The 54032-nt window shown below is 68.9% G+C and carries 57 protein-coding genes (2 of these 57 cut by a window edge); 29 read left to right on the top strand and 28 right to left on the bottom strand.

Translation table 11 applies throughout. The features are described from left to right. From ACK41C_RS04275 to ACK41C_RS04255, 5 genes are all read right to left on the bottom strand, one after another. Positions 1-703: the 5' portion of a bifunctional folylpolyglutamate synthase/dihydrofolate synthase gene (locus tag ACK41C_RS04275; protein ID WP_409650828.1), read on the bottom strand. Its footprint begins 617 nt before the window's first position; 703 of the gene's 1320 nt are visible here — the first part of the coding sequence; it begins with the start codon at positions 701-703; its stop codon lies beyond the left edge, outside the window. A 48-nt stretch (positions 704-751) separates the two neighbouring features. Next, entirely contained in the window at positions 752-1528 is a 777-nt protein-coding gene (locus ACK41C_RS04270) for an SDR family oxidoreductase (RefSeq protein WP_409650826.1), read from the bottom strand. A gap of 57 nt (positions 1529-1585) precedes the next feature. Continuing rightward, the gene (locus ACK41C_RS04265) at positions 1586-2323 is read right to left on the bottom strand and encodes a M48 family metallopeptidase (RefSeq protein WP_409650824.1); all 738 of its coding nucleotides are present in this window, start codon (positions 2321-2323) and stop codon (positions 1586-1588) included. 10 nt (positions 2324-2333) lie between these two features. Then, positions 2334-3605, bottom strand: coding sequence for a polyhydroxyalkanoate depolymerase (locus ACK41C_RS04260; RefSeq protein WP_409650822.1), 1272 nt, complete (start codon positions 3603-3605; stop codon positions 2334-2336). Between the two features lie 91 nt (positions 3606-3696). Then, complete coding sequence (locus ACK41C_RS04255; RefSeq protein ID WP_409650820.1) at positions 3697-4284, bottom strand: SCO family protein; 588 nt, start codon at positions 4282-4284, stop codon at positions 3697-3699. 53 nt (positions 4285-4337) lie between these two features. Here ACK41C_RS04255 and ACK41C_RS04250 point away from each other — a divergent pair, with 53 nt between their 5' ends. Further along, a complete protein-coding gene (locus tag ACK41C_RS04250; RefSeq protein WP_409650818.1) occupies positions 4338-5732 on the top strand; it encodes an ActS/PrrB/RegB family redox-sensitive histidine kinase in 1395 nt (464 codons plus the stop codon). A gap of 82 nt (positions 5733-5814) precedes the next feature. Continuing rightward, positions 5815-6372, top strand: a complete 558-nt coding sequence (locus tag ACK41C_RS04245) for an ActR/PrrA/RegA family redox response regulator transcription factor (RefSeq protein WP_409650816.1) — start codon at positions 5815-5817, stop codon at positions 6370-6372. Here the strand turns inward: ACK41C_RS04245 and mmcB are convergent. Continuing rightward, a complete protein-coding gene (gene mmcB / locus ACK41C_RS04240; RefSeq protein ID WP_409650814.1) occupies positions 6369-6830 on the bottom strand; it encodes a DNA repair putative endonuclease MmcB in 462 nt (153 codons plus the stop codon). The genes ACK41C_RS04245 and mmcB overlap by 4 nt on opposite strands. 257 nt (positions 6831-7087) lie before the next feature. Between mmcB and ACK41C_RS04235 the strand changes: the two genes are divergently transcribed. Beyond that, entirely contained in the window at positions 7088-7561 is a 474-nt protein-coding gene (locus tag ACK41C_RS04235) for a hypothetical protein (protein WP_409650812.1), read from the top strand. 77 nt (positions 7562-7638) lie between these two features. On the opposite strand, the gene ACK41C_RS04230 is transcribed toward ACK41C_RS04235, so the two are convergent. The 5 genes from ACK41C_RS04230 to ACK41C_RS04210 all read right to left on the bottom strand — a co-directional run bounded on the left by ACK41C_RS04230 (position 7639) and on the right by ACK41C_RS04210 (position 11833). Then, complete coding sequence (locus tag ACK41C_RS04230; RefSeq protein WP_409650810.1) at positions 7639-8175, bottom strand: lipocalin family protein; 537 nt, start codon at positions 8173-8175, stop codon at positions 7639-7641. 79 nt (positions 8176-8254) lie between these two features. Continuing rightward, on the bottom strand, positions 8255-9382 hold the full coding sequence (locus tag ACK41C_RS04225; protein WP_409650808.1) for a diiron oxygenase: 1128 nt from the start codon (positions 9380-9382) through the stop codon (positions 8255-8257). A 231-nt stretch (positions 9383-9613) separates the two neighbouring features. Beyond that, positions 9614-10744, bottom strand: a complete 1131-nt coding sequence (locus ACK41C_RS04220; protein WP_409650806.1) for a ferritin-like domain-containing protein — start codon at positions 10742-10744, stop codon at positions 9614-9616. Between the two features lie 125 nt (positions 10745-10869). Continuing rightward, positions 10870-11277 (bottom strand): metallopeptidase family protein, encoded by a 408-nt coding sequence (locus tag ACK41C_RS04215; protein ID WP_409650804.1) that lies wholly within the window; start codon positions 11275-11277, stop codon positions 10870-10872. Next, complete coding sequence (locus ACK41C_RS04210; protein ID WP_409650802.1) at positions 11270-11833, bottom strand: hypothetical protein; 564 nt, start codon at positions 11831-11833, stop codon at positions 11270-11272. The genes ACK41C_RS04215 and ACK41C_RS04210 overlap by 8 nt, the downstream gene beginning before the upstream one ends. An 89-nt stretch (positions 11834-11922) precedes the next feature. Here ACK41C_RS04210 and ACK41C_RS04205 point away from each other — a divergent pair, with 89 nt between their 5' ends. After that, positions 11923-14244 carry an ATP-binding protein gene (locus tag ACK41C_RS04205; RefSeq protein WP_409650800.1) on the top strand — a complete coding sequence of 774 codons (2322 nt, stop codon included), beginning with the start codon at positions 11923-11925 and terminating at the stop codon, positions 14242-14244. Between the two features lie 9 nt (positions 14245-14253). On the opposite strand, the gene ACK41C_RS04200 is transcribed toward ACK41C_RS04205, so the two are convergent. Continuing rightward, positions 14254-16350 carry an ATP-binding protein gene (locus ACK41C_RS04200; RefSeq protein ID WP_409650798.1) on the bottom strand — a complete coding sequence of 699 codons (2097 nt, stop codon included), beginning with the start codon at positions 16348-16350 and terminating at the stop codon, positions 14254-14256. Positions 16351-16457: 107 nt separating this feature from the next. After that, on the bottom strand, positions 16458-17390 hold the full coding sequence (locus ACK41C_RS04195; RefSeq protein WP_409653894.1) for an isopenicillin N synthase family dioxygenase: 933 nt from the start codon (positions 17388-17390) through the stop codon (positions 16458-16460). A gap of 89 nt (positions 17391-17479) precedes the next feature. On the opposite strand from ACK41C_RS04195, the gene ACK41C_RS04190 reads away from it, so the two are divergent. The 4 genes from ACK41C_RS04190 (at position 17480) to msrA (ending at position 20309) form a co-directional block, all read left to right on the top strand. Continuing rightward, a complete protein-coding gene (locus ACK41C_RS04190) occupies positions 17480-18151 on the top strand; it encodes an OmpA family protein (protein WP_409650796.1) in 672 nt (223 codons plus the stop codon). Between the two features lie 120 nt (positions 18152-18271). Beyond that, positions 18272-18991, top strand: coding sequence for a CoA transferase subunit A (locus ACK41C_RS04185; RefSeq protein ID WP_409650794.1), 720 nt, complete (start codon positions 18272-18274; stop codon positions 18989-18991). A gap of 1 nt (position 18992) precedes the next feature. After that, positions 18993-19631: a 3-oxoacid CoA-transferase subunit B gene (locus tag ACK41C_RS04180; RefSeq protein ID WP_409650792.1), complete on the top strand. Its 639-nt coding sequence runs from the start codon at positions 18993-18995 to the stop codon at positions 19629-19631. Positions 19632-19703: 72 nt separating this feature from the next. Continuing rightward, positions 19704-20309 (top strand): peptide-methionine (S)-S-oxide reductase MsrA, encoded by a 606-nt coding sequence (gene msrA, locus ACK41C_RS04175; protein ID WP_409650790.1) that lies wholly within the window; start codon positions 19704-19706, stop codon positions 20307-20309. On the opposite strand, the gene ACK41C_RS04170 is transcribed toward msrA, so the two are convergent. Further along, a complete protein-coding gene (locus tag ACK41C_RS04170) occupies positions 20275-21831 on the bottom strand; it encodes an ArnT family glycosyltransferase (protein WP_409650788.1) in 1557 nt (518 codons plus the stop codon). The two genes, msrA and ACK41C_RS04170, sit on opposite strands and share 35 nt — an antisense overlap. A gap of 206 nt (positions 21832-22037) precedes the next feature. On the opposite strand from ACK41C_RS04170, the gene ACK41C_RS04165 reads away from it, so the two are divergent. From ACK41C_RS04165 to aguB, 3 genes are all read left to right on the top strand, one after another. Beyond that, positions 22038-24587, top strand: coding sequence for a TonB-dependent receptor (locus ACK41C_RS04165; RefSeq protein WP_409650786.1), 2550 nt, complete (start codon positions 22038-22040; stop codon positions 24585-24587). Between the two features lie 122 nt (positions 24588-24709). Beyond that, positions 24710-25717 carry an agmatine deiminase family protein gene (locus ACK41C_RS04160; RefSeq protein ID WP_409650784.1) on the top strand — a complete coding sequence of 336 codons (1008 nt, stop codon included), beginning with the start codon at positions 24710-24712 and terminating at the stop codon, positions 25715-25717. After that, positions 25717-26595 carry an N-carbamoylputrescine amidase gene (aguB, locus tag ACK41C_RS04155; protein ID WP_409650782.1) on the top strand — a complete coding sequence of 293 codons (879 nt, stop codon included), beginning with the start codon at positions 25717-25719 and terminating at the stop codon, positions 26593-26595. The genes ACK41C_RS04160 and aguB overlap by 1 nt, the downstream gene beginning before the upstream one ends. A 57-nt stretch (positions 26596-26652) precedes the next feature. Here aguB and ACK41C_RS04150 read toward each other — a convergent pair whose 3' ends face one another. The 5 genes from ACK41C_RS04150 to rfbB all read right to left on the bottom strand — a co-directional run bounded on the left by ACK41C_RS04150 (position 26653) and on the right by rfbB (position 31732). Continuing rightward, positions 26653-28395 carry a DUF885 domain-containing protein gene (locus ACK41C_RS04150; protein WP_409650780.1) on the bottom strand — a complete coding sequence of 581 codons (1743 nt, stop codon included), beginning with the start codon at positions 28393-28395 and terminating at the stop codon, positions 26653-26655. 65 nt (positions 28396-28460) lie between these two features. After that, on the bottom strand, positions 28461-28898 hold the full coding sequence (locus ACK41C_RS04145; RefSeq protein WP_409650778.1) for a GNAT family N-acetyltransferase: 438 nt from the start codon (positions 28896-28898) through the stop codon (positions 28461-28463). A gap of 1 nt (position 28899) precedes the next feature. After that, positions 28900-29790: a glucose-1-phosphate thymidylyltransferase RfbA gene (gene rfbA, locus ACK41C_RS04140; RefSeq protein WP_409650776.1), complete on the bottom strand. Its 891-nt coding sequence runs from the start codon at positions 29788-29790 to the stop codon at positions 28900-28902. After that, the gene (gene rfbD / locus ACK41C_RS04135) at positions 29787-30683 is read right to left on the bottom strand and encodes a dTDP-4-dehydrorhamnose reductase (RefSeq protein ID WP_409650774.1); all 897 of its coding nucleotides are present in this window, start codon (positions 30681-30683) and stop codon (positions 29787-29789) included. The genes rfbA and rfbD overlap by 4 nt, the downstream gene beginning before the upstream one ends. Further along, positions 30680-31732: a dTDP-glucose 4,6-dehydratase gene (gene rfbB, locus ACK41C_RS04130; RefSeq protein WP_409650772.1), complete on the bottom strand. Its 1053-nt coding sequence runs from the start codon at positions 31730-31732 to the stop codon at positions 30680-30682. The genes rfbD and rfbB overlap by 4 nt, the downstream gene beginning before the upstream one ends. Positions 31733-31940: 208 nt before the next feature. Between rfbB and ACK41C_RS04125 the strand changes: the two genes are divergently transcribed. The 6 genes from ACK41C_RS04125 (at position 31941) to ACK41C_RS04100 (ending at position 39961) form a co-directional block, all read left to right on the top strand. Then, positions 31941-33398, top strand: coding sequence for an MATE family efflux transporter (locus ACK41C_RS04125; protein ID WP_409650770.1), 1458 nt, complete (start codon positions 31941-31943; stop codon positions 33396-33398). A 145-nt stretch (positions 33399-33543) separates the two neighbouring features. Beyond that, complete coding sequence (locus tag ACK41C_RS04120) at positions 33544-34878, top strand: acyl-CoA dehydrogenase family protein (protein WP_409650768.1); 1335 nt, start codon at positions 33544-33546, stop codon at positions 34876-34878. 101 nt (positions 34879-34979) lie between these two features. Then, complete coding sequence (locus ACK41C_RS04115) at positions 34980-36740, top strand: class I adenylate-forming enzyme family protein (RefSeq protein WP_409650766.1); 1761 nt, start codon at positions 34980-34982, stop codon at positions 36738-36740. Beyond that, entirely contained in the window at positions 36737-37312 is a 576-nt protein-coding gene (locus ACK41C_RS04110; RefSeq protein ID WP_409650764.1) for an NADPH-dependent FMN reductase, read from the top strand. Before ACK41C_RS04115 ends, ACK41C_RS04110 begins: the two co-directional genes overlap by 4 nt. Then, on the top strand, positions 37309-38469 hold the full coding sequence (gene ribB, locus ACK41C_RS04105; protein WP_409650762.1) for a 3,4-dihydroxy-2-butanone-4-phosphate synthase: 1161 nt from the start codon (positions 37309-37311) through the stop codon (positions 38467-38469). Before ACK41C_RS04110 ends, ribB begins: the two co-directional genes overlap by 4 nt. Positions 38470-38563: 94 nt before the next feature. Beyond that, the gene (locus tag ACK41C_RS04100; protein ID WP_409650760.1) at positions 38564-39961 is read left to right on the top strand and encodes a calcium-binding protein; all 1398 of its coding nucleotides are present in this window, start codon (positions 38564-38566) and stop codon (positions 39959-39961) included. Between the two features lie 19 nt (positions 39962-39980). On the opposite strand, the gene ACK41C_RS04095 is transcribed toward ACK41C_RS04100, so the two are convergent. Together ACK41C_RS04095 and ACK41C_RS04090 are read right to left on the bottom strand one after the other, a co-directional pair. Further along, positions 39981-40361: a VOC family protein gene (locus ACK41C_RS04095; RefSeq protein WP_409650758.1), complete on the bottom strand. Its 381-nt coding sequence runs from the start codon at positions 40359-40361 to the stop codon at positions 39981-39983. Between the two features lie 10 nt (positions 40362-40371). Next, a complete protein-coding gene (locus ACK41C_RS04090) occupies positions 40372-40725 on the bottom strand; it encodes a hypothetical protein (RefSeq protein ID WP_409650756.1) in 354 nt (117 codons plus the stop codon). A 130-nt stretch (positions 40726-40855) separates the two neighbouring features. Between ACK41C_RS04090 and ACK41C_RS04085 the strand changes: the two genes are divergently transcribed. Continuing rightward, positions 40856-41638 carry a DUF72 domain-containing protein gene (locus ACK41C_RS04085; RefSeq protein ID WP_409650755.1) on the top strand — a complete coding sequence of 261 codons (783 nt, stop codon included), beginning with the start codon at positions 40856-40858 and terminating at the stop codon, positions 41636-41638. On the opposite strand, the gene ACK41C_RS04080 is transcribed toward ACK41C_RS04085, so the two are convergent. Then, a complete protein-coding gene (locus ACK41C_RS04080) occupies positions 41589-42158 on the bottom strand; it encodes a BON domain-containing protein (protein WP_409650753.1) in 570 nt (189 codons plus the stop codon). The two genes, ACK41C_RS04085 and ACK41C_RS04080, sit on opposite strands and share 50 nt — an antisense overlap. Before the next feature lie 161 nt (positions 42159-42319). Here ACK41C_RS04080 and ACK41C_RS04075 point away from each other — a divergent pair, with 161 nt between their 5' ends. After that, complete coding sequence (locus ACK41C_RS04075) at positions 42320-42991, top strand: DUF1013 domain-containing protein (protein ID WP_409650751.1); 672 nt, start codon at positions 42320-42322, stop codon at positions 42989-42991. A gap of 154 nt (positions 42992-43145) precedes the next feature. Here ACK41C_RS04075 and ACK41C_RS04070 read toward each other — a convergent pair whose 3' ends face one another. Beyond that, positions 43146-43322 carry a DUF465 domain-containing protein gene (locus ACK41C_RS04070; protein ID WP_409650749.1) on the bottom strand — a complete coding sequence of 59 codons (177 nt, stop codon included), beginning with the start codon at positions 43320-43322 and terminating at the stop codon, positions 43146-43148. A gap of 129 nt (positions 43323-43451) precedes the next feature. Between ACK41C_RS04070 and ACK41C_RS04065 the strand changes: the two genes are divergently transcribed. Genes ACK41C_RS04065 through ACK41C_RS04055 form a run of 3 tightly spaced genes read left to right on the top strand, consistent with a single transcriptional unit; the run spans position 43452 to position 44781 of the window. Further along, positions 43452-44051 (top strand): UbiX family flavin prenyltransferase, encoded by a 600-nt coding sequence (locus ACK41C_RS04065; RefSeq protein WP_409650748.1) that lies wholly within the window; start codon positions 43452-43454, stop codon positions 44049-44051. Between the two features lie 4 nt (positions 44052-44055). After that, positions 44056-44502 carry a TIGR02444 family protein gene (locus ACK41C_RS04060; protein ID WP_409650746.1) on the top strand — a complete coding sequence of 149 codons (447 nt, stop codon included), beginning with the start codon at positions 44056-44058 and terminating at the stop codon, positions 44500-44502. A 57-nt stretch (positions 44503-44559) separates the two neighbouring features. Continuing rightward, positions 44560-44781: a YdcH family protein gene (locus ACK41C_RS04055; protein WP_409650744.1), complete on the top strand. Its 222-nt coding sequence runs from the start codon at positions 44560-44562 to the stop codon at positions 44779-44781. Positions 44782-44791: 10 nt separating this feature from the next. Here the strand turns inward: ACK41C_RS04055 and ACK41C_RS04050 are convergent, their stop codons facing one another. Both ACK41C_RS04050 and ACK41C_RS04045 read right to left on the bottom strand, forming a co-directional pair. Next, the gene (locus ACK41C_RS04050) at positions 44792-45160 is read right to left on the bottom strand and encodes a VOC family protein (RefSeq protein ID WP_409650742.1); all 369 of its coding nucleotides are present in this window, start codon (positions 45158-45160) and stop codon (positions 44792-44794) included. A gap of 49 nt (positions 45161-45209) precedes the next feature. Next, on the bottom strand, positions 45210-45944 hold the full coding sequence (locus ACK41C_RS04045; protein WP_409650740.1) for a GGDEF domain-containing protein: 735 nt from the start codon (positions 45942-45944) through the stop codon (positions 45210-45212). Between the two features lie 122 nt (positions 45945-46066). Here ACK41C_RS04045 and purE point away from each other — a divergent pair, with 122 nt between their 5' ends. After that, positions 46067-46561: a 5-(carboxyamino)imidazole ribonucleotide mutase gene (gene purE / locus ACK41C_RS04040; protein WP_409650738.1), complete on the top strand. Its 495-nt coding sequence runs from the start codon at positions 46067-46069 to the stop codon at positions 46559-46561. Beyond that, on the top strand, positions 46558-47649 hold the full coding sequence (locus tag ACK41C_RS04035; protein WP_409650736.1) for a 5-(carboxyamino)imidazole ribonucleotide synthase: 1092 nt from the start codon (positions 46558-46560) through the stop codon (positions 47647-47649). Before purE ends, ACK41C_RS04035 begins: the two co-directional genes overlap by 4 nt. Before the next feature lie 44 nt (positions 47650-47693). Here ACK41C_RS04035 and ACK41C_RS04030 read toward each other — a convergent pair whose 3' ends face one another. Next, positions 47694-48575 carry a MaoC/PaaZ C-terminal domain-containing protein gene (locus ACK41C_RS04030; protein WP_409650734.1) on the bottom strand — a complete coding sequence of 294 codons (882 nt, stop codon included), beginning with the start codon at positions 48573-48575 and terminating at the stop codon, positions 47694-47696. A 204-nt stretch (positions 48576-48779) separates the two neighbouring features. On the opposite strand from ACK41C_RS04030, the gene ACK41C_RS04025 reads away from it, so the two are divergent. Further along, positions 48780-49577, top strand: a complete 798-nt coding sequence (locus ACK41C_RS04025; protein ID WP_409650732.1) for a SapC family protein — start codon at positions 48780-48782, stop codon at positions 49575-49577. Between the two features lie 61 nt (positions 49578-49638). On the opposite strand, the gene ACK41C_RS04020 is transcribed toward ACK41C_RS04025, so the two are convergent. Next, positions 49639-50031 carry an acyl dehydratase gene (locus ACK41C_RS04020; protein WP_409650730.1) on the bottom strand — a complete coding sequence of 131 codons (393 nt, stop codon included), beginning with the start codon at positions 50029-50031 and terminating at the stop codon, positions 49639-49641. A 98-nt stretch (positions 50032-50129) separates the two neighbouring features. Between ACK41C_RS04020 and ACK41C_RS04015 the strand changes: the two genes are divergently transcribed. The 3 genes from ACK41C_RS04015 to ACK41C_RS04005 all read left to right on the top strand — a co-directional run bounded on the left by ACK41C_RS04015 (position 50130) and on the right by ACK41C_RS04005 (position 53247). After that, positions 50130-50399 carry a hypothetical protein gene (locus ACK41C_RS04015; protein ID WP_409650728.1) on the top strand — a complete coding sequence of 90 codons (270 nt, stop codon included), beginning with the start codon at positions 50130-50132 and terminating at the stop codon, positions 50397-50399. Between the two features lie 83 nt (positions 50400-50482). Next, positions 50483-52612, top strand: coding sequence for a protein-disulfide reductase DsbD family protein (locus tag ACK41C_RS04010; protein ID WP_409650727.1), 2130 nt, complete (start codon positions 50483-50485; stop codon positions 52610-52612). A gap of 20 nt (positions 52613-52632) precedes the next feature. Next, positions 52633-53247: a thioredoxin family protein gene (locus ACK41C_RS04005; protein ID WP_409650725.1), complete on the top strand. Its 615-nt coding sequence runs from the start codon at positions 52633-52635 to the stop codon at positions 53245-53247. A 9-nt stretch (positions 53248-53256) separates the two neighbouring features. On the opposite strand, the gene ACK41C_RS04000 is transcribed toward ACK41C_RS04005, so the two are convergent. Further along, a complete protein-coding gene (locus ACK41C_RS04000) occupies positions 53257-53682 on the bottom strand; it encodes a hypothetical protein (RefSeq protein ID WP_409650723.1) in 426 nt (141 codons plus the stop codon). A gap of 90 nt (positions 53683-53772) precedes the next feature. On the opposite strand from ACK41C_RS04000, the gene pgi reads away from it, so the two are divergent. Continuing rightward, positions 53773-54032: the beginning of a glucose-6-phosphate isomerase gene (gene pgi / locus ACK41C_RS03995; protein WP_409650721.1), read on the top strand. The gene runs 1351 nt beyond the window's last position; only the first 260 of its 1611 coding nucleotides appear in the window; it begins with the start codon at positions 53773-53775; its stop codon lies beyond the right edge, outside the window.

Raw genomic sequence — 54032 nt, 5'->3', positions numbered from 1 at the left:
GTCGCCCGCGTTCCTCCCAGGCGTCGAAGTCGCGGCCCATCAGGCGCAGGGGTGCGCCGAGCAGCTCGGCCTCCTTCAGGATGACCGCCTCGGCCTCCTCCATTTGGCGGGCGACCACCACCGGCCGGCCGGGCTTGATGATCCCGGCCTTCTCCCACGCGATCTTGGAGAGTTCCGGGCCCAGCATCTCCAGGTGGTCGTAGTCCACCGGCGTGATGACGCTGACCGCCGGCGCGGCGAAGACGTTGGTGGCGTCGAAGCGCCCCCCCAACCCAACCTCGACGATGCAGAGGTCGGCCGGCGTCTCGGCGAAGGCCTGCAGGGCCAGCACCGTGGTGATCTCGAAGAAGCTGATCGGCTGGCCGGCGTTGGCCGCCTCCACCTTGTCGATCAGCTCGTCCAGGCGTGCGTCGGAGATCAGGGTTCCGGCCACCCGGATCCGTTCGGCGAACCGCACCAGGTGGGGCGAGGTGATGGCGTGGACGCGCAGGCCTGCGGCCTCGGCGATGGCGCGCAGATAGGCGACCGTGGAGCCCTTGCCGTTGGTGCCGGCCACATGGATCACCGGCGGAAGCCGCAGGTGCGGGTCGCCGAGCGCGTGCAGCAGCCGCTCCACCCGCCCGGTGGTCAGGTCGATGAGCGAAGGGTGATTGGCGCGCAGGCGCAGGATCGCCTGGTCGGAGGCGCGGATGGGATCATACATGAGCCGGATCCAGGATCTCCGGGGGCGACGGGACTGCGGCTGGAGCGCCTACATCGCCGAAATGCCGCCGTCGAGCTTCAGCTCCGCGCCGGTCATGAACTTGCTCTCGTCCGAGGCCAGATAGAGCACCGCATTGGCGATGTCGTCGGGCTCGCCGATATGGCCGAGCGGCACCTGCCGGGCGAGCTTGGCCTCGGCCGCCTCCTTGCCGAACTGCTGGCGCAGGGGGTCGAGGATCGGGGTGTCGATGAAGGTGGGATGGATGGAGTTCGAACGGATGTTCAGCCCTTGCTTGGCGCAATGCAGCGCGATGCCCTTGGACAGCAGCCAGACGGCCGCCTTGGAGGCGTTATAGACCGGCGAGTTGTGCGCGGCGATCAGGCCGGCGATGGACGAGATGTTGATGATCGAGCCGGGCTGGTTCTGACGCATGTACTTCAGCGCGTGCTTCGTCCCCAGGAAGACGGAGTCGACATTGACCCCCATCACCAGCTTCCAGTCCTCGTAGGACAGCTGCTCGATATTGCCGCCGCGGCTGATGCCGGCGTTGTTCACCAGCACCGAGATCCCGCCCATGGCGGCGTCGGCCTCTTCCAGGGCGTAGATCCACTGGTCTTCCTTGGTCACGTCCAAGGGGAAGGCGAAGGCCGTCCCGGCGCCATGGGCGGCGTCGATCTGCGCGGCCACGGTCTTGGCCCCTTCGAAATTGATGTCGGCGATGGAGACCTTGGCGCCTTCGGAGGCCAGCCTGCGGGCCATGGCCGCGCCCAGGCCCTGGGCCCCGCCGGTGATGAACGCCTTCTTGCCCGCCACGCGCCCGGCCATGAAGTCCTCCGCTTCCCTGTTCCGCCGACCGTCTTAGCCGTCCCGGCGGCGGGTGGTCTAGCGGCCGAAGGCGTGCAGGCGCGCACCGTGCGTCCGCAGCCAGGCGCGATGGGGCCGCACGTCGCCCACCAGGTCCGCCACATGAGCCCAGAACCGCGGCCCGTGGTTCAGCTCCAGCAGGTGGGCGCACTCGTGGGCGACCACATAGTCGGCCACCTCGAAGGGCGCGAGCGCTAGCCGCCAGGAATAGCGGATCGCCGCTGGAGTCCCCGGCCGCCCCGGCTTGCACGAGCCCCAGCGGCTGCGGGCGTCCATGATCGTCACGCTGGGCAGCCGGGCGCCCAGGCGGGCGGCATGGCGGGCGGTTCGCTCCGAGAGCACGCGCAGGGCCTCGCGCCGGATCGCCCGCACGACCGCGGCGGCGTAGGCTTCGCCCTCGCCGCGGGTCAGGATCCGCGCGGGCTCGGCCTCGGTGGCCGCCAGCAGCCGCGCCGGGCGGTCCCAGGCTTCAAGTCGGCATGGCCGGCCGAACAGCTCGATGATCTGGCCGGGCGCCACCGCGCAGGGTTCGGGAAGCTCGGCCAGGCGCGCGGCGATCCAGTCGGCGCGGGACCTAGCGAAGGCGGCGGCTTCCCCAAGGCGCCGGGCGCTGGGGGCGGTGGCGACGATCTCGCGACGCGTGCGGTCGAGCCGCAGGGAGACGCGCCGCGCGCGCGGGTGGATCTTGAGCCGGACGGCGGCGCCGGCCACCTCCAGCCGATCGCCGTCGGCGAAGGCTCGGCCGAAGGGACTCATGGCCCTTGAGTTAAGCCGCCGCGATCGACTTGGCGAGCCCGGCCTCGTGGCCGCGGATGAAGGCGCGGACCCGGGGATAGATCTCCTCGCGGAACCGCCGGCCGTTGAAGACGCCGTAGTGGCCGACATGCGGCTGGACGTAGTCCTGCTTGAAGTCGTCCGAGAGGCCGGTGCAGAGCGCATGCGCCGCCTGGGTCTGGCCGATGCCGGAAATGTCGTCGTTCTCGCCCTCGACCGTCATCAGGCCGATGTCGCGGATCGCGCCGGGCTGGACCGGCCGTCCGCGGTGGATCAGCTCGCCCTTCGGCAGCAGGTGCTGCTGGAAGACGTAGTCGACGGTCTGGAGATAGAATTCCTCGGTCAGGTCCAGCACCGAGAGGTACTCGTCGTAGAACTCCAGGTGCTTGTCGGCGGAGTCCCCGTCGCCCTTCATCAGGTCCTCCAGATAGCGCAGGTGCGCCTCCTGGTGCCGCTCCAGGTTCATGGACATGAAGGAATAGAGCTGGACGAAGCCCGGATAGACCCGGCGCCCCATGCCCGGATAGGGCGCCGGCACGGTGTAGATCATGTTCGACTTGAACCAGGCGAAGGGCTTCTCCTCCGCCAGCTTGTTGGTGACCGTCGGCGAGAACCGGGCGTCGATCGGCGAGCCCATGAAGATCATCGAGCCGGGGCGGCACTCCTCCCCATCCTCGGCCATCAGCGCGGCGGCGGCCAGGACCGGCGGGCCCGGCTGACAGACGGCGACCACGTGCGGCCGCGGCCCCAGCTGGCGCAGCATCTCGCGGATGTGGTCCACATAGTCGTGGAAGTCGAAGCGGCCCTCCAGCACCGGCACGTCGCGGGCATTGGACCAGTCGGTGACGAACACCTCGTGGTCCTGCAGGAAGGCTTGGACCGTGCCGCGGAGGAGGGTGGCGTAGTGGCCCGAGAGCGGCGCCACGATCAGCACCGCCGGCTCCAGGTCGCGCCGTCCGGCGCGGCGCATGTCGGCCATGTCGCGCGCGAAGTGGGTGAGCTTCACCCAGGGGCTGCGCCAGACCTCGGTCGGGCGCACCCGCACCGGCTGACCGTCGATCTCGACGCTGTCGATCCCCCAGGCGGGACGGCCGTAGCGGCGCGTCAGGTTGGCCATCAGGCCGGCGCCGGCGTAGAGCGTGCGCCCCAGCTCGCTGTCGCGGCCCGGATTGAGCGGCGAGGACCAGAAGTCGCGCGTCGCCTGGGCGGCGAGCCTCACCGGGGTGGAGGCGTAGTAACCGGCCTCATAAAGGGCGTAGAGCATCCGATACCTCTTTCGCTGCGACGCAGCATAGCATTCGGATGCTTAAGGGAGTCCAGAGCTTCGCCGTTCCCACTGCGGCGCTTCGACGCCCTCAGCCGCGCATCGCCGCCGAGATCTGACGCGCCAGCTCCTCGGGCGGGATTCCGTAGGGCAGGATGCGATCGAAACGCCCTTGCGGGTTCATCAGATAGGCCCCGGAGAAGTGGTTGACGAGATAGCCCTCGCCTTCGCCTTCCTTGGAATAGTAGGCGCGATAGGCCTTGGCGGCCGCGTCCACCTGGGCCGGCGTTCCGGTCAGGCCGACGGTCCCCTTCGGGAAGATTTCGTTGGAGAGGTAGGCCTTCATCTGCTCAGGCGTGTCGCGCTCCGGATCCACGGAAATGAACACCACCTGGAAGTCGTCGGCCTTGGGGCCCAGCTGGTCCTGGGCGGCGGCGAGCGCCTGCAGGGTGGTGGGGCAGATGTCGGGGCAGTAGGTGAAGCCGAAGAAGACCGCGGTCCACTTGCCCTTCAGAACGCTCTCGTCGGTCGGACGCCCCTCCTGGTCGACCAGCTGGAAGGGGCCGCCCACGTCCGGCTGGCCGCGATCCTCGAAGACGCCGCCGCGCCAGGCGATGCCGCCGAGCGCGGCCGCGCCCACCACCAGGGCCAGGATCAGGATCAGGCTGCGGACGGACATGAAGGCGCACCTCGGGGCTCGTCAGGCGGCGCGTTCCGCGCGATGCTCGGGACGTGAAGGCGTCCCTGAGGAACCCTCCGCCGGCGCGGCCGCATGGCGGCCTCGATAGGCAAAGCCCGCCCTCGGCGCAAGACAGCGCGCCGTGGGAGGTCGATCCCGTCCGCAGTGGGCGCCTGCGGATGCGGACCCTCGTCACCCTGCGCTGGCTGCTGGTGGGCGGCGAGGTGGCGGTGCTGGCGGCGGCCGGGGCGCTCGGCTTCGAGGCGCCCTACGCCCTGTGCTTCGCCGTGGTGGGCCTGGCGGCCTGGGTCAATCTCCTAAGCGGCATCGCCTCGCCCGGCCAGCGGCTGGTGGGCGACAAGGAGGCCATCGCGCAGATCGGCTTCGACATCGGCCAGATCGCCGTCCTGCTCTATCTGACCGGCGGCACCGCCAATCCCTTCATCCTGATGCTGATCGCGCCGGTCACCCTGGCCGCGGCCACCCTGCCGGCGCGTCCGGTCTCCATCCTCGCAGGCGTCGCCATCACAGCCTCCATGATCCTGGCCTTCGTCTACCTGCCATTGCCGGCGGCGCCGGGCGCGGATCTCGACCTGCCGCTCAGCTTCCGGCTCGGCGCCGCGATCGCCAACCTGGCTGGGGTGGTGGTCATCGCGGGCAGCGTGCGCCAGGCCTCCGAGGAATCGGCCCGCATGGCGCTCGCCCTCGACGTCACCCAGACCGTGCTCGCCCGCGAGCAGCGGCTCTCGGCGCTCGGCGCGCTCGCCGCGGCCGCCGCCCACGAGCTCGGCACCCCCCTCGCCACCATCTCCATCGTGGCCAAGGAGATGGCGCGCGGGACGAAGGACCCTCAGACGCGTGAGGACGCCGAGCTGCTGATGGCCCAGGCCGAGCGCTGCGGCGAGATTCTCCGGCGGCTGACCGATGCGCCGGCCGCCGCCTCCGACGAGGTGCACGAGCGCATGAGCCTGCGTCAGCTGCTGCAGGAAGTGCTGGAGCCTCACGCCGAAGTGAAGGGGGTGCGCCTGGAGGCGATCGTCACCGGAGTGCCCGGGGCGCGGGCGCCGGACATCTGGCGGATGCCCGAGGTGCTGCACGCGCTCACCTCCTTCGTGGAGAACGCCGTCGACTTCGCCGCCTCCGAGATCCTGGTCACCGCCCGCTTCGACGCCCAGAGCGTCAGCATCGAGGTGCGGGACGACGGGCCGGGCTTCGCGCCTGAAATCCTTGCGAAATTGGGCGAGCCCTATGTGACCAGCCGCCCGGGCGTCGCCGGCGGCCGCACCGGGCACGTGGGCATGGGGCTCGGCTTCTTCATCGCCAAGACGCTGCTGGAACGAACGGGCGCGACCGTCACTTTCCAGAACGGCCGGCCTCGCGGGGCGGTGATCTCGGCGCGTTGGGCGCGCGCGCGCATCGAGGCGCCGAGCGCCCGGGGCGAGCCATGAGGCCACTTGCGGATCGCCGCCGATCCGCGACATCATGTCGCACAAGGCGCGAAGCTGGAACGTCGCTATCGGAGGTTGCCGTATGACCGATCTGTCCGCCGACATCGCCGCCCTTCCGGACAAGACCCTGCTGGTGCTCGACGACGACGCGCCCTTGCGCACCCGCCTGGGCCGGGCGCTGGAGCAGCGCGGCTTCGAGCCCGTGCTGGTGGGCAGCGTCAACGAAGCGCTGGCGGTGGTGAAGTCCCAGGCGCCGGCCTTCGCAGTGCTCGACATGCGGCTGGAGGACGGATCGGGTCTGAAGGTGGTGGAGGCTGTTCGCGACGCCCGCCCCGACGCCAAGGTCGTGATGCTGACCGGCTACGGCAATATCGCCACCGCCGTGGCGGCGGTGAAGTCGGGCGCGATCGACTATCTGTCCAAGCCGGCCGACGCCGACGACGTGGCCCGGGCCCTCCTGGCGCGCAAGGACGAATCCCCGGCCCCGCCCGAAAACCCGATGAGCGCCGACCGCGTGCGCTGGGAGCATATCCAGCGGGTCTATGAGCTCTGCGGACACAACGTCTCGGAGACCGCGCGCCGGCTGAACATGCACCGCCGGACGCTTCAGCGGATCCTGGCCAAGCGCGCGCCGCGCTAACCCTCGAGATCGGTCGCCGCCACGCCGCCGGCCCGAAGGGCGGCCAGCCGTCCGAAGGCGATGGTCAGCGCCTTGCGCCGCGCCGGCGCCAACGGGCTGACCGGCGCCTCGCGGAGCACCGCGCCGCCGAAACCGTCGCAGACCAGCAGGCCCGGATCCTCCGGCAGGATTTCGCGCGGAAACTCCGGGGCCACGGCGAAGGCGAACCGGTCGCAATAGGGCAGGTATTCATGCCACTTGCGGTCGACGCGATAGTCCTCGATCCCCGACTTCACCTCGATGATGGCGATCTCACCCTTGGGCCCCAGAGCCATCAGATCCGCCCGCCGCCCGTTGGGCAGGGTGACCTCGGCCAGGGGCGCATAGCCCAGGTCGGCCAGCAGCCGCGCGGCGCCGCGGGTCACGGCCGCGGTGATCTCCGGCCGGCCGACGGCCACCAGGGTGACGGAAACCTCCATCCCGCCAACATGTTCCGGCTTCGTTCCGGATGCAAGGGGCGGGCGATTGTATGGTCTACAAACTGACTGGCGCGTAGCGGTTGTGGTGCTAGCTTGGCCGCATGCCGAGCGCGGTTTTCCCGTGTCCGCATTGTGGACGCCCGATCAACCTTGGAATGGTCTTTGGGCCGGGGCTTAATGTCCGCATCATTGGCAGCATAATAAGTTGCCCATGGTGTCGAGGCCCAGCGCCGATACCTGATGGCGACTACAGCTTTGTGCGCGATGTCGTCGATGCCCTTCGCGAAAGCACTCCGCAAGACATCCTTCGGTTCCGCGATATCGCCCAGAGGGCAGCAAGCGGGCTTGTGTCGCAAGATGACGCGGCGCGGGAATCCCAGGAGATTCATAAGGCGTTTGCGCGCCTAATCGTGATCGCGATGCAGTGGGGCATTCCAAGCCTGCTGGTCGCCTTACTCGCACTCTATATTCAGTGGCAGGCTTTGAAAGAGAGCGCCGCGACGAGCGAAGCGATCTTGGATGAGCTTCGTCAGAGCAACAGGAACGACGAGCTGATCCTGAAGGAGCTGCGCCAGCTCAATGAAATTGAGTCGGGATCACCACCCCCAGCGATGACAATACCCAAGCCGCGACCCAGCCAAGAAACAGCCAACGCAGCCACGCCGATAAACCGTCACGCGCGGCGTAAGCTGAGATCAAATCGGAAGCCGCGTGGTCCAACCCGCCTTTGATCTTCAATCTATCTAGTGGGGCCTTGGCACGCCAAGCTTTGAGGAGCCAGGCGGTGCCGCGCCGAAAGGCGTCCGCCTCAGTTCCGCGCGGGCTGCGGGAATTCCAGGCGGCCGACGTCGTAGCCGAGCTGCCGGAGGCGGGCGAGCGCCTGGGTGCGGACGTTCGCCGGCAGGGTGGGGCGCTCGGCCATCAGCCAGACATAGTTGCCGCCCGGCGTGCCGAGCACCAGCCAGCCCTGGTCGGGCTGGTGGTCCAGCACCCAGTATTCCTGCTTCACCAGCCCGCCGAAGAAGCTCATCTGCAGCTTGGCGTTGGTGGCGGGGTCCATGACCCTGGCGGTGGCCTTCCACTCGGTGGGCGGCTTGGAGAGCCCGGCCTTGTGGCAGCGCTGCACGACCGAATAGCCGCCTGCGGCCCGGGTCCATTCCGACGTGCCGCCCTGGCAGCCGGACTGCATCTTGTTGGGCAGGCGGGCGATCTCGTACCAGCGGCCCATCATCTGGGTCAGCTCGATCCGTTCCGACGGCGCAGGCGGCGCTGCGGCGGCCGGCGCTGCGGCGAGGAGGAGGGCGGCGAGGGCGAGGGGGAAAGCCGTCAGGCGCATGGTCGGCATGGCTAATACGAGCGAGTGAAAAAGGAAACGCCCGCGAGCTTGCTCGCGGGCGCATGAACCCCATCCGAACGAAATCGGGCTATTCCGCGGCGATGGTGACCGGGCGGGCCTCCCGGTCCTGGAAGTTGATGGTCTGGAGATAGCGGATGCCGTCCTCGGCGATGTCGTCGCCCACCATCCGGTCGCCCTCGCCGGCCAGTTCGTCCATGTCCACATACATGGCGTAGAAGCCGCGGGTCCGGTCGGTGATCAGGCCGGCGTTCAGCAGGGTCTTGACCAACACCCGGAAGATGTTGGTCTCGCCCTTGAACTTGCGGGTCGGGTCGCGCTCCTTGCGCCGCTGGATGATGTCGGCCACCACGCGCTCGGGGTCGAGCCCGAACTGGCCGTAGATCTCGGCCTGCTGGCGCGGGTCGCCGCGGTCGAAGAGGAGCTTCTGGGCGCAGTGGGCGGTCCAGTCCTCCATGATGTTCCGCTCGGCCTCTGAAAGGTGCGGCACGGTGCGGTCGGCCCAGATCTTCCCGAACTTGTGGTGGAAGGCCTCGTCGGTCATCACGAGCTGGAACAGCTTCTTGGCCAGCGGGTCGCGATTGTATTTGTAGCCGTTGGCGAAGGCGCCCATGGCCAGGCCCTCCACCAGCATCTGCATGCCGACGATCTTCTTGTAGACCTCCGGCGCCTCGATGATCTCCACGAGCAGCGACTTCAACGCCGCCCCGCACTCCGTCGGCCGGCCCCAGCGGGCCTTGATGTACTTGGCGAAGGCGGTGACGTGGCGGGCTTCCTCGCGCGTCTGGTTGGCCGCGTATTCCTGGGCGCCCTGGTCGTAGAGCACGTGGCAGAGGCTGGCCGAGAGGTTCAGCGCCCCCTGCTCCCCATGCAGGATCGAGGAGAAGTTGCGCAGCTGCATGTAGTTGATGAACCGGACCTTCTCCTTCGGATCGGTCAGGGTTTCGGCGATGTAGGGGAGGCGCAGCAGGGGCTGCATCTCCTCCGGCATCATCGGCTCGTTCTCCATGTCGAACGGCTCGTCGAAGTCGATGTACTTCTTGTCGAGCGGGTCCCAGAAGTGGTCGTGGGTCGCCGAAATGATCTTGTCGAAGGCGGTGGACCGCTGGTTGTAGCGGTCGAGCTGCAGCATGGACTCGAAGTCGTCGGGGGCCACAGCCCCGTACATGCCGTCCTTGGTGATGTTGCCGTCGGCCACGGTCGAATCCTCCGCAAATCAATGGGGCCCGTCTGGCGCGGGCGCTCAAATCTCGCGGATGATCGCCCCGAACGGCGTACCCGTCAAAAGAAAATGACGCGGCGTCACCATTCGAACGCGGTTTGGATTAGGGCGCCGTCGAAGCCGAGGCTGCAGATACGAAAGCGGCGCCTCAGCCTGGGCCGAGGCGCCGCTTGGGTCCGGCTTTCACCGGGATGAGCGGGGTAGCTCCTACTCCGCGGCGATCGAGATCGCTTTGACCGCGCGGTCCTTGAAGTTCACTTCCTGCAGGAACTTGATGCCCTCTTCGGCGATGTCGTCGCCGACCATCCGGTCGCCTTCGGCCTTCAGTTCGTCCATGTCCACATAGGTGGCGTAGAAGGCCTTGGTGCGGTCGGTGATGATGCCGGCGTTGAGCAGGGTCTTCACCAGCACCCGGAAGATGTTGGTCTGCTCCTTCATGTTCTCGCGACGCTGCTCGTCGTTCACGATCTCGGCCATCTCGGCGATCACCTTGTCGGGATCGAGGCCGAATTCCTCGTAGAGGTCCCGCTGCTGCGAGGGCGCCACCAGGTTGAACAGCAGGGTCTGGAAGCAGTGGGCGGCCCAGTTCTCGATGATCTCGTGCTCGGCCTCGGTCAGGTGCGGAATGGTCCGGTCGGCCCAGATCTTCCCGAACTTGTGATGGAAGGCCTCGTCGGTCATGACGAGCTGCAGCAGCTTCTTCCCCATCGGGTCGCGGATGTTGTTGAAGAAGGTGGCGAAGGCGCCCATGGCCAGGCCCTCCACCAGCATCTGCATGCCGATGATCTTCTTATAGACCTCGGGGCTGCCGATGATGTCGACCAGCAGGGCCTTCAGGGTCGGGCCGCATTCCACCGGACGGCCCCAGCGGGCCTTGATGTACTTGGCGAAGGCGGTGACGTGCCGGGCTTCTTCGCGGGTCTGGTTGGCGGCGTATTCCTGCGCGCCCTGGTCCTTCAGCACGTGGCAGAGGCTGGCCGACAGGTTCAGCGCCCCCTGCTCGCCGTGCAGGATGGAGGAGAAGGAGCGCAGGGCCGACTGATTGACGAACCGCACGCGGGTCTTCCAATCCGACAGGTGGTTCGACACGTAGTCCGTGGACATGGAGATGATCATGTCCTCCGGGAGGAGCATCTCGTTTTCCATGTCGAAGGGCTCGTCGAAGTCGATGTACTTCTTGTCGAGCGGATCCCAGAAGTGGTCGTGGGTGGCCGAGATGATCTTGTCGAAGGCCGTCGAGCGCGCGTTGTAGCGGTCGAGCTCGAGCATGGACTCGAAATCGTCCGGGGCGACTGCGTCGTAGATCAGGTCCTTGGTGATGTTGCCGTCGGCGGCCATCCGGGTCGTCCTCCTCGACGTGGCGCAATGCGCCGTTTGACTTTCGTCAAATGCTCTCAAGAGAACGTCGATCAGTCAAGGAAAATGACGCACGCGTCACCTTTGCCGGCGAGCCGGGAGCGGGCTCAGTCCGCCGCCGCCTCGATGGCGTGGATGTCGTCGTCGGACAGTCCGAAGTGGTGCCCGATCTCGTGCACAAGCACATGGGCCACCAGATCGCCGAGGGTCACGTCCCCCCGCTCGGCCCATTCGTCCAGGATCGGGCGGCGGTAGAGGAACACCATCGAGGCCTGGGGCTGGGGGTCGAAGACCGACCGGCGCGACAGGTCCACGCCCTGATAAAGGCCGGTCAGCTCGAACGGATCCTGGATTCCGAGCTCGTCCAGAACCTCGTCCGGCGGAAAGTCGTCGACGCGGAAGATCACCTCGCCGGTCATGGCGCGAAAGCCTTCGGGCAGGGCGGCGAAGGCCTGCTCGGCCAGGGCCGCGAGGTCGTCGAGAGAGGGCGCCAGGCCCGAAGGAATCTCACTCATCGGGCACGATGATATGCGGCGCTTCGGGCAGGCGTCGCTCGAAAAGGCCGATGTCGAGCGGCTGCTGCGGCTTCACCGGCGCCAGCGGCTGGCGGGCCATCGCCTTCAGAGTGGCCGGATCGACCTCCTGGCGGCTCCGCCTGCGGGCTTCGCGCGCTTGCGGGGCCGGCAGGTCCGCCCCGGCGCCCGCGCGCCAGTAGGAGACCAGCAGCCGCCAGACGGTCTTCGGCGCTGGCGGCGGGTCGGGCCAGCGCCGGCCGTCGCGATAGGCCGGCCGCACCGGGGCCAGGGCGCGGCCCTCGGCCCGCTCCACCAGGGCGCAGTATCGGTCCTCCGGCGGCAGGCTTGCGCCTCGCCCGGGTCGGTCGTCCTCCACCCGCCCGGAAAAGGCGTCCAGCGCCGCCTCGCGGGTGGCGTAGGCGGGGCCGGCCGGCTCGGTCGAGAACCGCACCGCCTCGCCTGCCAGGGCCTGAGCCTCACGCTCGCGCGCGGCCCGGCCCCTCGGCCTGGTCAGCGCCTCCTCGGCGCTCGAAGCGATGGGATAGAGGATCGTCATGGGCGCGCATCATCGCCCAAAAGCGCGGACCGGAATATGGTCGGCCAGATGATTCGCTGTCGACGAGGACGGGCGTCGATGGAGCGCCGATGAGCGAGCAAGACCTGATCCTGGCTGCGGCGGCCGGCGGCGTGTTCCTCGCGCTCTGCGCCATGGCCTGGACGCTGCACGAACGCCGGCGCAACGACGCGCGGCTCTTCGGCCTGCGACGTAAGGTGGCCGAGCTGGAATTGGCCGCCGAAGCCGCCCAGGCCTCGGCCGAGGCCTTCGATTCGGCCCTGCTGGCGGTGGAGGAGGGGCGCGCCTTCCTGGCCTCCGGCGGCGAGAGCCTGGCGGCCTGCGTGGCGGTGCTCGGCCTTGCCGAAACCGACCCGCAAGGGGTGGTGAACGCCCTGATGCGCGCCGACCCCGATCATTCCCGTCGCCTGCGCGCCCTGTTCGAGCGAGGCGAAGCCTGCGCCTTCGAGGTTCGCGGCCCGCGCGGGGCGGTGGCGGTGGAGGGGCGCGCCGCCGGCGCGCTCGCCTGGCTCAGGCTCTCGGCCGTGGCGGGCGAGGACGCCGGCCTGCCCACGGCCCCACGCTTCGCCGCCTTCCTGGATGCACGCGCGCTCCCGGCCTGGATCGCCGCGGCAGACGGCAGCCCGGTCTGGGCCAACGACGCCTGGCTGGCCGCCGCCGGCGCGGCCGGGATGGACGAGGCGGTCGCTCGCGGCTTCACCTTCGACAAGGCCGCCGACGCGCTGGCCGCCGAGGCGGCCAACCTGGGCGCGCGGCGCGAGATCGTACGCTGGTCCACCCTGGGCGGGCGACGCCGGGCCTTCCGCATCGCCGCCGAGCCGCTGGAGGGCGGGGGCGTGGGGGTCTGGACCGAGGACGTCACCGAGACCGAGGAACTGCGCGAGATCCTCAAGCGCCACGTCGCGGCCCATGACGAGACCCTGAACCACATCGCCGACGCCGTGGCCATCTTCGGCGAGGGCAAGAAGCTGATCTTCCACAACACCGCCTTCGCCGAGCTGTGGGGGCTGGAGCCAGCCTGGCTGGCCGAACATCCCAGCCACGGCGAGGTGCTGGACCGCCTGCGCCAGCGCCGCCGCCTGCCGGAGACCGCCGACTACGCCAAGTGGAAGGCCGCCGAGCTGAACCGCTACGAGGATACTTCGGCCGCGCCCGACGACCTCTGGTCGCTGCCGGACGGCCGCACCCTGCGGGTGGTGCGCCAGCCGCACCCGATGGGCGGCATGCTGGTGCTGTTCTCCGACATCACCGGCGAACTGAAGCTCAAGGCCCAGTACAACGCGCTGATCCAGGTCCAGCAGGCCACGCTCGACAAGCTGAACGACGCGGTGGCTGTGTTCGGCTCCGACGGGCGGCTGCGGCTGCACAACGAGGCCTTCGAGCGGTTCTGGAACGTCACCGGCGCCCAGCTCGACGTGGCCCACGACTTCGAGGGCGTGGTGGAGCTGTGCGTGCCGCGCCTGCACGACATGAACTTCTGGCGCGAGCTGAAGGGCCGGGTCGCCGACACCGATCCCCAGGCGCGCACGCCGATCTCCGGGGAGACCAAGACCTCCGATTCGAAGATCATCGTCTATCAGACGAGGCCCCTGCCCGACGGCGCGACGCTGATCGCGTTCGCCGACGTCACCGACGCGCGCAAGCTGGAGCGGGCCCTGGCCGACCGCTCGGCCGCCCTGGCCGAGGCCGAGCGGCTGAAGCGGGATTTCGTAGGCAACGTCTCCTATGAGCTGCGTACGCCGCTCACCACCATCATCGGCTATTCGGAGCTTCTGGAACGTTCCGGGGAGAATCTGTCCGAGCGGGGGCGCGGCCACGCCGCGGCCGTGCGGGCGGCGGCCACCCAACTGGCGCGCTCCATCGACGACGTGCTGGACATGGCCCAGATCGACGCCGACGAAATGGCGCTCGACCTGGAGGACGTGCGCGTGGCCGAACTCCTGGAGGATGCGGCCCGCCGCTGGGCGCGCGAGGCCGAGGCCGCCGGCGTCGCCGTCCAGGTGGAGCACGCCCAGGACGTGGGGCTGATCCGCGGCGACACCCGACGCCTGGCCCAGATCCTCGACCACCTGGTGGAGAACGCCGTCCGCCAGACGCCGCCGGACGGGAAGGTGACCATCTCCGCACGCCGGGCCCTGGGCGAGATCCAGCTGCAGGTCTCCGATACGGGGCGGGGCATCCCGTTCCACGTCCAGGCGCACATCTTCGACCGCTTCATCGGCCGCGAGCGCGGCGGGCCGGGCCTGGGCCTGGCGCTCGTCAAGGCGCTGGTGGAGCTGCATGGCGGCTGGGTGGCCCTGGAGAGCGAGCCGGGCGCCGGGGCGACCTTCACCTGCCACCTGCCGGAGGCCGCACAGGAAGCCGCGGCCGGCCAGCCGGAACTCAGCTTCTGAAAGGCCCGATCAGGCGTTGACCGCCCGCGCCGCAGGCGCGTCTGCGGCCTTCTCGCTCCAGACCTGCTCGACCACGTGCAGCAGCCGCTCGGCGGTGATCGGCTTGGTGACGTGGCCGTCGGCTCCTGCGGCCATCGAGGCCTGGGCATGCTCGGGCATGGCGTTGGCGGTGAGCGTATAGATCGGCGTGTGCCGGCCCTGCTTGGCCTCGCGCCGCCGGATGGCGCGGATGGCCGTCAGCCCGTCCATCACCGGCATCTGCATGTCCATCAGGATCAGGTCGAAGTCGCCGCGGGCGGCCTCGTCCACCGCATCGGCGCCGTTCTCCACGGCGATCAGGTCGACCCCCGCCGCGCCCAGGATCAGCTCCACCACCCGGCGGTTGGTGGGATGGTCCTCGGCCAGCAGCACGCGCATGGCGCCTACCTCCGGCTCCTCGGGCACGGCGTTCTCGTGCTCGCCCCACATCTCAACCGCGCCATGGCGGCGCGGCAGCTCGAGCTGCAGGGTGAAGGTCGCGCCCTTTCCGGGCTCGGCTTCGGCCTCCAGCCCCCCGCCCATCGCTTCGGCCAGGGAGCGCGAGATGGCCAGCCCCAGGCCCGTGCCCCCGTACTGGCGGGTGATCGAGCCGTCGGCCTGCTGGAACCGCCCGAACAGCCGCTGGCGCGTGGCCTCGTCGAAGCCGATGCCGGTGTCGGAGACCTGGAAGGTCAGGTGGGTGGTCGTCTCGTCACGACGGGCGCTCACCTTCAGCTTCACCTCCCCCTCCGAGGTGAATTTCACGGCGTTGCCCAAAAGGTTGGTCAGGATCTGGCGGATGCGCGGGGCGTCGCCCTCGTAGGCGCCCAGGGCGTAGGGCTCGATCTCCACCTTCAGCTCCAGGTCCTTGGCCTTGGCGCTGGCCTCGAACAGGGCCGCGCAGGCGTTGACCGAGGTGGCCAGGTCGAAGGGTTCGGGCCGGATCTCCATGCGGCCGGCCTCGATGCGGGCGAGGTCCAGGATGTCGGTCAGCAGGGCTTCCAGCGTCTGGGCCGAGGTCTCGACCAGCTCCACCATCTCCGCCTGGTCGGGGGCGAGCGGCGTGCGGGCGAGCGCGCCGGCGATGCCCATCACCCCATTCAGCGGCGTGCGGATCTCATGGCTCATATTGGCCAGGAACTCGCTCTTGGCCTTGTTGGCGGCCTCGGCGGCCTCCTTGGCGGCCACCAGCTCCATCTCGTCGCGCTTCTGGCGATCGATGTTGCGCAGCACGCCGACGATCCGCAGGACGCGGCCCCTCTCGTCGCGCACCGCCTCGCAGGCCGAATAGTGCCACTGGTGCGGCCCGTCCTTCTGCATCATCCGGTAGACCTGCCGGAAGGGGACGCCGTTCTTCAGATAGTCGTCCCAGGCGGCCTGGGCGGCGGGGCGGTCCTCGGGATGGATTCCACGCCAGATGTCGGTGTTGAGCTCGTCGAAGGTCGCGTCGACCTCGTGCAGCGGGTCGAGATAGCCGCCGGCGTTGAGCGTCCGCCGCCGGAAATCCAGCTCCCACATGCGCAGCTGGCCGATCTCAAGGGCCAGCTTCAGGCGCTCCTCCGACCGCCGGGCCTCCTCGGAGGCCTTCACCAGGTCCCGCTGCGCGCGGTGCCTGACACATTCGTTGGCGGCCACGTCGGCAAGGTCGCCCAGATAGGCGGCGAGTTCGGGGTCGTGGCCCCGGGGCTCGTGGTGCGCCACGCAGACCACGCCGATGGTTTCGCCCGTCGCCAGGCGGATTGGAGCGCCGGCGTAGAACCGGACGCCGCCTTCGGTCCTCACATGGGGGTGGTCGGCGAAGCGCGGATCGCACCGGGCGTCGGCGACCCACAGCAGCGCATCCTGCGCCACCGCGACTTCCGAGAACGACTGGTCGTCGCTGACCTGCGGGCTCCATTCCCGGCCCAGACTGGCGTGCCAGGTGTGCTGGGCGCCCACCAGCACGACGTCGCCCAGCTCCGTTCGTGCGAAGGCCCGTGCGAGGCGGCCGACCCGTTCGAAAGTGGGTTTCAGTTCGTCCAAGTCGAGGGTGGCGATCGCCGCGAGGCGCGCGGCCTCGCCTGGCGAAGCCGATCCTTGTTTGGACATTTTCTTCCCCGGACTCGTTTTGAGGCCGGAGACTGCCTGCCCTTACGTTAAATTTTCCTCATTATCCGAACGGTGTTCGGGCCTTCGCGACGACAGGTCGCGGCGGCCTACAGGAGCTTGATCTCCCGCAGGCGCTCCTTGAGGAACTCGTCGGCCGTGATCGGCGGCGCGCCGCGGTCCGGATGCTCCGGCGTCACGCACGAGGGCAGGGTGCGGATCTCGTAGTCCGGATTGAAGTGCAGGAAAAACGGCGTGGAGTAGCGCGAAAAGCCCCGACGCTCCGGTGCTGGGTTCACCACCCGATGGGTGGTGGAGGGCAGGACGTGGTTGGTCAGCCGCTGCAGCATGTCGCCGATATTGATGACCAGCGCGCCCGGCGGCGGGTTGATCGGCAGCCACCGACCGTCGCGGTCCAGCACTTCGAGACCCGCCTCCTCGGCTCCCAGCAGCAGGGTGATGACGTTGATGTCCTCGTGCGCGCCGGCGCGGATGTTCGGCCCGTCCTTCGGCACCGGCGGATAGTGCAGCAGGCGCAGGATCGAATTGCCCTGGTCGACCGTCGAATCGAAGAAATGCCGGTCGAGCTTCAGATAGGCGGCGATGGCTTCCAGGATCTTGCGGCCCATGGCGTCGAGCGTGCCGAACAGCCAGCCGACTTCCGCCTGGAACTGCGGAACCTCTTCGGGCCAGACGTTGTCGGGCATGAAGGCGCGGAAGGGGTGGCCTGGCGGCAGGTCGCGGCCGGTGTGCCAGAATTCCTTCAGGTCGAAGTGCTGCTCGCCCTTGGCCGTCTCGATGCCGAAGGGGGTGTAGCCGCGCTGGCCGCCGACGCCGGCGTATTTCCGCTTGGTCTCTTCCGGCAGGGCGAAGAAGGCCTTGGCCGCGTCGAGGGCGGCCTCGATCCGCGCCTGCGGCAGGCCGTGATCGGAAACCACGGCGAAGCCGTAGCGGGCGAAGGAGCCCCCCAGGTCCTGGGAGAAGCCTCCGAAATCCTCGTCGAACCGGCGGTAGGAAACGGGGTGGATGGCGCTGGTCACAATTCTTCCCTCATCCGGCGTCATGTCCCGCCGGGGAACCTTGGCTTTGCCCCCCGCGTTGGCGGGCGGGGACGCAAGAGACGGAGCAAGCGATGCGCAAACTGATCGCTCTATCGGCATGTATCTTCGGCGCAGGGGCGGTGGCCGCCTGCACCACGACGGACCCCTACACCGGAGCGCCGGTCCGCAACAATACCGCCACGGGGGCCATCGCGGGTGCGCTGGGCGGCGCGGCCCTCGGCTACCTGACCAACACCAACCGCAGCGAACAGGGGCGCAAGAACGCCATGATCGGCGCCGGCGTCGGCGCGCTCGCCGGGGCCGCCGTAGGCAACTACATGGACCGCCAGCAGGCGGAGCTGCGCCGCCAGCTCGCCGGTACAGGCGTCGACGTGAACCGCCAGGGCGACAACATCGTCCTGAACATGCCCGGCGACGTGACCTTCGCGGTCGATCGGGCGGACATCCAGCCGCGCTTCTTTCCCGTGCTGGAGGACGTCGCCCGCACGCTGAACGCCTATCCCCAGACCATGGTGGACGTGGTCGGCCACGCCGATTCCACTGGGGCGGCGGACTACAACCAGCGGCTCTCCGAGCGGCGCGCGGCCTCGGTGGCCGATTTCCTGATCAGCCGCCAGGTGATGCGCGATCGGCTCTATGTCGCCGGCCGGGGCGAGGACCAGCCCATCGCCTCCAACGCCACGGCCGAAGGGCGGGCCCAGAACCGCCGGGTGGAGATCATCCTTCGTCCGCTGACCGGCTGACGCCCCTTTCCGCTGGCGAGGCGGCCCCGCGGCGTGCAGGCTCGGCGCGCCGCGGGCGTTCGTGCGGAGTTAATTCATCAACCGTTGAGATTTGGCGCGCCGCGGCTTAAAGGGGCTTCCATGGCGGACAAGACTCGGAACGACGCGGTCGAGGCCCTTAGCGGTTTGCTCTTCGACGGCATGACCATCATGGCGGGGGGCTTCGGCCTCTGCGGCATCCCGGAAAACCTGATCGCGGCGATCCGCCAGGCGGGGACCAAGGACCTGACGGTGGTCTCCAACAATTGCGGGGTGGACGGCTTCGGCCTCGGCGTCCTGCTGGAAAGCGGCCAGATCAAGAAGATGATCTCGTCCTATGTGGGCGAGAACAAGCTGTTCGAGCAGCTCTACCTCTCGGGCGCCCTAGAGCTGGAATTCAATCCGCAGGGCACGCTGGCCGAGCGCATCCGCGCCGGCGGGGCGGGCATTCCGGCCTTCTTCACCAAGACCGGCGTGGGCACCCTGGTGGCCGAGGGCAAGGAAGTCCGCGAGTTCGACGGCGAGATGTATGTGATGGAGCGCGGCCTGGTCGCCGACCTTTCCATCGTCAAGGCCTGGAAGGGCGATGCGGAGGGGAACCTCGTCTATCGGAAGACCGCGCGGAACTTCAACCCGATGATGGCCACGGCCGGCAAGGTCTGCGTGGCCGAGGTCGAGGAGCTGGTCCCGATCGGCGCCCTCGACAAGGACAACATCCATACGCCGGGGATCTATGTGGACCGGATCCTGAAGGGCGCGGTCTACGAGAAGCGGATCGAACGCGTCACCACGCGTCCCCGCGAAGAGAAGGCGAGCGCCTGACATGGCCTGGACCCGTGACCAAATGGCCGCCCGCGCCGCGAGCGAACTGCGCGACGGCTTCTATGTGAACCTGGGCATCGGCATCCCGACCCTGGTGGCCAACTACATCCCGGCCGGCGTGCATGTGACCCTGCAGAGCGAGAACGGCATGCTGGGCATGGGCCCCTTCCCCTACGAGGGGGAGGAGGACGCCGACCTGATCAACGCCGGCAAGCAGACGATCACCGAGTTGGACTCGTCCTCGTATTTCTCAAGCGCCGACTCGTTCGCCATGATCCGCGGCGGGCACATCGACCTCTCCATCCTGGGCGCCATGCAGGTGGCGGCGAACGGCGACCTGGCCAACTGGATGGTTCCGGGCAAGATGGTGAAGGGCATGGGCGGGGCCATGGACCTGGTGGCCGGCGTCAAGCGCGTGGTCGTGGTCATGGAGCACGTGGAGAAGTCGGGCGCGCCCAAGCTGGTGAACGCCTGCTCGCTGCCGCTTACCGGCCAGGGGGTGGTGGATCTGGTGATCACCGATCTGGGCGTCTTCGACGTGGCCCGCGGCAAGGCGCCGCTGAAGCTGCTGGAGCTCGCCCCCGGCGTCGCGTTGGACGAAATCCGCGCCAAGACCGAAGCGGCCTTCGAGACGGCCTGACCGACGGCGCCCTTGCGCTCGAGGCGCCTGCGCGCCCTAGTTGGGACATTCCACCGTGCGAGGGTCCCGGCCATGAAACCCACCGCGACCGCCGCGGCCCTGACTGCGGTCTTCCTGCTCACCGCCGCCGCGCCCATAGACGCGCCGGTCTGGGCTGCGGGGCCGACCCGAACAGCCGTCTTCGCCGGCGGCTGCTTCTGGTCCATCGAATACGCCATGGAAAAGCAGCCGGGCGTGCTGAAGGCCGTTTCCGGCTATGCCGGCGGCGACCGTCCGAACCCGACCTATCGCAGCCATCAGGGCCATCTTGAGGCGGTCGAGGTCGCCTACGATCCGCGGAAGACCAGCTACGCCCGCCTGGTCCACGCCTTCTTCCGCAACATCGACCCGACCGACGCCGGCGGCCAGATCTGCGACCGCGGCCACAGCTATACGACGGCGATCTTCGTCACGACCGAGGCCGAGCGCCAGGCCGCCGTCGCCGCCAAGGCGGAGGTGGAGAGGGTTCTCGGCAAGCCCGTCGCCACCCGGATCCTGCGCGGCTCGCCCTTCTGGCCGGCCGAGGCCTATCACCAGGATTTCGCCCGCAAGAACCCCGCCCAGTACGAGCGCTATCGAAAGGGCTGCGGCCGCGACCGCGCGCTCAAGGCTGTGTGGGGAGCGGCTTACCGGTCCTAGGGTCGCGCGGCTGGGGCGCGAAGCCTTCGCCGACGAAGATCGCCACGCTGCGCCGCCGCTTGCGGTCCAGGCGGACGCCGACGATCTCCTGCGCCGACACGCGTCGGAAGTCGCGGGCCATTTCCTCGCGGAAAGCCGGCTCCAGGCTGGCGGCCAGCACCCGCCCGCCCAGCTCCGGCGTCAAGGGCGCGGTGGTCTCGGCCTGGTTCTGGGGCGTGATCTCGCGCACCCACATGCGCAAGGGCGGCTGGCTGGGATCGCCGAACACGTCGCGCCCGTAATAGGCCGCGGCGTTGAACAGGAACCGGTCGTCGACGGCCACGGCGCTGAACGCACCGGGCGGCTCGGCCAGCACCCGCTCGACCATGGCGTCGGTGATCTGAGCCCAGCCCTTGGCCCGCTTGAACGAATTGGCTAGGCCGACGCGGTCGGCGAAGGGCGGGACGATGACGCAGGCCAGGAAGACGGCGGCGACCAGAGCCTGCAGGGCGAGCGCCCCGGTAAGCCAACCTCGCGCCCGCCAGCGCATCAGCCAGGCGCCGGCCAGGATCGCGCCGGCGACATAGCCGGCCCCGGACCAGTTGGCGTTGGCCCGGCTGATGAACGATTGGCCGGTGACGATCAGCAGCGGCGGCAGGGCGAAGCAGAGCAGCAGGATGTCGGCCGGCTGCAGCCGCCGCCGCAAGGCCAGCCATGCCGCGCCGCCGATCAGCACCGCAAAGGGGATCGGCCCGAACACCCCGAACTGCGAGGCGACGAAGTCGGCCAATTCCTCGAAATTGAACAGCCGCCGCCCGCCCCAGGCGGCGTTGGCGGCGGTGTGCTGCACGGTGGCGAAGCCGTGGCCGGCGTTCCAGATGAGGTTCGGGGCGAGCACCGCCAGGAAGGCGCCGGCCGCCGCGCCGATCGCCGCCGGGCTCCAGGCCCGCCGTGCGTCCTTGGAGGCCAGCGCGTGCAGGCCAAGGCCGATCAACCCGTACACCGCCGCATACTTGGCCAGGAAGGCCAGGCCCAGCGCCCCGCCCAGTCCCGCGGCCAACCAAAGGCGACGCCGCGGTTCGGCCTGGATCAGCGCCACATAGGCCAGCAGCGCCAGGCTGAGGAACAGGAGCAGGGGCGCGTCGGTGGCGATCGCCAAGGCCGAAAGCTGCACCCCCGGCATCAGCAGGTAGAGCGCCATCGCCGCGAAGCCGGCCTCCGCCCCATAGAGTCGCCGGCCGACCGCATAGACGCAAAGCGTGGTTCCGGCGTGGAACAGCGGCGCGGCCAACCGCACCCAGGCCTCCGAATCGCCTCCCACCGCCGTGGTGGCCCAGATCGCCCAGGCGATCATCGGCGGCTTGGAATAGTAACCCCAGTCGAGCGTCCGCGACCAAAGCCAGTACTGCGCCTCGTCCGGATAGAGCTCCAGCGGGGTGAGGAACAGCGCAGCCAGCCGCACGGCTGTCATCGCGGCCGTCAGCAGCAGGACGGCCCGCCATGGGCTGTCGAATCCGTAGGCGGACAAAGGATTGCGCGGCACTCGAAGATCTCCGGGAGGCGGGCAGGGTTGCGCGCGCCCGCGTTGCTGTAAAGCGACAGGCGCCGCCTTTCCGGGCGTTCGCCCCGCGGCAGACCGTCACCGTAACAAATCCGTCACCCACAACGACATTTTCCGCGCTATAGGACGCGCCAGGACTCGGGGGGGTCTGGGATGCGATCCCCGGTCTGATGGATAGGGGATCTCTCATGAAATCAATGTTCAGCCGCGCGCTCTACGCGTCGACGGCGCTGGCCACCGGCCTGCTCGTAAGCACGTCCGCCCTTGCGCAATCCACCGGGACCGCCGAGGTCGAAGAACTGGTGGTCACCGGCGTCGCCGGCCCGGCGAACCAGGCCGGCATGATCGTCGCGGAACGCGAGCCGAAGTCCCGCGCCTCGATCACCGAGGAATTCATCTCCACCCAGGCCCCTGGCCAGACCATTCTCGACAGCATCAACCTGCTGCCGGCCGTCAATTTCAGCAACAACGACCCCTTCGGTTCGGCCGGCGGCGACATCGTGGTCCGCGGCTTCGACTCCCAGCGGGTGGCCCTGCTGCAGGACGGTGTTCCGCTGAATGACAGCGGCAACTACGCCATCTATCCGAACCAGCAGCTCGAGCCCGACCTGATCAGCAAGGCGACGGTCAACCTCGGCACCACCGACGTGGACAGCCCGACGGCCGCGGCCGCCGGCGGCACCATCAACTACATCACCCGTCGCGCGTCCGAGGAGTTCGGCGTCCGGGCGGAGATCGCCGCCGGCAGCTGGAGCTTCGAGCGCTACTACGCCACCATCGAGACCGGTGCGCTCGGCCCGTTCGGCACCAAGGCCTGGATCTCCGGCCTCTACACCACCAACGATCTGTTCAAGCCGCATAACTCCCCGATCAAGCCCAAGGGCCAGATCGAGAAGAAGCAGTTCAACGCCCGGATCGACCAGGATTTCGGCGAGATCGGCTGGGCCAGCCTGATCCTGAACTACAACGAGAACCGCAACAACTTCATCAACCGGATGAACCTGGCGACCTTCAACCGCCGCGGCGTGAACGCCAACGGCGGGCCGGACACCGGCATGGTGAACCCCACGAGCTGCGTGCGCCCGACCCCGGGGCCCGGCGCCCAGGCTGAGAACGTCGGCGGCGTCTGCCCGACCAACTTCTACGACTTCAACATCAACCCCTCGAACACCGGCAATATCCGGGGTCTGTCGAGCTGGAAGCTGAGCGACACCTTGACGCTCACCGTCGACCCCTCGTTCCAGTACGTGCTGGCCAACGGCGGCGGCGTGCAGGCGTTCTCCGAAACCGACCGTCAGCTGATCGGCAACTCCACGGCCACCGGCGTCGACCTGAACGGCGACGGCGACTTCCTGGATTCAGTCTATCTCTATCGTCCGAACACCACCAACACCCGCCGCTACGGCGTCACCTCCTCGCTCATCTGGCGCTTTGCCGAGAACCAGAGCGTCCGCGCCGCCTACACCTTCGACCGGGCCAAGCATCGCCAGACCGGCGACGCCGGTTACATCGACCAGAACGGCCATGTGGAGGACGTATTCGGCGGCAAGGACGGCTACGGCCGCCAAGTGACGCTTCCGGACGGCACCAACCTCCGCCGCCGCGACCGCGCTTCGGTCGCGATCCTGAATCAGTTCGCCATCGAATATCGTGGTCGCTTCGTGGACAACCGGCTGCTGGTCAACGCCGGCCTGCGGATGCCCTTCTTCAAGCGCGAGCTGAACAACTTCTGCTACCAGCGCGACACGTTCAACGCTTACTGCACCACCCAGACGCCCTTCGTGGTGCCGGGCACCAATGACGGCTCGGGCCGGCCGCTGGTGGTGTTCCCGACCTCGGCCCTGGCCGGCACGGCCTCGGGATCGCAGTTGCTGACCGGCGCCAACCTCGCCGCCTACCGCGCCTTCTTCAACACGACGGCCACTAACAGCTTCTTCTACGGCCAGCCGCGCTCATTCGAGCGGAAGTACGACAAGGTTCTGCCGAACGTCGGCGCGAGCTTCGAAATCACGCCGGACCTGACGGTGTTCGCGAGCTTCGCCCAAACGCTGTCGGCGCCGCGGACCGACGACCTCTACGACCGCGACGACGTCGATCCGGGTCCGGAAGAAGCCAACGCCTACGACCTGGGCCTCCGCTACCAGAACGGCCCGGTGATGGGCGCGGTCGCCGTGTGGCGCAACGAGTTCAGCAACCGCATCGAGCGGGTGTTCGACGAGGCCGCCGGCATCGCCTTCTCGCAGAACGTCGGCGACGTGAACTTGTGGGGCATCGACGGTCAGGTCGGTTTCCAGCCGACCGACACCCTGTCGTTCTACGCCTCGCTCTCGTACATCGAGTCCGAGATCCAGAACGACATCCCCGCCACCAGCGCCGGCCAACCTCCGTTGGCGACCAAGGGCAAGTCTCTCTACGAAGTGCCCAAGGTCCAGGGCGGCGTCCGCGTCCAGTGGGAGCCGATCGAAGACATCAGTCTCGGCGTCCAGGGCAAGTTCGTCGGCGACCGTTGGACGAACCTGGTCAATACCGAGAAGTTCCCCGGCTACAGCCTCTGGGACCTCGATGTCCGCTGGAAGCTCGACCGGTTCGGCATGGAAAAGACCTACGTCCAGGCCAACGTCCGGAACCTGTTCGACGAGCGCTACCTTGGCGACATCACCACCAACCTGACGGGTACGGCCCTGGCCCAGCCGGGCTATCGCCGGACCTTCATCCTCACGCTGCACGCCGAATTCTAATCCTCGGCGAGACGTGGAAGATCGGGGCGGCCGCAGCGATGCGGCCGCCCTTTTCTTTTGCCGCGCTTGACGTGACGGGCGCGTCCGCCCATCTGCGCGCGTCCGAACCGTTGAGAGGGCCGATGACCGTACGCGTTCCTGCCGAATGGGCGCCGCACCGCGCGATGTGGCTGGGCTTCCCCAGCCATGCGGAGCTCTGGGAAGAGGATCTGGCGCCCGCCCAGGCCGAGGTCGCGGCGTTGGCGCGCGCGTTGGCCGGCCCCGGGCGCGAGCGCGTGCGCCTGCTCACCGGCTCGTCCGAAGGCGAGGCGGCGGCCCGCGTCCTGCTGGGCGAGGTGGCGGGCGTCGAGATCGTGCCCGGCCGTTTCGGCGACATCTGGCTGCGCGACACCGGGCCGATCTTCGTGCAAGGGCCGGAAGGGCCGCGGGCGCACGGCTTCCGCTTCAACGGCTGGGGCGGCAAGTACCAGCTCGACCACGACGACACGGTGGCCGCACAGATCGCCGAAGCTTCCGGCGCGCCGCTGGTCGCCCACGACTTCATCCTGGAGGGCGGGGCGGTCGATCACGACGGCGAAGGCACGGTGCTGACCACCGGCCAGTGCGTGCTGAACCCCAACCGCAACGCCGGGTGGACGGAACAGGTCGCGGAGGCGGCCTTCGCAGAGGCGCTCGGCGCCCGGAAGACCATCTGGCTGGGCGAGGGCCTGGCCAACGACCACACCGACGGTCATGTCGATAACCTGGCCCGCTTCGTCGCGCCGGGCGTGGCGGTTTGCCCGGTCGCCTTCGGCCGCGGCGACGTGAACGCGCAGGCCTATGACGACGCCGCCCGCCGGCTGGCTGCGGCGACCGATGCGGCCGGGCGCCGGCTCAAAGTGGTGCGCGTGCCCTCTCCGGGCTGGATCGAAAGCCACGAGGGCGGCGCCGCGCCGGCCAGCCACATGAACTTCATCGTCGCCAATGGGGCGGTGATCATGCCGGTCTATGCGCAGGGCCAGGCCGCCGACCTGGCGCTCCAGGCCCTGAAGTCGGTCTTCCCGGATCGGGAGGTGATCGGACTTCCGTCAAACGCCGTCCTCACCGGCGGCGGATCCTTCCACTGCATCACCCAGCAGGAGCCCGCCTGATGGTCCGCAAGCTGACCGCCGCCGCCATCCAGACCGCCTATGGCGACGACATGGCGGCCAACATCGAAAAGACGGCCGGCTTCATCCGCGAGGCGGCCGCGCGCGGCGCCCAGGTGATCCTGCCTTCGGAACTGTTCCAGGGTCCCTATTTCTGCGTGGCGCAGGAGGAGCGCTGGTTTTCCACCGCCTATCCGTGGCGGGAGCATCCGTGCGTGACGGCGCTGGCGCCCCTGGCGGCGGAGCTGGGCGTGGTGTTGCCGATCTCGATCTTCGAACGCGAAGGGCCGCACTATTTCAACAGCCTGGTGATGGTGGACGCCGACGGCTCGCCCATGGGCGTCTATCGCAAGAGCCACATCCCCGACGGGCCGGGCTATATGGAGAAGTACTATTTCCGCCCCGGCGACACCGGCTTCAAGGTCTGGGACACCCGGTTCGGACGCATCGGCGTCGGCATCTGCTGGGACCAGTGGTACCCCGAGGCCGCCCGCGCCATGACCCTGATGGGCGCGGAGATCCTGCTCTATCCCACCGCCATCGGATCCGAGCCGCACGACCCGACCTTGGATACAGCTGCGCCCTGGCGCCGGGCCATGCAGGGCCATGCGGTTTCCAACGTGATCCCGGTGGTCGGCGCCAACCGTATCGGCTTCGAACCCTGGGACGGCTACCCGGGCGGCGGCCAGAGCTTCTACGGCTCGTCCTTCATCGCCGACCACCGGGGCGACCTGGTGGCCGCCTTCGGCCGCGAGGACGAGGGCGTTCTGACGGCGGAGTTCGACCTGGACTTCCTGGCCACTCACCGGGCGGCCTGGGGCTTCTTCCGCGACCGGCGGACGGATCTCTACGGGGCGCTTGCGACGCCGCGGCCGGCCTGAGGACCCCCTCAGTCAGGCTGCGCCTGACGGCTCCCCCAGAGGGGAGCATCTGGAGATTCAAGGCCGCTGCGATTCCGCCGCGATCCAGGCCTCAATGCGCGCCTCGAGCATCTCCAGCGGCAGAGGCCCGGCCAGCAGGACGGCGTCGTGGAAGCGGCGGATGTCGAAGCGTTCGCCGAGCCGGGCCTTCGCCGTCTCGCGAAGTTCGACGATCTTCATCTCACCGGTCTTGTAGGCCAGCGCCTGGCCCGGCCAGGAGACGTAGCGCGCCAGCTCCACCTCGATGTTCAGGGGCGAGAGGGCCGAGTTCTCGGCGAAGCAGCGCCGCGCCTCCTCCAGGCTCCAGCCCTTCCAGTGGATGCCGGTGTCGGCCACCAGCCGGCAGGCGCGCCACATCTCGTAGGAGAGGCGTCCGAAGCGCTCATAGGCGTCGCGATAGATGCCCATCTCGCCGCCCAGCTTCTCGGCATAGAGGCCCCAGCCCTCGGTGAAGGCGGTGACGCCCGCCTCCCGCCGGAACAGCGGCACGCCCTCGGCTTCCTGGGAGAGCGCGATCTGCAGGTGATGGCCGGGAACCGCCTCGTGCAGGGTGAGCGCCGGCAGCTCGTACAGCGGCCGCTGGGAGAGGTCGTAGGTGTTGACCATGTAGCCCCCCGCGAGCCCGAGCTTGGGGTTGCCGGAGAAGTAGCGGCCAGTGGTGTAGCCGGCCTCGATCTCCGCCGGCACCGGCCGAACGCCGTAGGTCAGGCGGGGCAGGGTGACGAACCAGGCCGGCAGCTGGTCGTCGATGCGCTTGGCGATCTCCGAGGCCTTCTCCAGAAGATCCTGGCGCGACTCCGCATAGAAGCGCGGCTCGCTGCGTAGGAAAGCCTGGAACGCAGCGAAGTCGCCGGAAAATCCGGTCTCGGCGATCACCGCCTCCATCTCGGCGCGGATCCGCGCCACCTCAGTCAGGCCGTTGGCGTGGATCTGGTCGGGCGTGAGGTCGGTGGTGGTGTGGTCGCGGACCAGCCAAGCGTAGTAGCGCTCGCCGTCCGGCAGGCTGCGCGCCCCGAGGCTCCTGCGCGCGGCAGGCAGGTACTCCCGCTCCAGGAAGGTGACGAACTCGGCCTGGGCCGGGCGGATGTGGTTGCGGACAATCCTGAGGGCTTCGGCCCGCAGAAACGCCTTCTCGGCCTCCGGCAGGGGCGCCTCGTCGACAGGTTTCAGCAGGGGGTCGCTCTCCACGGGCGCGGCGGCCTGGGCGCGGGCGATCGCCAGGACCTGTTCCACCGTGGAGCGGGGCTGAGTGAAACCGGCTCTCGCGCCTCGGCGGGCGTTGGCGATGTGGGCGCGGTAATAGGTAGGCAGGGCGTTCAGCCGGTCGATCCAGGCGCGCACGTCCTCGTGCGTGCGCATCGGGGTCGAGGCGGCCAGGTAGCCCATGATGCGGTGGAAGCCGCCATCCGAATTGAACGGCATCCGCGCCTCGTCGAACGCGAGCGAGCGAAGCTGGCGTTCCAATGTCCAGTCGAGGAAGGCGCGGTTCAGTCGGCCCTCCTCCGACAGGCTCTCCGGGGCCAGCGCGGCGAGCCGGCCCTGGAATCCGGTGAGCGCCGCCTTGCGGGCCGCATCGGCCCTCGGCGTGACGTCCGGCAGGCGCGACAGCGCCGCCCGGTCGCCCTGGCGCCCGGCCTCGATGGGGTCGTCGGCCAGCATGAAGGCCTCATAGTCCGCGATCAGCGCATCGAGCGTCCGGTCGTCGGCGTACGCCGGCAGGGCGAAGAGGAACAGGCAAAGGGCGATCAGCGCAGGACGCATCGAACTTCTCGGAAGACAGGAGCGGCGGCCAAGCTGCCGCCACGGGACGGCGGCGCCAAGAGGCTTCAGAGCGGCAGGCGCAGGATCGGCCGCGCCCAGGTCACGGCGCCGGCGGGCTCGGTCGCCCCCACGACCTGCGCGCCCATGCGCCGGTAGAAGCCCTCGGCCGGCGGATGGGAGACGATCTTCACCGACGGGGAGCCGAGGCGGCGGGCCGTCGCCCGCATGTCCTCGAACAGGCGCTCGCCCAGGCCGCGGCCTTGGGCCGCGTCGGACACGAACATCAGGTCGAGCTCCGGCTCGCCCTCCACGATCAGGCTGTAGAAGCCCAGCACCGCGCCGCCTTCCTCGGCCAGGACCACATGATCGCGGGCGACCTGCGCCTCGGTGACGGCATAGCCGTCCAGCATGGCCCGATAGGCGCCGTCATAGGCGCTCGAAGCGTGCATCAATGCGTTCAGCGCCGGCAGGTCGGCTGCGCCGGCGCGGCGCAGCGCCACCATCCTACTCGCCCGGGATTTCCGGCGGACGTTCTGCGAGCTGGCGCAGGTAGCGGCCGTATTCGCTCTTGGCGAGCGCCTTGCCGAGATCGTCCAACTGGGCGGCGTCGATCAGCCCCATCTGGTAGGCGATCTCCTCCAGGCAGCCGATCCTCAGGCCCTGGCGCTGCTCGATGGTGCGCACCAGCTCGCCGGCCTGGATCAGGCTGTCGTGAGTGCCGGTGTCGAGCCAGGCGAAGCCGCGGCCGAGCAGCTCGACCGAAAGCTCGCCCGCGTCCAGATAGACCTGGTTGAGCGCAGTGATCTCCAGTTCGCCTCGGGCCGAGGGCTTGAGCGTCTTGGCGAACTCGCTGGCGCGGCCGTCGTAGAAATAGAGCCCGGTGACGGCGTAATTGGATTTCGGCTGGGTCGGCTTCTCTTCGATACCCAGCACCTTCCCGCCCTCGCCCAGCTCGACGACGCCGTAGCGTTCGGGATCCTGCACGGGATAGCCGAAGACGGTGGCGCCGCGCTCGCGCGCGTCCGCCGAGCGCAGCATCTTCGAGAAGTTCTGGCCGAAGAAGATGTTGTCGCCCAGCACCATCACGCTCGGGTCGCCGGCGACGAACTCCTCGCCGAGGATGTAGGCCTGGGCCAGGCCGTCGGGGCTGGGCTGCACGACGTACTCGAACCGGACGCCCAGGTGCGAGCCGTCCCCCAACAGGCGCTTGAAGCCCGCCTGGTCCTCCGGCGTGGTGATGATCAGGATTTCGCGAACGCCCGCCAGCAGCAGCACCGACAGCGGATAATAGATCATCGGCTTGTCGTAGATCGGCAGCAGCTGCTTCGACGTGGCGAGAGTCAGCGGATGCAGCCGCGTGCCCGAGCCGCCGGCCAGAACGATACCTTTTCTCATACGCTCACCTTGGCCTGCGCCATTTGATCCAGGACGTCTTCCAGCGCCTCGTCCCAGGGGCGCAGTTGCAGGCCGAACACGGCCTTCATTCTTCCGGAGTCCAGTACGGCGTTGAGGGCGCGCTTGGCCGGGGTGGGAAAGGCGCTGGTGGGGACCGGCTCGATCACCGGCGGCGGCCGGTCCTTCCAGGCGTGGGCGAAGATCGCCTTGGCCATGTCGTAGCGGCTGGCCTCGCCTTCATTGACCAGGTGCAGCAGGCCCCAGTCGGCGGCGCCGGCAGGCGCCGCGGCCAGGCGCCGGGCCTGGCTCAGCAGGAAGGCGGCGACGTCGCCCGAAGCCGTGGGCCGCGCCCGCTGGTCGGCTACCACCTTCAGCACCGGCTGGCTGTCCGCCAGCCGCAGCATGGCCTGCAGGAAGTTTTGTCCGTAGGCGGAGAATAGCCAGGAAACGCGCGCCACCAGGGCGCGCGGGCAGTGCGCCAGCACGGCCTCCTCGCCCGCCAGCTTGGAGCGGCCATAGACATGCAGCGGGTTGGGCGCGTCGGTCTCCAGATAGGGCCCGGCCTTCTCCCCGTCGAAGACCATGTCGGTGGAGATGTGGATCAGGGGCAGACCCCGGGCCGCACAAGCCGTGGCCATCGCCTCCGGCGCACGGGCGTTGACGGCGAAGGCGAGCTCCGGCTCGCTCTCGGCCTTGTCCACGGCGGTGTAGGCTGCGGCGTTGAGCACGAGGTCGATGCCCTCGGCGGTCTCGATGGCGCGCGCGATCGCATCGGCGTCGGTCAGGTCGACCTCGGCTCTCGACAGCGGGAGGACCTGCACCGTCTCGTCCTGGCGGTCGAGCATCTCGCGGGCGAGCTGGCCGCTCGCCCCGAACTGCAGAATACGGATCATGAGGCGGCGGCCAGGCCCAGGCGCTCGGAATGGAAGCCGCGCTCGCGGATCGCCTGCCACCAGTCGCGGTTCTCCACATACCAGCGCACGGTCTCTTCCAGGCCCTCGGCCAGAGACGTCCTCGGCTCCCAGCCGAGCTCCGCCTTCAGCTTGGAGGCGTCGATGGAATAGCGGAAGTCGTGGCCCGGCCGGTCGGCGACGAAGGCGATCTTCTCCGCATGGGGCGTATTGGCCGGCGCATACTTGTCGAGCGCCGCGCAGAGGATCTCCACGATTTCCAGATTGCGCCGGGTGGAGTCGCCGCCGACGCAGTAGGTTTCGTTCAGCCGGCCCCTCTGGAGCACCAGCAGCAGGGCCTCGGCGTGGTCGTCCACGTGCAGCCAGTCGCGAACCTGGCGGCCGTCGCCATAGACGGGGATCGTCTTGCCCTCCATGGCGCGGACGACGACGGTCGGGATCAGCTTCTCGGGAAACTGGAACGGCCCGTAATTGTTGGCGCAGTTGGTGATCACCACCGGCAGGCCGAAGGTGCGGCCCCAGGCTCGCACGAGGTGGTCGGAGCCGGCCTTGGAGGCCGAATAAGGCGAATTGGGATCGTAGGGCGTCTCTTCGGTGAAGGCGCCGTCTTCGCCCAGCGCCCCGAACACCTCGTCGGTGGAGACGTGATGGAAGCGGAAGGCCTGCTTCTTCTCCGGCGGCAGGGTGTTCCAGTGCGCGCGGGCCGCCTCCAGCAGCACGGCCGTACCCATCACGTTCGAGCGCACGAAGGCCAGCGGTCCGTCGATGGCCCGGTCGTTATGGCTCTCGGCGGCGAGGTGCATCACCGCATCGGGCCTGTGCTTGGCGAAGATCGCCTGCATGCGCTCGGCGTCGCAGATGTCGGCTTCCTCGAAGGCGTAAAGCGGGGACTTCGCGACGCTCGCCACATTGTCGAGGTTCGCCGAATAGGTGAGGGCGTCGAGGTTCACCACCTCGTGACCGTCGGCGACGGCGCGCCGCACCACCGCCGATCCGATGAAGCCGGCGCCGCCGGTGATCAGGAGTTTCATGCGGTCCTTCTAAGACGTTGAGTGCGCGCGGGACATCCCGCAGTCGTGGGCGGGCTGTAGCAAAACCAAGGCCATGGCTCAAACAAGGCAGGACTTGCCGCTTGCGAGCCGCGGCGGCCGCTGTCACCAAGAAACCAAGAGGGGGATGTTCGCGGTGGCGTCGAGTTCGCAGGGTGCTTCGGCCGGGCGGCCGGCTGGGCCGGGGGGAATGCGGGACCTGACCGAGGGCCCCATCACCCGAACGCTGGTTCTCTTCACCCTGCCGGTCCTGGGTTCGAACATCCTCCACTCCCTCAATGGGACCGCGAACGCCATCTGGGTCAGCCAGCTGCTCGGCGAGGCGGCCCTGACCGCCACGGTCAACGCCAACAACATCTTCTTCCTGATGCTGGGGGCCGTGTTCGGCATCTCCATGGCCGCGAACCTCCTGATCTCCCAGGCGGTGGGCGCCCGCGACCTTGCCATGGTCAAGCGGGTGATGGGCTCTTCCACCAGCTTCTTCCTGGTCCTCTCCCTCGGGGTGGGAATCGCGGGCTGGCATCTGACGCCCTCGATCCTCGCGGCCATGCAGACTCCGCCGGACGCCACCCGGGACGCGATCGCCTATCTGCGGGTGATCTTCCTGGCCATGCCGTTCATGTACTTCTTCTCCTTCGTCATGATGGCGCAGCGGGGGGCCGGCGACTCGCGCACGCCATTCTGGTTCGCCCTCTTCGCCGTCGGCCTGGACGTCACCCTGAACCCGCTGCTGATCGCCGGCGTGGGTCCCTTCCCGCGCATGGGGATCGCGGGCTCGGCGACAGCCACCCTGGTCAGCCAGACCCTGACCCTGGCGGCCATGGTCGTGCACCTCTACCGCTCCAGGTCCGTGCTGGCCCTGCATCGCGAGGACTGGGGCCTTTTCCGGCCGCAGCTCGCCATCATCGGGACCCTGATGACCAAGGGTTTTCCCATGGCCCTGCAGATGCTGGTCATCTCCGGCGCGGCCGTGGTGATGATCTCCTTCGTCAACGCTTACGGCACGGACGTGGCCGCCGGCTACGGCGCGGCGATCCAGCTCTGGACCTATGTCCAGATGCCGGCCATGGCCTTGGGCGCCGCCGTCTCGTCCATGGCCGCCCAGAACGTCGGTGCCGGCAAGATGGAGCGGGTGGACAAGGTGGCGGCCCAAGGCGCGCTGATCGCCGCCGTGATGACCGCTGTCCCCGTGGGGTTGATCTATCTGGTCGAACCTTGGGTCCTGATGCTGTTCCTGCCGCCGGGCAGCGCCTCAGCGCCCATCGCCATGCACATCAACGCCTTCGTGCTCTGGGGTTTCATCCCGTTCGGGATCGCCTTCGTGCTGAATGGGGTGATCCGCGCCACCGGCGCGGTCTGGCCGCCGCTGCTGGGCCTCCTGATCGCCATGTGGTTCGTGCGGATCCCCTTCGTGAAGCTCCTGGAGCCGGCTATGGGCGCGGAGGCTATCTGGTGGAGTTTCCCGCTCGGCTCCATGGCCTCGCTCGTCCTGGCGGCCGGCTATTATCGCTGGGGGAACTGGCGGAAGGCCCGGCTGATCGCCGGCGTGCCCCACGGCCCCGCCCCCGACACCGGGCTGTCGCCGCCGGCCGTGGCCGAAGAGACCGAAGCCGCGGAGGCGGCGGCCCGCCGCCAGGGCAGATCGTAGAAAAACTTTCGACGCGCGGGCCCCCGCCGGTTGCGCCCGCCAAACAAGCGTTTGATACTGTCGGGGATTTCGACCGCCCAGCGCACCGAAACATACCGTCTTTTTGAAAATTCGCCCGTCGAACGGGCATATTCGGGAGGCCCAGATGGCTTGGGATTTTGAGACCGATCCGGAATTCCAGAAGAAGCTCGACTGGATCGAGGAGTTCATGCGCGAGGAGGTCGAGCCGCTCTCGCACCTGGGCATGGCCGCGCACGGGCCGCTGGGCCGCGAGAAGTTCATCAAGCCGCTGCAGGAAAAGGTGAAGGCGCAGGGGCTGTGGGCCTGCCACCTGGGGCCGGAACTCGGCGGTCAGGGCTATGGGCAGCTCAAGCTCGGCCTCATGAACGAGAAGCTGGGCCGCAACAGCCTCGCGCCCACCGTGTTCGGCTGCCAGGCGCCCGACACCGGCAACGCCGAGATCATCGCCCACTACGGCACTGAGGCTCAGAAGGAACGCTGGCTGTGGCCGCTGCTGAACGGCGAGATCCGCTCGGCCTTCTCCATGTCCGAACCCACCGGCGGCTCCGATCCGCTGACCTTCAAGACCCGCGCGGTGAAGGACGGCGACGACTGGATCATCAACGGCGAGAAGTGGTTCTCCACCAACGCCCGCTATTCCAAGCTTCTCGTGGTCTATGCGGTGACCGACCCGGACGCCAAGGACCCCTACCGCCGGACCTCGATCTTCCTGGTGCCGACCGACACGCCCGGGGTCGAGATCATCCGCAACGTCGCCGTCGGCGGCGGCGGCGAGATCGGCGGCGGGACCGAGGGCTATGTCCGCTACAACAACGTCCGTGTGGGGCCTGAAGCCCTGCTGGGCGATCGCGGGGCGGCCTTCGTCATCGCCCAGGTTCGCCTGGGCGGCGGGCGGGTGCACCACGCCATGCGCACGGTGGGGGCCTGCAAGAACGCGCTCGACCTGATGTGCCGCCGGGCGGTCTCGCGCACCACGCGGGACGGCAAGCTGGCCGATCTGCAGATGGTGCAGGCCGACATCGCCGACAGCTGGATCGCCCTGGAAAGCTTCCGGCTGATGGTGCTGCGCACCGCCTGGCTGATCGACAAGCACAAGGACTACAACATGGTCCGCAAGGACATCGCCGCCATCAAGGTGATGATGCCCAAGGTCTATAACGACATCGCCACCAAGGCCGCGCACCTGCACGGGGCGCTGGGTGTCTCCAACGAGATGCCGTTCATGCACATGGTCACCTCCTCGCTGGTCATGGGCATCGCCGACGGTCCGACCGAGGTGCACAAGGTGACGGTGGCCAAGCAGGTGCTGAAGGACTACCGGCCCGACAACGACCTCTTCCCCAGCTACCACATCCCCAAGCTGCGCGAGGCGGCCCAGGAACGCTACGCCAAGGAGCTGGACGAGCTGAAGGAAGGCTACGCCAAGCTGCGGGCGGATCGGGAGAAGGCCGACGCCTGAGGCGCGAAGCTTCCTTCTATGCCGTAAGACGCTAGGGTGGGGCGGCTCCTTTGCAGGAGCCGCCTTTCCTACATTTTGAACCTCGCCATTTCAGAGCGCCCATGTCCGACGTTTCGACCCTCTCCCCGCCCGCGACCGCCTGGCCCGTCATGACCGTGGCCGAAGCCCACGCCCGGCTCACCGCCCCCGGCTCCCGGTTCGAAATGGATGAGAAGGTCATCCGCGGGGTTCCGACCCGCGTCTGGAAGAACGCGCCGCCGACCCTGCGCGACATCTTCCTGAACGGCCGCAGCTTCAAGGACCGGGAATTCCTGGTCTACGAGGACGACCGCGCCACCTTCGAAGCCTTCGCCCGGGCGACGATCACGCTCGCGCACCAACTCCAGGCCGACGGGGTGCGGAAAGGCGACCGCGTCGCCGTCATCATGCGCAACCTGCCGGAATGGCCTGTCGCCTTCTGGGCCGGGATCCTGGCCGGCGCCATCGTCACCCCCCTGAACGCCTGGTGGACCGGGGCGGAGCTGGAATACGGCCTGGCCGATTCCGGCGCCAAGGTCGCCATCGTCGACGACGAGCGGCTGGAGCGCCTGGCCGACCACCTGACGAACCTGCCCGACCTGCAACGGATCTACGTCTCGCGCCTCGGTACGGCCCGGGGCGACGGCCGCGTCCGCAAGCTGGAGGAGATCGTCGGCCCGGTGAACTCCTGGGGCGAGCTTGCGGATCTGCCCTTGCCGGACGTGGCCCTGGAGCCGGAGGACGACGCCACCATCCTCTACACCTCCGGCACCACGGGGAAGCCGAAGGGCGCGCTGGGCACCCACCGCAACATGACGTCGAACATCATGGCCAGCGGCATCTCGGCGGCGCGGAACTTCGTGCGCGCCGGACAGCCCCTGCCCGAGAGCGACCCGCACAAGCTGCCCCAGCGTGTCACCCTGCTGGTGGTGCCGATGTTCCACGCCACGGGCCTGTCGGCGACCCTCTCGCCGACCCTGAACGCCGGCGGCAAGATCGTCCTCATGCACCGCTGGGAGGCCGAGCAGGCCATGCGGCTCATCGAGCGCGAGAAGGTGAACGCCACCGGCGGCGTCCCGACCATCGCCTGGCAGCTGATCGAACATCCGGCGCGGGCGAAGTACGACCTGTCCTCCTTGCAGGCGGTCTCCTACGGCGGCGCGCCCTCGGCGCCCGAGCTGGTGCGCAAGATCGTCGAGGTCTTCCCCGCCTCCCAGCCGGGCAACGGCTGGGGCATGACCGAGACCACCGCCACCTTCACCTCGCATCTGGGCAAGGATTACGAGGCGCGCCCCGATTCCGCCGGCCCCGCCGCGCCGGTGGGCGAGATGCAGATCCGCGATCCCGCCGACGGCAAGACCGTGCTGCCTGTGGGCGCGGTGGGCGAGCTGTGGGTCAAGGGCCCGCAGGTGGTGAAGGGCTACTGGAACAAGCCGGAGGCGACCGCCGAGACCTTCGTCGAGGGCTGGCTTCGTACCGGCGACCTGGCGCGCATCGACGAGGAGGGCTTCCTCTTCATCATCGACCGGGCCAAGGACATGCTGATCCGGGGCGGGGAGAACATCTACTGCGTCGAGGTCGAGAACGTGCTCTACGACCACCCGGACGTGATGGACGCGGCGCTGGTGGGCGTTCCGCACAAGACCCTGGGCGAGGAGCCGGCGGCGGTGGTGCATCTGAAACCGGGCGGAACGGCGAGCGAGGACGAACTTCGCGCTTTCGTCCGCGAGCGGCTCGCCGCCTTCAAGGCGCCGGTGAAGATCGTCTTCTGGCCCGAGACCCTGCCGCGCAACGCCAACGGCAAGATCGTCAAGACCGAGCTCAAGAAGGTGTTCGCCGAATGACGCCGCCCGCGCCCATGATCCTGGGTCTTGGCGGAACCGCGCGACCCGGCTCCACCACCGAGCGGGCGCTGCAGGTCGCCCTGCGTGCGGTCGAGGCCAAGGGCGGGCGCACGCGGCTGCTGGGCGGCGACTTCCTGGCTCGGCTGCCGATCTACAATCCTGCTGACGGCGGGCCGACGCCTGAGCAGGCGGAGCTGGCGGCGGCGGTGCGCGCGGCCGACGGTCTGATCGTCGCCACGCCCGGCTATCACGGCTCGCTTTCCGGAGTAATCAAGAACGCCCTCGACTCCCTCGAGGTCCTGCGCGAGGACAGCCGTCCCTATTTCACCGACCGCGCCGTGGGCTGCATCGTCACCGCCGACGGCTGGCAGGCCGCCGGCACCACTTTGATCGCCCTGCGCTCGATCATACATGCCATGCGGGGTTGGCCGACGCCGTTCGGCGCGGCCCTCAACGCCACGACCAACCTGTTCGACGCCGAAGGCGCCTGCATCGAGGCCAAGGACGCCTGGCAGCTCTCCACCGTCGGCGAACAGGTTCTCGACTTCGCCCAGATGAAGGCTCGCACATGAAGCGCCCCTATCTCGTCCAGAATGGCACCTCCTCCGAAGGCGGCGGCGGCGCGCCGGAGAGCGACGCCTCGGCGATCTCGCCCATCGAAGACATCATCGAGGACGCCCGCAACGGCCGCCCCTACATCCTCGTCGACGCCGAGGACCGGGAGAACGAGGGCGACGTCATCATCCCGGCCCAGTTCGCCACCCCCGAACAGATCAACTTCATGGCCAAGCACGCCCGTGGCCTGATCTGCCTGTCCATCACCGCCGAGCGGGCGCGGCAGCTACGCCTGCCGCCGATGGCGGCGGAGAACCGCGAGGGCATGGGCACGGCCTTCACCGTCTCGATCGAGGCCAAGGAAGGCGTCACCACCGGCATTTCCGCCCACGACCGCTCGCACACCATCGCCGTGGCCGTCGATCCGACCAAGGGCCCGGACGACATCGTCTCGCCCGGACATATCTTCCCGCTGGTGGCCAAGGACGGCGGCGTCCTGGTCCGCGCCGGCCACACCGAGGCCGCCGTCGACATCAGCCGCATGGCCGGCCTGAACCCCGCCGGCGTGATCTGCGAGATCATGAAGGACGACGGGAGCATGGCTCGTCTGCCGGACCTCGTCGCCTTCGCCCAGCTGCACGGGCTGAAGATCGGCACCATCGCCGACCTGATCGCCTATCGCCGCCGTACCGAGCGTCAGGTGGAGCGGGTGCTCGAGACGCCGTTCGACAGCGTCTATGGCGGCCGCTTCCGGATGGTGATCTACCGCAACGTGCTGGACCGCACCGAACACGTGGTCCTCACCAAGGGCAAGATCGATCCGGACAAGCCGACCCTGGTGCGCATGCACCGCGTCGACTTCGCCGCCGACATGCTGGGGCACGACGAGCAGCGGCGGGAATATGTGCCGCGGGCGATGAAGGCGATTTCCGAATACGAGGGCGCGGGCGTGGCGGTGTTCATCCGCGATTCCAACCCCGCCTGGCTTTCGGAACGCTACGGCTCGCCGGAGACCGACCACGGGGCCAACATCCTGCGCGACTACGGCATCGGCGCGCAGATCCTGCTCGACCTCGGCGTCCGCGACATGGTGCTGCTCACTTCATCCAAGACCATCCTGCCGGGCTCCGGCGGTTACGGCCTGAAGATCGTGGGGCGACGGGCGTTCGACTAGGTCGGAGCGCCGCCTTCGAGCTTGACTGTGCGCGCGCAACCTGTGCTTGCGTGGATGCTTGGGGGCCGAGACTCCCGCATCTCGCAGGATCGCCATGGCGTCGTTCACCAGCACGGTCGTCGTTCAGCGCGGGGAGGTTGTCACCTTCACGCGGAACATCAATACCGAGAGCTCCATAGCCTATGAGTTTCAGGCGCCGGCGCCTGGCTCGCCGTCCTCGACGCTGATCAACCACGGAGAAATCCGGTTCGTCTCCAGCTATGGGTTCGAACCCGAAGTCCAACTGGTGCACGTCAACACCAGCGGCGCCGCCTCGAAGCCTAGCGTGGAGAATCACGGGTCGATCCTGCTTGAGCAGACCGTGGGTTACGCCACCGGGCTGTCGGGGGCTGGATCGCCGGGCTTCGTCAACACCGGAGACTTTGTCGTACGCGCCGCCAAGGAGGCCGCAGGAGTCTGGTTCTGGAGTCCCCCGGTCGTGAACAGCGGCAGGATACTTGTGGAGGCGGGGAACTCCGCCACGGCCCTTCACCTGGACGGCGGAGGAATGGTCCAGAATTCCGGAAGTATTCTGGTGCATGTTACCGGGGCTGGGTCCGCTACCGCGCTGCAACTCCTCCGGAACGACGTACGGATCGAGAACGACGGCCTGATCGCGGCCACCCACGCACAGCCCGGCGCCGCCTCCTACGGCATCTCTTCATCGGGCGGAGGCTCAGGGCCTCTGCAGATCGTCAATCGCGGGACCATCACGGCCGACGACGCTATCCGGTCGAACACGCAGCCTTACAATTCCGCCTTCAATCAGGTCCAACAGGTCGAGAACCACGGCACGATCAACGGCCGGATCCTACTCGGAGCGGACAACGACATCCTCGTCAACGCTGGCACGATCAACGGCGCTGTCGACCTCGGATCGGAAAACGACCTCTATGACGGCCGTCTGGGCCGCGCGAGGGAGATGGTCGCCGGCGGCGAGGGCGCCGACACCCTGCTGGGCGGCGCCGAGTTCGACTACCTGCAGGGCAATGCCGGGAACGACAGTCTCTCGGGCGGCCCAGGGAACGATTGGGTGGTCGGCGGCAGGGACGACGACCATCTCTCCGGCGACGCCGGAAACGACGTGGTCTACGGCAATCTTGGAGCGGACACGGTCCTTGGGGGTGACGGCGACGACTGGGTTCGAGGCGGTCAGGACAATGACAGCGTCAGCGGCGGCGCAGGCGACGACCTGATCTGGGGCGATCGCGGCGACGACACCCTAGTCGGCGGCTCCGGCGCCGACACGTTCGGCATATTCGTGGGCGCCGGCCTTGATCGGATTCTCGATTTCTCCCTGGCCGAAGGCGACCGCCTCCGGATTGAAGGCGGCGCGAGCTACACGGTTCGCTTCGAGGGCGGCGACACTATCGTGGACCTTGGAAACGGCGACCGCGCCGTCCTGGTCGGCGTCGATCTGACCACGGCGACAGGGTGGATTTTGACCACATAAGCCCCGCCCAGGGTCCACCTCACCCCTTCGCCGCCATCGAGGCTTCGTCGTAGAGGTGCAGGCGGTGGCCGTCCGGATCGACGAGGACGGCGCCGTAACCCCAGAACAGCTTGGAGGGCGGCTCCACGAAAGCCAGGCCGGCGGCGGCGAGGCGCGCGTACAGGGCATCCACGTCGTCCACCTGCAGAGTGTAGGAGGATTGGCCGCTAAGGATCGCCTCGCGCCGCTCCTCGAGGAAGACGGTGAGGCCCGTATCGTCCTGCAGCGCCACGACGCCCAGGCCGGTCGCGCCGCCTTCAGGAACCTCGAACTCCACCGAAAAGCCGAGGTGGCGCACGTACCAGTCGCGGGACGCTTTCCAGTCGCTGACGGCGAGGCTCAGATGGTCGAGCTTCACCATCGTCGAAACCTCAGGCCGTGGCGCTCTTCGGTCCGCTGGAGGCGCAGCGCTTGGCGCGGGAGGCGCGCTCCAGCTCTTCCAGCCGCGCCCGCATCTTCGGGGCGGCGCTCGGGGCGGCGCGGGTGTAGGCGATGGGTGCGTAGAGGCTGGCCATGGGCTCGCCGGCGACGGGCGGCCGCTGCGCGCCGGCGGCCCGCCAATAGGCCTTGCGGGTCAGCTCGATCTCCGCGGCGAGCTGCCGGCAGGACCAGGCGCTGAAATCGGCTTGCGGTGTTGGCGGCGAAACCATCGCCAGCTGGGCGGGGGTGCTGGCGCAAGCCCCCAGAAATGCGGCGCCGAGCCCGGCGCAGAGCACCTGCCTCATCCTGTCCCCCTCCCATGGGACTGCTTGTTTTTCTTGTTTTGACGAGTTTGCCACGTTTCCCGGAAGTCACAAGGGAACGCCTGTGTGACGCACGACTTTTGGAGTCGGCTGTCAAAAAGCGAGGCGCCCCGTGGCCGAACTGCGCATCGGATGCTCCGGCTGGGTCTACAAGGCCTGGGTCGGCGACTTCTATCCGAGAGAGGTGAAGGCCAAGGATCGCTTCGCCTTCTACGCCTCCAAGTTCGATACGACCGAGATCAATGGCAGCTTCTATCGCCTGCCCAGCGAGACCGCGGTCGCCCGCTGGAGGGACCAGGCGCCCGAGGGCTTCGTCTACGCCTGGAAGGTCAGCCGCTATATCACCCACAACAGGAAGCTGATCGACTGCGCGGACTCCGTCGCCCTGGTCTATGGTCGGATGGCGGGGCTCGGTGAGACAGAGGGACCTTCGCTGATCCAGCTGCCGCCTCAGCTTCGGCGCAACGACGAGCGTCTGGCGGCTTTCCTGAAGCTCCTGCCCAAGGGCAAGCGCCATACCGTCGAGTTCCGTCACCCGTCCTGGTACGAGAAGCCGGTCTTCGATCTGCTCGCCGAGCATGACGTGGCGCTCTGCATCTCCGATCACCATCATGCACCAGCGCCGTGGGAGACCACCGCCGCCTTCGTCTATGTGCGCGGCCACGGCCCCGGCGGCCGTTACTACGGACGTTATCCGCGGGCGGAGCTGGAGCGGTGGGCCGCGGCCATCGCCGGCTGGCGGCGCAAGGGATGCGACGTCTACGCCTATTTCGACAACGATATCGAGGCGGCCGCTCCGAAGGACGCCGAGGTGCTGGAGGGGCTGACCGCGTCGCGACCTCCGGTCAGAAGCCGAGCCGCCAGCCCGAATGCCGGCGCAGCCGCAAGCCGTTGACCACGTCCCGGACGCCCTCCACTTCGGCCAGGTCTTCAGCGCGGCGCTTTTCGCGGCGGTTGCGGGCCATGCCGTCGAGGAACACCACGCCGTCTTCCACGCGCACCTCGATATCCGAAGCGTCCAGGCCCCGGGCCCGGTCCAGGCGCTCGCTGACCACCGCCCAGATCACTCGGTCCTCCGACCTCCGCCGCCGGTCGCGCTCGCTCTCCCGCCGCTCGAAGCTGCGCGGCTCGTCATAGCGACGGTCGAGGTCGCGGGCGTCGCGGCGATAGCCTTCGCGCCGTTCGGGATCGTAGGCGTAGTCGCGCCCGAAATCGGCCTGGCCGTAATCGTCGTCGAGCGCGCCGCGTTCGTCCCGGCGATAGCCGGTGCGGGTGTCCGGGTCGTAGCCATAGTCCTCGCTGTAGTCGGCCTGGCCGAAGTCGCGCAGGTCGTGATCGCGCCGCCGATAATCGTAGCGGTCGTCATAGCCGCGCTCGTAGCGGTCCGGCTCCCGGCGCCGCAGATGCCGTTCCATGGGCTTCCTCCTCAAGCTTCGCAGGGGAAACCGCGCGCGGGCGGCGAGGTTCCGCCGCAGCGAATGTCGTTTTCTTGCGCTGCGATCCGGCCTATATGACAGTCTGCGAACTACGCACCGCCCGGCCGAAAGGCCGGGCGCCGTCATTTTTGGAAAAGCCCATGACCGAGATCCTGATGCCGAAGGCGACCGCTGTCTGGCTGGTCGACAACACCTCGCTCACCTTCGATCAGATCGCCGATTTCTGCGGCCTGCACCCGCTCGAGGTGAAGGGCATCGCCGACGGCGAGGTGGCGCGCGACATCCGCGGCGCCGACCCGATCGCCAACGGCCAGCTCTCGCGCGAGGAGCTGGACCAGGCCCAGTCGGACCCCAAGTACCGGATGAAGGCGCAGAAGAGCCGCCACGCCGAACTGCTCAAGCCGGTGAAGAAGGCGCCCCGCTACACGCCCGTCTCGCGCCGCCAGGACCGTCCCGACGCCATCGCCTGGTTCATCCGCAACCACCCGGAAGTGCCCGACAGCCAGATCGCCCGCCTGCTCGGCACCACCAAGGCGACCATCGAACAGGTGCGCAACCGCACCCACTGGAACTCGGCGAACATCAAGCCGGTGGATCCGGTGACGCTGGGCCTCGCCACCCAGCTCGAGCTGGATGCGGTGGTCCGGAAGGCCGCGGACAAGAAGGCCAAGGACGACGCCAAGCGCGGCGTCGTCGAACCGGAAGGCCCGACCCTGGCGCCCGCCTCGGAGACCGGCCTGTTGCCGGAGGACGACGAGCAGCCCGCCGCCGACTTCGCCTATCAGGAAGAGGATGAAGACGACGCGGTCTGAAGGCCACGTCCGAGGGGAGCTCCGGCTTTCGGCGGCTCCCCTTCAGCCAGCTCAGACGACCCCGCCGACCGTCCCCGGGACCAGGTGAGGACGTCGTTCAGGGCCGCCTGGCGTCCGGCCTCCGCCTTCGCGGCGCCGGACGGAGAGGGGGAGCCTAGTGCGCGGCTTGCGCGCGCAGGGCCTCCATCTCTTCCTTGAGCTTGAGCTTCTTTCGCTTCAGTTCCTTCAGCTTGACGTCGTCTGCGACCGGTCGGCTCACCTCTTCCTGAATCATTCGCTCGAGGTTCTGGTGACGAGATCCAAGTTCACGGATCCGGGCATCAACGGCCATGTCGCTTCGTCTCCTTGATTGAACCAACGGCCAGAGTGAACACCCGCTGGCCTGACGTGTCAGATCACATATGTTTGCAGACCCGGATTAAGATCCGGCGCCTTGAAATCGGGCGAGGGGACCTAAGGGATGGGCGTTGAGGAGCGGGCGCGGCTGGTGGTTGGCGTCTCGGGCGCGAGCGGGATCGCCTATGGCCTGCGGGTGCTGGACGCCTGCCGCGAGCTGGGCGTGGAGAGCCACCTGATCCTCTCCCGGGCCGCGGCCCTGACGCTTTCCCAGGAGACCGATCTCTCCGTCGCCGACGTCCACGCCAAGGCCGAGGTGGCGCATCGGCCGGGCGACGTGGGGGCGTCCGTGGCTTCGGGATCCTTCCCGACGCTGGGCATGATCGTCGCCCCCTGTTCGGTTCGCACCATGAGCGAGATCGCCACCGGCGTGACCTCCTCGCTGCTCACCCGCGCCGCCGACGTAACCCTCAAGGAGCGCCGTCCGCTGGTGCTGATGGTGCGCGAGACGCCCCTGCACCTGGGCCACCTGCGCACCATGGTGCGCCTGGCCGAAATGGGAGCGGTGATCGCCCCGCCCCTGCCGGCCTTCTACGCCAAACCGGCCACCCTGGAGGAGATGGTCGACCAGTCGGTGGGCCGCGCCCTCGACCTCTTCGGCCTTTCGTGGAAGCCGGTGCGCCGCTGGGGCCGCGACATCGGCCCCCTCTCCGGGGGCGACTGAGCCGGTGCGGCTCTGGGATTGGGCGGTCGAGGCGTATGCGCGGCCGGGCGTCGCCGAGGCGGCGCTTTCATTGCAGGACGAGCACGGCCAGAGCGTCGCCTATCTGCTCTGGGCGGTTTGGGCCGGCGGCGCGACGCCACAGGACCTGACGAAAGGCGCGCGGGCGGCGCGGTCCTGGGAAACGGCCGCCCTGCAACCGCTCCGGCGGACCCGCCGCGCCCTGAAGTCCGACCTGCCGCCCATCGACGCTGCGGCCCGCCTGACCCTGCGCGAACAGGTCAAGGTGGTCGAGCTCCAGGCCGAGAGGGTGCTGCTGGAGGCGCTCGAAGCGCTGGTCTCGGGGCCGGGCGGGCGGGCGCCGCCGCTCGCCGCCCTGACCGCCGCCGCGGAGGCCTGGGGCGATCCACCGCCGGCCGCCGGCCTGGCCCGCCTCGCCGCCGCCTTGAGCTAGACGCCGGCCCTAAGCGCGCGCATTCTTCGGCCGTTGGGCGCGTAGGGCTGAAGCCGCATGAACGATCTAGGGCCGCAGGATACGGACGAGGCGGCGATCCGAGCCAGGCTCAACCAGCTCGCCCAGGAGCATTCCGACCTCGACGCCGCCGTCCAGGCGCTCGCCCTGGCGCCCTTGCCGGACATGATGGTCATCGCCCGGCTGAAACGGAAGAAGCTGGCGCTCAAGGACGAGATCGAGCGGCTGAAGGATTCCCTGCTGCCCGACATCATCGCCTGAGGCGGCGGCCTCAGCCCATCTTGAAGACGCAGAGCTTGTTGCCGTCCAGATCGCGGAAATAGGCGCCGTAGAAGCCGGGCACGCCGCGCGGTCCGGGCGGGCCTTCGCATGTCCCGCCGTTGGCGAGCGCCGCAGCGTGCACCTCGCCGATCACCTCATGGGAGGGCGCCTGCAGGGCGACCATGGTCCCGTTGCCGGGCTGCGCGTCCTGCTCGTCATAGGGGGTGCAGACGGCGAGCGCCGGGCCGCCGCCGGCGTTGTAGAGCTGCATCCGCCCCAGATCGAAGCCGCGCGCCGCGCCCAGCGGCGCCAGGACGGCGTCGTAGAAGGCCTTGGCCTTTTCAAGGTCGTTGCTGCCGATGGTGACGTAGCCGATCATGGCTTTCCCTCCCGTATGGAGGAGCCATTCTAGCGGCTTGACGCGCGCGTCAGGGAAGCGCCGTCCGCACGGCGATCCGCCGCGCGCGCTTGCGGGCGAACATCGCCGCGTCGGCCTCGGCGATCAGGGCCTCGGGCTCGAGTTCGGCGGAGACTTCCCGCACGCCGTGGGAGACGTGCAGCGGCGCGCTCCATTCCCCGAACCGGATCGGCGCCCGCTCGATCGCAGCGGCCAGGGCTTCGGCCTTGGCTTCGGCGACGGCCGCATCGGCCTGGACCAGGATCACCGCGAACTCGTCGCCGCCCATCCGCGCCACCACGTCGCTCTCGCGCACCTGCGACAGAAGCCGTTCGGCCACGGCGACCAGGGCCGCGTCGCCGGCGGCGTGACCGTAGCGGTCGTTGACCGCCTTGAAGCCGTCGATATCGAAATAGACGATGCTGGCTCGACCGCCGTAGCGTTGGCCGAAGGTGCGCACCCGCGACAGTTCCCGCACGAAGGCCCGCCGGTTGAGGAGCGGGGTCAAGGCGTCGCGGTCGGCCAGGCCCTCGGCCTCCGAAAGCCGCCCCTTCAGCCGGCCGACTTCGGCGCGCAGGTCGTCGATCTCGGCCAGCAGGGTCTTCAGCGCCCCCTGCACGGCGGGCGTGAGGTCGGCTTCCGAAAGGCCCAGGAACGCGGTGGCGTCGGCCGGCGCGCCGCCCGGGACCTGCGCGGCCGCCGCGCGGGTCAGGGCGCGTTTGCGGATCGCCGAGAAGAATTCGGGGCGCGCGCCGGTGATCTTCATGGGCCCTCGCGGGGTCTCGAATCGGCGTCTGGCCGACAGCGTTAAGAATCTAGCCGTCCTCGGTTGCGGGCGCAAAGCCGGCGCCTATACTCCGCGCCTTTCCGAACGGGGCCTTACCGAACATGAGCGCCACCTCCGCGCCGGTCGCCATCATCATGGGCAGCCGCTCCGACTGGCCGACGATGAAAGGGGCGGCCGAGAGCCTGGAGGCCCTGGGCGTGGCTTACGAGGCCAAGGTGGTCTCCGCCCACCGCACGCCGCAGCGGATGTACGATTTCGCCCGCACGGCCCGCGAGCGCGGCGTCAAGGTGATCATCGCCGGCGCCGGCGGGGCCGCCCATCTGCCGGGCATGACCGCCTCCATGACCGAGCTCCCGGTTCTCGGCGTGCCGATCGAATCCAAGGCGCTGAAAGGCATGGACAGCCTGCTCTCCATCGCCCAGATGCCCGCCGGCGTGCCGGTGGGGACGCTGGCCATCGGCGAGGCCGGCGCCCGCAACGCAGGCCTCCTGGCCGCTCAGATTCTCGCCCTTTCCGACCCCGCGCTCGCCGAGCGACTGGCCCGCCACCGCGCCCGCCAGACCGAAAGCGTGGCCGAGACGGTGGAAGACGCTTGAGCGCGACCGCCAGGTTTCCGCTGCCGCCGGGCTCCACCCTCGGGATCCTCGGCGGCGGGCAGCTCGGCCGCATGCTGGCCCAGGCCGCGGCCAGGCTCGGCTTCGACGTGGCGATCCTGGAGCCCGAGGCGGACTCTCCGGCGGCGCGGGTCGCCGCCCATTGCATCGTCGGCGCCTATGACGATCCGAAGGCGCTGAAGGCCCTGGCCGAGCTGTGCCCGGTGGTCACATACGAGTTCGAGAACGTGCCCGCCGTCGCCGTCGAGCGGCTCGTAGGCCTCGGCGTCGAAGTGGCGCCGGGCGCCCTGGCGCTCGCCGTGGCCCAGGATCGGGCCGCCGAGAAGCGGTTTCTGAACGAGGCCGGCGCCCCCACCGTGGCCTTCGAGCCCGCCGACACGCCTGAAGCCGCCGCCGCGGCCGCCTTGAAGCTCGGCGCGCCTTGCCTGATGAAGACCCGGCGCGAAGGCTATGACGGCAAGGGGCAGCGCTGGGTGGAGCACGCCGCCGACGCCCCCGCCGTTTTCGAAGCGCTCGGCGGCCGCCCGGTGATCCTCGAAGCTCCGGCCGACTTCGTTCGCGAGCTTTCGGTGATCGCCGCCCGTGGCCGCGACGGGGCGGTGGCGGTCTATCCCCTGGCGGAAAACCACCACGAAAAGGGGGTCCTGCGCCGCAGCGTGGCGCCGGCGCGCGTGGCGCCCGAGACGGCGGCCCAGGCCGAGCGCATCGCCGCGCGGGTGCTGAACGCGCTCGACTATGTGGGCGTGATCGGGATCGAGCTCTTCGAGATGGCCGGCGGCAAGCTGCTCGTGAACGAGATCGCGCCCCGGGTGCACAACACCGGCCACTGGACCCAGGACGGCTGCGAGGTCGACCAGTTCGAGCAGCATATCCGCGCCGTCGCCGGCTGGCCGCTCGGCCCCACGCATGCGCGAGCCCAGGTGGAGATGCTCAACCTCCTCGGCGAGGAGGTCGAGACCTGGCCAAAATACGCCGCCGAACCGGAAACCCGCGTCCACCTCTACGGCAAGCGCGAGGCCAAGCCCGGCCGCAAGATGGGGCATGTGAACCGACTGCGCGGGCCCCTCTAGACGGCGTTCCCGCTCCGCTACGAACGGGAACGCCCCAGAACTTCCTACCGCAGGACCGCCAGGCCGTTCTTGATGACAGTGGCGTTGCGGGCCTTCACGCGGGCTTCGAACGAGATGTTCTTGCCGTCCTTCCACAGGTCCACCGTGACGGTGTCGCCCGGGAAGACCGGCGCCGAGAAGCGGGCCTGGTGCGAATAGATCTGGTCGGGATCGAAGCCGGTGATCGCCTGCAGCACGGCCCGGCAGGTGATGCCGTAGGTGCAGAGCCCGTGGAGGATCGGCCGCTCGAAGCCGGCGCGCTTGGCCACGTCCGGATCGGAATGCAGCGGGTTGCGGTCGCCGTTCAGCCGGTAGAGCAGGGCCTGGTCGGGCCGGGTGGCGAAGTCCACCGAGAGGTCCGGGCTGCGCGTGGGGACCACGTGCGGTTCGGGCGCCCCTTCCGAAGGGCCGCCGAAACCGCCGTCGCCGCGGGCGAAGGTGGAGCCGGTCAGGGTGGCGACCTTCTCACCCTTCTCGTCGGTCCAGACGGTCTCGTTGACGATGACGGCGCCCTTGTCCTTGCCCTTGTCGTAGGCGCCGACCGTTCGGCCCTGGGCGGTGAAGGTTCCGGAGGCGGGCAGGGGCTTGTGCAGCTCCACCTTCTGCTCCCCATGAACCACCATCAGGAAGTTGATCTGGCTGGGCCGGTGGCCGGCCGGCATTTCCGGCGCCGGGCCGGCCTGGCCGCGCAGGGCCGCGGCAAGCACCGTGGCGGCGGTCGGCACGACCTTGAGGTTCTTCTCATAGACGAAGGGCAGTTCCTCGGCGTTCATCGGATCGGCGCCCATGCCGATGCCGAGCGCGTAGAGCATCACGTCCTTGTCGCCGTAGCTGAAGGTGCGCGGCGCGGTCTTCTGGTCGAGGATGTCGGGATAATAGATCGGCATGAAATCGTTTCCTCCGAAAAGCAGCCATTATTGAGCGTGTCGACTATGGCGGCGGATTGAAGCGGCTCGCGACAAGCTAGGCAAGCGGAAGGCGAGGAGGTTTGCCGCCCTCGCTACGATGGGCTAGAAGCCCGGACTTCGCGCAACGGCGGCTCGCACGCCCCGTCGCACCCTCATCAGCGCCCAGGACTTCGAAGGCTTTTCATGGCGACCGCAAACGACCAAGGCATGGGTCAGATCACCGGCAGCGTGCTGTTCTATTCCAAGCCGGAACCCCTCGCGCCCGAGCTGCACAAGAACCTGGGCGTCAAGCGCATGGACGGCCCCTTCGGCTTCGCCCGCGAAGGCCATGCCGTGCCCCTGACCGTCGCCGAATTCGGCCTGGCCGCTGTCTGCGGCCCGATCATCTTCGTCGGCGACGACAAGGTCCCGCTGGCGGTGATGGGCCTGAACGCCGGCCAGAACATGTTCCTGCAGGACAACGGCATGTTCGAGCCGGGCGTCTACGTGCCCGCCTATATCCGCCGCTATCCGTTCGTCTTCGCCAACGACTCGGCCGCGGGCCGTATGATCCTGTGCATCGACCGCGCCGCGGAGTTCGTGGTGGAAGGCGGCGAGATGCCGTTCTTCGACGCCGAGGGCAAGCCGACCGAGTACACGCAGAACTGCATCAATTTCTGCAACGACTACGAGAACGAGCGTCAGCGCACCCTGGCCTTCGTGCAGCTGCTCAAGGACCTCGACCTGTTCGAGACCCGCCAGGCGACCTTCACCCCCACCAACCCGGACGGAAGCCAGGGCGAGCCTCAGGTGATCGCCGAATACTTCGCCGTCTCGGAAGAGAAGCTGAAGGCGGTGCCGACCGACAAGTTCATCGAGCTGCGCGACAACGGCGCGCTCGCCCAGATCTACGCCCACCTCACCTCGCTGGTGGGCTGGGATCGCCTCGTCGCCCTGGCGCTCGCCCGCTCGGCCAACCAGCCCCAGGCCGCAAACGCCTGAGGACGGCAAGAGCCTTCTTTCCCTCCCCCGCTTCGCAGGGGAGGGAAATGTCAGCTACGCCCTACCGCGCGAACACGCTGCGGGTCAGGCAGGAGAAGACCAGCCGGCCCGCCTCGTCCAACAGGTCGTGCTGGGCGATGACGATGCCCTTGCCGTCGCCCACCGGGTCCTTGCCCATCACCGTCATGCGGCCCCTCAGGGTCTCGCCCGCCGGCGGGTTGCGCGCCCAGCGCAGGGCGTCGACCCCCAGCCGCTTGGTCTGAGGCCAGCCGAGCGCCGCGGCCGCATCCAGCCGGCACCAGATCGCATAGACCATGGCGTCGGGCGCGCCGCGCTCCTGCGGCCAGCCCGGGGCGAAGGCCTCGACGAAGGCGGCCAGCGCCTCGGGCTCCACGGGGTGCTCGCCCAGCGAGACCACCTGACCCATCTCGATATCGTCGAACGACGCAGGCACGAAAACGCACTCCCCCAGATGGAAAACGCCGATTCGCCGATCATGGACCTGACGCGCGACAAGTCGAGGGGCTAAGAAGGCGCGTGGCGGCGGGTTGGATGATCGGCGTGATGGTGGAGGTTCCGGGCGAGCCCGCGCCCCTGCGTCACTACTTCGCCGTGGGGTGGGAAGATCGCGCCAAGGCCGAGTGGGTGGCGGTGGACCACGCCTTCTCCATTGGGCCGGTGGCGGCAAGCCCAGTGGGCGGGCTGGAGCCGGTCCACGCCATCGCGGAGCTGACGCCCGCCATCGTCAAGTCCATGGGACTGAAGCCCGGGCAGGTGCAGGCCTTCGGTTGGAAGCGGCCGCGGCGCTGGTTGGGCGGCTGAGCGGCTCCGAGGCGCTGCGTCGCTTTGCGCGAGCCGCCGTGGCAGGCCATATAGGTCGGACCCGTCTCAGGTCGGAAGGACGAATGAAGCGCCTGATCGCCCAAGCCCTGTCGTTGCTCGCCCTGCTCGTCGCCGCGCCGGCGGCGGCCCAGGCCGTCAACACCGGCCACATCGAAGCCGAGCTCGTCGCTCGCGACCGGTTCGTCACGCCCGGCGCCACCACCTATGTCGCCGTGCGCCAGAAGATCGACAAGGGCTGGCACACCTACTGGCGCAATCCCGGCGATTCCGGGGAGGCGACCAGCGTCCGGTGGACCCTGCCGGAAGGCTGGAGCGCCGGCGAGATCGTCTGGCCGACGCCCGAGCGGCAGCCGGTCGGGCCGCTGGTCAATTACGGCTATTCCGGCGAGGTGCTGCTGCCCGTACCGATCACGATCCCGGCGTCGGCTCAGGTCGGCGAGACCGTGACGCTCCGCGCCCACGCCACCTTCCTGGTCTGCGAGGAGATCTGCATTCCAGAGGAGGCGCAACTCGCCCTGGCCCTTCCTGTCGGCGACGGCCTGCCCGAACCTGCCCCGCGCTGGGGCCAGGCGGTGGCCCGCACTCTGGCGCAGGCGCCGCGGCCGGCCGGCCTGACCGCCGCTTTCGGGCGCGAGGGCGAGACCCTTCGCCTGGCCGTCGTCGGCGAACCCTTGAAGGGCGCCGATTTCGCCGACGCCTATTTCTTTCCCTTCGAAACCACCGTCCTCGACCACGCCAAGCCGCAGGCGATCGAGCGGGGGGCGGAGGGACTGACCCTCGCCCTCGCCCCTGGCTACGCCTTCCAGGCGCCGGATGCGCCGACCGTACTGGCCGGCGTGCTGAAGGTCGGCGACGCCGCCTATGAGATCTCGGCCGCGCAGGGACCGCTGCCGCCCGCCGCGGCTGGGCTCGGCCCGCCGCCGGCCCGCGCCGGCGGGGCGGGCGGGCCTGGGCTCGGCCTGCTCGCCGCTGCCGGCTTCGCCTTCCTGGGCGGGCTGATCCTCAATCTGATGCCCTGCGTCTTTCCGGTGCTGGCCATGAAGGCCGCCTCGCTCGCCGGCCACGCCCACGAGGCCGCGGCGGCGCGTCGCCAGGGCCTGGCCTTTCTCGCCGGGGTTCTCGCCACCTTCCTCCTGCTGGCAGGGGGACTGATCGCCCTGCGCGCCGGCGGCGAGGCGGTGGGATGGGGCTTTCAGCTGCAGTCGCCGCCGGTGGTGGCCGGCCTCTCCCTTTTGATGCTGGTGGTGGCGCTGAACCTCGCCGGCGTTTTCGAGGTCGGGACCTCGCTGCAGGGCGCCGGATCCGGTCTGGCCGGCCGGAGCGGCCTTGCCGGCGCCTTCTTCACCGGCGCGCTCGCCGTGGTGGTGGCCGCCCCCTGCACCGCGCCGCTCATGGCGCCCGCCCTCGGCTGGGCCCTCACCCAAAGCGCGCCGGCGGCTCTGGCCGTGTTCCTGGCCCTGGGTCTGGGCTTCGCCCTGCCGTTCACCGCCGCAGCCTTCGCGCCGCGCCTGCTGGCCCGCCTGCCCCGGCCCGGCCCCTGGATGTCCGGCTTCAAGACGCTTCTCGCCTTCCCGATGTTCGGGGCCGCGGCCTGGCTCGCCTGGGTGCTCACCGTCCAGTCGGGGCCGATGGCGCTCGCACGCCTCTTCGTCGCCGCCGTGGTGCTGGCGCTGGCGGTCTGGATGCTGGGCGTGGCGCAGCGGCGCCGGGCCTCGGGCGGCCGCCCCCTGGCGCTCGCCGGCGCCGGAAGCCTGCTCGCCGTCGCCGCCGCGGCCGCGGTTCTCTGGCCCGCCTACGATGCGGCCGACGCCGCCGACGATTCAGGCGCAGCCTCGGCCGCCGTGCCTTACGAGGCCTATTCCCCTGAACGCGTGGCCGCGCTGCGTTCGGAAGGCAAGACGGTCTTCGTCAATTTCACCGCCGCCTGGTGCGTGACCTGCCAGGTGAACGAGCGCATAGCCCTGTCCCGCCAGGCCGTCGCCGATGCTTTCGACCGCACCGGCGCTGTCTATCTGAAGGCCGACTGGACCCGGAAGGACGCCGTTATCGAGGCCGAGCTTGCCCGCTACGGCCGCGCCGGGGTTCCTCTCTATCTTGTTTATGGCCCCGGCGGGGGAGAGGCCGTTATCCTTCCCCAGGTGCTCACCGAGGGCCTGGTGATCAGGGCCCTTGAGGACGCGACCGCCAGCTGACCCCGAGAAAGGAACGCCCCATGCTTCCCTCCCGCCGTCTTGCCATATCCGCCCTCGCCGCATTCGCGGTCGCCGCGCCGGCCGCGGCGGCTCCCGTTGTCGGCCAGTCCGCGCCGGCCTTCACCGCCAAGGACGCCGACGGCCGCACCCGCTCGCTCTCGGAATTCGCCGGCAAGACCGTGGTCCTGGAATGGACCAATGACGGCTGCCCTTATGTGCAGAAGCACTACAAGGCCGGCGCCATGCAGAAGCTGCAGAAGGACGCCGCCAAGGACGGCGTGGTCTGGCTGACGCTGGTGTCGTCGGCGCCGGGCAAGCAGGGCCATCTCTCCGAGACCGAGGCCAAGGGATGGAAGGCTCAGCACGGCGCCGGCTCCAGCGCCCTGCTGCTCGATCCCGCCGGCCAGGTCGGCAAGGCCTACGACGCCCGCACCACGCCGCACATGTACGTGGTCGATGGCTCGGGCAAGCTGGTCTACATGGGCGGCATCGACGACAAGCCGAGCGCCGATCCCGCCAGCCTCCAGGGCGCCACGAACTATGTGACGGCCGCCCTGTCGGACCTGAAGGCCGGCCGTGCTGTGGCGACCCCGGTCTCGCGGCCCTACGGCTGCAGCGTCAAGTATGCGGAGTAAGCCGGAAGCCTAGACCGGCGCTTGAGGCGGAGCGAGGATCACCTCGACATTGTCCTTCAGCAGGTAGGCCATGTCGCGCAGGGCCATGTCGCGGCCCTTCGCGTCGGTCGCCGCCTCCAGCGCCGCCAGCTTCTCCGGCAGATCTTCGGCGATGCCGCGCAGGATGCACTTCAGGTCGCCGTCGAGGTCCCGCTCGGCCAGCGTCCGATGGGCCTGCATGTCGAGTTCGGCGAGTTCGCCGATCTGGCGCTTGAAGTCGCCGCCGAGAGGCGCGCCGCCGCGCACGGCCTCCACCTGCGCATGCAGGGCCTTAGCGCGCGAGACGATGTCGGCGAAGAGCGGCTCGTGCGCCATCGCCGGCGGCGGCTCAGGCGGGCTTGCGGCCAGGACCGGCGTGGCGACGAGGCAGAGGGCGAGGGTGGCGGCGCGGAGCATGGCGGCCCTTTGGGGAGAACAAGACAGAAGCTGGGGCATTTGCTAACCGCCGTAAGGTAAACGCCCCCCTACGTTCGCGCCGGAGACCGCATGCCGCAAGACGCCTGGATCCAGCTGGAGACCGCCGCCCGCGCCGCAGAGTCGCGCCGTATCGCCGACCTCCTCGCCGCCGAGCCGGACCGTCTGGCGAGGCTCTGCGTCGAGGCTCCGCATCTGCGGTTGGATCTCTCCAAGCAGCCCTGGTCCCTGGCCGACCTGGACACATGCCTGGCCCTCGCCCGCGCCGCAGAGGTGGAGGCCGCCCGCGAGCGCCAGTTCGCCGGCGAGGCGATCAACCGGTCGGAGGATCG

It is taken from the genome of Phenylobacterium sp. (assembly GCF_046290725.1).
Classification (GTDB): Bacteria; Pseudomonadota; Alphaproteobacteria; order Caulobacterales; family Caulobacteraceae; genus Phenylobacterium.
Note: the sequence above shows the minus strand (reverse complement) of the source record. Positions and strands in the feature narration are given on the sequence as shown.

What these genes read in the sequence shown, in the direction of transcription:
- ACK41C_RS04270 (WP_409650826.1), bottom strand. Translation starts at nt 1,528, where the DNA reads ATGGCCGGGCGCGTGGCGGGCAAGAAGGCGTTCATCACCGGCGGGGCC.
- ACK41C_RS04265 (WP_409650824.1), bottom strand. Translation starts at nt 2,323, where the DNA reads ATGAGTCCCTTCGGCCGAGCCTTCGCCGACGGCGATCGGCTGGAGGTG.
- ACK41C_RS04260 (WP_409650822.1), bottom strand. Translation starts at nt 3,605, where the DNA reads ATGCTCTACGCCCTTTATGAGGCCGGTTACTACGCCTCCACCCCGGTG.
- ACK41C_RS04255 (WP_409650820.1), bottom strand. Translation starts at nt 4,284, where the DNA reads ATGTCCGTCCGCAGCCTGATCCTGATCCTGGCCCTGGTGGTGGGCGCG.
- ACK41C_RS04245 (WP_409650816.1), top strand. Translation starts at nt 5,815, where the DNA reads ATGACCGATCTGTCCGCCGACATCGCCGCCCTTCCGGACAAGACCCTG.
- mmcB (WP_409650814.1), bottom strand. Translation starts at nt 6,830, where the DNA reads ATGGAGGTTTCCGTCACCCTGGTGGCCGTCGGCCGGCCGGAGATCACC.
- ACK41C_RS04230 (WP_409650810.1), bottom strand. Translation starts at nt 8,175, where the DNA reads ATGCCGACCATGCGCCTGACGGCTTTCCCCCTCGCCCTCGCCGCCCTC.
- ACK41C_RS04220 (WP_409650806.1), bottom strand. Translation starts at nt 10,744, where the DNA reads ATGGCCGCCGACGGCAACATCACCAAGGACCTGATCTACGACGCAGTC.
- ACK41C_RS04215 (WP_409650804.1), bottom strand. Translation starts at nt 11,277, where the DNA reads ATGAGTGAGATTCCTTCGGGCCTGGCGCCCTCTCTCGACGACCTCGCG.
- ACK41C_RS04210 (WP_409650802.1), bottom strand. Translation starts at nt 11,833, where the DNA reads ATGACGATCCTCTATCCCATCGCTTCGAGCGCCGAGGAGGCGCTGACC.
- ACK41C_RS04205 (WP_409650800.1), top strand. Translation starts at nt 11,923, where the DNA reads ATGAGCGAGCAAGACCTGATCCTGGCTGCGGCGGCCGGCGGCGTGTTC.
- ACK41C_RS04200 (WP_409650798.1), bottom strand. Translation starts at nt 16,350, where the DNA reads ATGTCCAAACAAGGATCGGCTTCGCCAGGCGAGGCCGCGCGCCTCGCG.
- ACK41C_RS04190 (WP_409650796.1), top strand. Translation starts at nt 17,480, where the DNA reads ATGCGCAAACTGATCGCTCTATCGGCATGTATCTTCGGCGCAGGGGCG.
- ACK41C_RS04185 (WP_409650794.1), top strand. Translation starts at nt 18,272, where the DNA reads ATGGCGGACAAGACTCGGAACGACGCGGTCGAGGCCCTTAGCGGTTTG.
- ACK41C_RS04180 (WP_409650792.1), top strand. Translation starts at nt 18,993, where the DNA reads ATGGCCTGGACCCGTGACCAAATGGCCGCCCGCGCCGCGAGCGAACTG.
- msrA (WP_409650790.1), top strand. Translation starts at nt 19,704, where the DNA reads ATGAAACCCACCGCGACCGCCGCGGCCCTGACTGCGGTCTTCCTGCTC.
- ACK41C_RS04165 (WP_409650786.1), top strand. Translation starts at nt 22,038, where the DNA reads ATGAAATCAATGTTCAGCCGCGCGCTCTACGCGTCGACGGCGCTGGCC.
- ACK41C_RS04160 (WP_409650784.1), top strand. Translation starts at nt 24,710, where the DNA reads ATGACCGTACGCGTTCCTGCCGAATGGGCGCCGCACCGCGCGATGTGG.
- aguB (WP_409650782.1), top strand. Translation starts at nt 25,717, where the DNA reads ATGGTCCGCAAGCTGACCGCCGCCGCCATCCAGACCGCCTATGGCGAC.
- ACK41C_RS04150 (WP_409650780.1), bottom strand. Translation starts at nt 28,395, where the DNA reads ATGCGTCCTGCGCTGATCGCCCTTTGCCTGTTCCTCTTCGCCCTGCCG.
- ACK41C_RS04145 (WP_409650778.1), bottom strand. Translation starts at nt 28,898, where the DNA reads ATGGTGGCGCTGCGCCGCGCCGGCGCAGCCGACCTGCCGGCGCTGAAC.
- rfbA (WP_409650776.1), bottom strand. Translation starts at nt 29,790, where the DNA reads ATGAGAAAAGGTATCGTTCTGGCCGGCGGCTCGGGCACGCGGCTGCAT.
- rfbD (WP_409650774.1), bottom strand. Translation starts at nt 30,683, where the DNA reads ATGATCCGTATTCTGCAGTTCGGGGCGAGCGGCCAGCTCGCCCGCGAG.
- rfbB (WP_409650772.1), bottom strand. Translation starts at nt 31,732, where the DNA reads ATGAAACTCCTGATCACCGGCGGCGCCGGCTTCATCGGATCGGCGGTG.
- ACK41C_RS04125 (WP_409650770.1), top strand. Translation starts at nt 31,941, where the DNA reads ATGCGGGACCTGACCGAGGGCCCCATCACCCGAACGCTGGTTCTCTTC.
- ACK41C_RS04120 (WP_409650768.1), top strand. Translation starts at nt 33,544, where the DNA reads ATGGCTTGGGATTTTGAGACCGATCCGGAATTCCAGAAGAAGCTCGAC.
- ACK41C_RS04115 (WP_409650766.1), top strand. Translation starts at nt 34,980, where the DNA reads ATGTCCGACGTTTCGACCCTCTCCCCGCCCGCGACCGCCTGGCCCGTC.
- ACK41C_RS04110 (WP_409650764.1), top strand. Translation starts at nt 36,737, where the DNA reads ATGACGCCGCCCGCGCCCATGATCCTGGGTCTTGGCGGAACCGCGCGA.
- ribB (WP_409650762.1), top strand. Translation starts at nt 37,309, where the DNA reads ATGAAGCGCCCCTATCTCGTCCAGAATGGCACCTCCTCCGAAGGCGGC.
- ACK41C_RS04100 (WP_409650760.1), top strand. Translation starts at nt 38,564, where the DNA reads ATGGCGTCGTTCACCAGCACGGTCGTCGTTCAGCGCGGGGAGGTTGTC.
- ACK41C_RS04095 (WP_409650758.1), bottom strand. Translation starts at nt 40,361, where the DNA reads ATGGTGAAGCTCGACCATCTGAGCCTCGCCGTCAGCGACTGGAAAGCG.
- ACK41C_RS04090 (WP_409650756.1), bottom strand. Translation starts at nt 40,725, where the DNA reads ATGAGGCAGGTGCTCTGCGCCGGGCTCGGCGCCGCATTTCTGGGGGCT.
- ACK41C_RS04080 (WP_409650753.1), bottom strand. Translation starts at nt 42,158, where the DNA reads ATGGAACGGCATCTGCGGCGCCGGGAGCCGGACCGCTACGAGCGCGGC.
- ACK41C_RS04075 (WP_409650751.1), top strand. Translation starts at nt 42,320, where the DNA reads ATGACCGAGATCCTGATGCCGAAGGCGACCGCTGTCTGGCTGGTCGAC.
- ACK41C_RS04070 (WP_409650749.1), bottom strand. Translation starts at nt 43,322, where the DNA reads ATGGCCGTTGATGCCCGGATCCGTGAACTTGGATCTCGTCACCAGAAC.
- ACK41C_RS04065 (WP_409650748.1), top strand. Translation starts at nt 43,452, where the DNA reads ATGGGCGTTGAGGAGCGGGCGCGGCTGGTGGTTGGCGTCTCGGGCGCG.
- ACK41C_RS04055 (WP_409650744.1), top strand. Translation starts at nt 44,560, where the DNA reads ATGAACGATCTAGGGCCGCAGGATACGGACGAGGCGGCGATCCGAGCC.
- ACK41C_RS04050 (WP_409650742.1), bottom strand. Translation starts at nt 45,160, where the DNA reads ATGATCGGCTACGTCACCATCGGCAGCAACGACCTTGAAAAGGCCAAG.
- ACK41C_RS04045 (WP_409650740.1), bottom strand. Translation starts at nt 45,944, where the DNA reads ATGAAGATCACCGGCGCGCGCCCCGAATTCTTCTCGGCGATCCGCAAA.
- purE (WP_409650738.1), top strand. Translation starts at nt 46,067, where the DNA reads ATGAGCGCCACCTCCGCGCCGGTCGCCATCATCATGGGCAGCCGCTCC.
- ACK41C_RS04030 (WP_409650734.1), bottom strand. Translation starts at nt 48,575, where the DNA reads ATGCCGATCTATTATCCCGACATCCTCGACCAGAAGACCGCGCCGCGC.
- ACK41C_RS04025 (WP_409650732.1), top strand. Translation starts at nt 48,780, where the DNA reads ATGGCGACCGCAAACGACCAAGGCATGGGTCAGATCACCGGCAGCGTG.
- ACK41C_RS04015 (WP_409650728.1), top strand. Translation starts at nt 50,130, where the DNA reads ATGATCGGCGTGATGGTGGAGGTTCCGGGCGAGCCCGCGCCCCTGCGT.
- ACK41C_RS04010 (WP_409650727.1), top strand. Translation starts at nt 50,483, where the DNA reads ATGAAGCGCCTGATCGCCCAAGCCCTGTCGTTGCTCGCCCTGCTCGTC.
- ACK41C_RS04005 (WP_409650725.1), top strand. Translation starts at nt 52,633, where the DNA reads ATGCTTCCCTCCCGCCGTCTTGCCATATCCGCCCTCGCCGCATTCGCG.
- ACK41C_RS04000 (WP_409650723.1), bottom strand. Translation starts at nt 53,682, where the DNA reads ATGCTCCGCGCCGCCACCCTCGCCCTCTGCCTCGTCGCCACGCCGGTC.